The following is a 40965-nucleotide window of genomic DNA, read 5'->3' on the forward strand; positions in this document are numbered from 1 at the left end:
CCGGAGCCGCGGCGGGCGCGGGCGCGGCGGCAGCGGGCTGCGGGACGGCCGGGGCCGGGGCGGCAGGGGTCGCCTGCGCGGCCGGGGCGGGGGCCGGGGCCGCCGCCGGGGCGGCGGGCGCGGGCGGAACCGGGCTGGCCGGAGCCGGTGTGGTGGTCTCCGCAGCCCCCGCGGCCGCGGGACCCGCCGGAGCCGGGGACGCGGGGGCCCCCGGCTTGTAGTCGGCGAAGAAGTCCCACCAGGCGCGGTCTACCGAATTCGGGTCCTGGAGGTACTGCTGATAGATCTCGTCGACGAGCCACTCGTTCGGACCGAACGCGGCAGCGGGGTTCTTGCCCGCTGGGTCGGCGTCGGTCGAGATGCTCGATGCGTTACTGGGGGACTGTGGCGACACGGCGGCAACCGCCCTCTTCCGCTTCACAAGTGATGGGACAGCGGGAATTAAGGCTACGCCCCCATGGCCGGGAAGGTCAGGTCGGGCCGGTTCAACGTCGTGCAAGTCACATCCGAAAGCGTGTTTCGGGGCTGGAAATGGCGGGAAACAAGCGTGGTTCCGCCTCTGAAGAAATGCGTCCGCCCAGGTCCGGCGCGTGTCGCGCGCCGACCCGATGCCGACCCGTGCCTGATCACACGTGTCCGTGGGGGCCCGGTGCAGCCGGGCCCGAAGCGTTCCCAAGCAAAGTTTACGTCAACTTGGCAGAGCGCGGTCTCCCGGAAGAGTGACAAGGATCCGGCAGCCCCTATCGGATTCGGCCACGCCGATCCGGCCGCCGTGCAGATCGACCGCCCAGCGCGCGATCGCCAGCCCCAGCCCCGTACCGCCGTCGCTGCCCGGACCGTGCGGCCGGTTGACCGCGCCCCGGTTGAACCGCTCGAACACCCGGTGCCACTCCGAGCGCGGAATGCCGGGCCCCTCGTCCAGCACCTCCAGCTCCAGCGACTCCGGACGCGCGCCGCGCCGCGCCCTGAGCGTGACCCGGCCGTGCGGCGGGCTGTGCTTGACCGCGTTGTCGATCAGATTGGCCACCACCTGGTGGATCCGCTCCGGATCGGCGTGCGCGGTCAGCTCCGGCGGGGAGACGTCCAGATGCAGATGTACGTCCGTACGGGTGTGACCGCCCGATCCGGAGGCCATGCCCGCGCGCGCCGAGGACACCATGTTGGCCTCCTTCAGCACCCCCGACAGATACGGCCACACCTCGAACCGGCGCTGCTTGAGCGGCACCACCCCGTGGTCGAGACGGGACAGGTCCAGCAGCGTCTCCACCAGCCGGCCCAGCCGCTCGGTCTGCTTCAGGGCGGTGCGCATGGTCTCGGGATCGGCCCGGGTGACCCCGTCCACGATGTTCTCCAGCACCGCCCGCAGCCCCGCGATCGGGGTACGCAGCTCGTGCGAGACATTCGCCACCAGCTCCTTGCGCTGATGGTCCTGTGCCTCCAGCTCGTCCGCCATGCGGTTGATGGCGATGGCCAGATCGCCCAGCTCGTCCCGGCGGTTCTCCCGCACCCGGCGGGTGTAGTCGCCGTGCGAGATCGCCCGGGCCACCGCGTTCATGTCGTCCAGCGGGGCGGTCAGCGAGTGCGCCACGAACTGTGTGATCAGCAGCGTGGCGATCATCGAGAAGACCGTGATGAACCGCAGCTCGGTCTGGGTGCGCACGGCGATCATCGACAGACCGGTGGTGATCAGCACCGAGGTGACGACCAGCGCGCCCAGCTTGGTCTTGATCGAGAACGGACGCACGCCGCCCCAGGGCTCCCCCCCGGGGCTCTTTCTCGCGGCCGGCCGCCCCTCGCTCATGGCGTCGGTGTCTCCAGCGCGTAGCCCACGCCGTGCACCGTGCGGATCCGCTCCGCGCCGATCTTGCGCCGCAGCGCCTTGATGTGGCTGTCGACGGTCCGGGTGCCGGAGGCGTCCGCCCAGTCCCACACCTCCGCCAGCAGCTGCTCACGGGAGAGCACCGCGCGGGGCGTGTTCGCCAGGCACACCAGCAGATCGAACTCGGTGGGCGTCAGATGCACGTCCTCCGAGCGCACCCGCACCCTGCGCTGCGCGTGGTCGATCTCCAGCTCGCCCAGGCGCAGGATGCCGCTCCTCGGCGTGGACGCGGCGATCGCCGCCCGCTCCACCCGGCGCAGCAGCACATGCACCCGCGCCGCCAGCTCCCGCATCGAGAACGGCTTGGTCATGTAGTCGTCCGCGCCGACGCCGAGCCCGACCAGCATGTCCGTCTCGTCGTCACGCGCCGTGAGCATCAGCACCGGCACCGGGCGCTGGGCCTGCACCCGGCGGCAGACCTCCAGGCCGTCGAAGCCGGGCAGCATGATGTCGAGGATCAGCAGATCGGGCTGCCACGCCTCGGCCGTGTCGACCGCCGCCGGTCCGTCGCCGGCGGTCTGCACCAGAAATCCCTCGGCGCGCAGCCGGGCCGCGATGGCGTCGACGATCGTCGGGTCGTCCTCGACCACCAGCACCCGGCGCTGTGCGCCGGGTGTGGCCGTCGCCGCCGCGCTGCTCTGGGAGGTGTGTGTCTGCTCCATCGCCCGCCCCTGAAGTGTGCTTTCCGGAATCAGTGGGGTGATCCCTGGACTGCTATTGACGCTTGAATCATCCGCGCCAGGTACGCAGCGTACGGGCAGTCCCCGCGCCTTTGCTATCCAGGCCGGACGCCGAGATGCACGACGTCCGGAACGCCCCGGGCAACCGGCACCTCTTCGGTACGCACACGGTGTAATCCGGCATTCCCCAAGGTTCCTTCAAATTCCGGAGAGGGTTTCGCGGACCATACGGCGAGTACCCCACCGGGGGTCAAGACCCCTGCGCAGCTTGCGATTCCAGCCTCCGAATAGAGCCCGTCATTGTCCTCGGTGACGGTCCAGCCGGGCCCGTTGTCGATGTCGAGGCACAGGGCGTCATAAGTGGCGCACGTCTCATTGACGTACGCGACCAGATCCGCCTGGACGATCTCGGTGCGCGGGTCGGCGAGGGCCTCGCGGGTGAACTCGGCGAGGGGGCCCGCGCGATGCCAGTCGATGACGGCCGGTTCGCGCTCCACGACGGTGATCCGGCCCCAGCGGGGATCGGCGGCGGCGTGTGCGAGCGAGAACCCGACGCCGAGCCCGCCGATGAGGACGCCGGGCGCGGTCCGCCCGGCCAGCGCGGAGAGCGCCGCGTCGATCAGCAGCCGCTCGGAGCGGCCGTCCGAGGTGTCCATCAGGAAACAGCCGTTGGCGATGATCTGGAGCAACTCGCCGTGCCTGCGCAGCACGACCTCGCCGTAGGGACCCTCACGCCGGTCCAGGACTTGCGGGCGGCCGGCGAAGGCGGGATGGCTGGGAGGGACGGAAGAGGCGGCCATCCATTCATCCTGTCAGCCTCCTGACGTCCACCCGACGGAATTTCGCACACGGTGTTGACGGACGGTGAACGTGGCCGGGGCTGCCGGGGGCGGAGTGAGCGCGGGGCCGGGCGGGGAGCGGCCGGGGAGCGGCGCCCGGCACGGCTCCCGGTCACGCCCTGTGCGGAGGCACCGAACCCGCCGTGCCGTTCGGTATATCCGGACATCCGGCCGAACGCCGTGTCCGGCGGGGCCGCGTCTCGGGGCGTCGAAACCGGCCATCGGCGCGGCGCCCCGCTCGGCGATCTCCGCGACTACGGCGGCCCGTTCCGGAGGGACGCAGGCCAGGGCGGGCACGGAGTCCGACAACGGCACAATCTCGGCCAACTCCTCCTCGGGACAGGCGAGGGGGCTTGCGAGGCGAAGCGCCTCGACGGCCCGTCCCGCTGTTCGAACGGCGTACCCGCTCCCGGCACCGCCAGATCCGCCCCGCCCCGGTCGGCGACTGCCTCGCCGCACCTGAGCGGCCCTGCCGAGCGCGCTGAACTCACCCGCCCCGCCGGTCCCTTCGGCCCGCACCGGACGGACGTACGGATGCTCGAACAGCGGTCAGGTGCCGACAGGTCAGCCGATCCATATGACGACGGCCTGCCGATAGCGGGCGGCGATCCGGAAGAAGCGGGCCAGTTCCTGGTACTCCGCGGTCACCCAGTCCAGCGTGTCGCCGCGCTCCCAGATGTGGGGGTAGATCTCGGCCGCGGTGAGGTCCGCCGGGTTCACGCCCTTGTCCAGGGCCTCGGGGGTGAGGGCGGCGAGGGCCTCGGCGGCCTGCCGGACCCGGTCGGGGGTGAGGTAGCGGGGCGGTCCGTGGCCCCACTCCGCCGCCCCGGGGAGGTCCTCCTCGCCGAACACGATGTCGACGGGGAACGCCCGGCGGCGCAGCAGGAAGTCCAGCGCGTGCCAGGTCTTCTCCGTGCTGTGCAGCCGCGGCTCCGGTACGGGTCTCTCCTCGGCGTCCGCCGCCTCGGCCAGCTCGCCGACCCGGTCCCGGGCCCACTCGGGGTCGCCGAGCGCCCGGTCGAGTTCGGCGGCGGTCAGACGTACGTATTCTCCGGTCATTCCCATGGGCGGAGCCTAGGAGGCGGCACTGACAATGCCGTCCCTGCTGTCCTCAGTGTCCTTACTGTCCTCGCCGAGGTGCTTCGCGCTGGTCAGGGGGCGCCTGGCCCTCCGGGGTGCCACCGAGGACGGCCGTGCGGGCGTTCCGGTCGGCCGCCGCGCGGTGCGGGGTGCGCATGACGGCCCTGCGCAGGCCCCCGGTGGCGGTGGTCGGCGGAGGTCTTTGTCTGGTCGACCAGGGTGGGTGACGCCGGTTGTGGCGAGCTGGCCGCGCGGGGCGGAGGAGCCGGCGGGCGCTGTGGTCGCCACGTGGGTCACCGGGTCCGTCTTCCTGTCCGTCACCCCCGCCGCGACTCCGTCCGTCACCCCCGCCTCGGCCTCGGCCGGGACCCGCCTTGCGTCCGCGCGCGCAGCCGGTAGCCCTGGTGGGCGGGGGTATGGGCTTGAGGTCCGGTGGTCGTCGGGATGTCAGGTGGGCGGGCTCGGGGTCGGTCCGTCAGCCTGATCCCGGCCCCGGCCCCGGCCCCGGCCCCGGCCCCGGCCAGGCCCGGCACCCGGCCAAAGCCCGGCCCGGCCCGCTCGGCGGTGTCGAATACCTTCATCCACACCCCGTGGCCCAGCATCGCCCCAGCCACCTTGCGGACCGTCTCCTCGTTCACCCCCGGCGTCGTTCGTGGCGCCGCGGGCATGCCGTGGTCCGGGAGGCCGACGGCGATGGTCCAGCGCCATGGCTCGGTCTGCGGCTTCGCCGGCCCGTGGGACACGTTGCGCGGGTGTCGGAATCCCCTCGCCCCTTTCGGTGTTCTGGCTCGTCACGGGCTTGTGATGGGGTGATCGCTCAGAGCGAACAGCCGTCGGGGAACAATGGGGGGCTCACGAGCATTGAGTCGGCATAGCTCAACTTGACTGCCGAAGGGGAGATCATGGCTGCTGAGTCCGCCGGCTTCGGGGCGTCCACCCCGCTCGCCCTGCCCGTGCTGCCGCTCGACGACGAGGTCGTGCTGCCCGGGATGGTGGTCCCGCTGGACCTGAATGACACAGACGTACGCGCCGCCGTGGAGGCCGCCCAGGCCGCCGCGCGGTCGGAGCCGGGCAAGCCCAGGGTGCTCCTGGTGCCGCGGATCGACGGGGTGTACGCGACGACGGGCGTGCTCGGCACGGTCGAGCAGGTCGGCCGGCTGGCCGACGGCGACCCGGGCGCGCTGATCCGGGGGCGTGGCCGCGTGAAGATCGGCGCCGGGACGACCGGGCCGGGCGCGGCCCTGTGGGTCGAGGGCACGCGTATCGACGAGAGCGTGCCGGACCCGCTGCCGGGGCAGGCCGCCGAACTGGTGAAGGAGTACAAGGCGCTGGCCACCAGCTGGCTCCGCAAGCGCGGTGCCTGGCAGGTGGTGGACCGGGTGCAGGCCATCGACGATCTGTCCGCGCTGGCCGACAACTCCGGATACTCGCCGTTCCTGACTGTCGAACAGAAGATCGAACTGCTGGAGACCGGTGACCCGGTCGCCCGGCTGAAGCTGGCCGCCCAGCAGCTGCGTGACCACCTCGCCGAGCAGGATGTCGCCGAGACCATCGCCAAGGACGTCCAGGAGGGCGTCGACAAGCAGCAGCGCGAGTTCCTGCTGCGGCGCCAGCTGGAGGCCGTACGCAAGGAGCTGCGCGAGCTGAACGGCGACAACGGCAAGGACTCGGGCGAGGAGTCCGACGACTACCGCTCGCGCGTCGAGGCCGCCGATCTGCCCGAGAAGGTGCGCGAGGCCGCCCTCAAGGAGGTCGACAAGCTGGAGCGGTCCAGCGACCAGTCCCCGGAGGGCTCCTGGATCCGTACCTGGCTGGACACCGTCCTGGAGCTGCCCTGGAGCGAGCGCACCGAGGACGCGTACGACATACAGGGTGCCAAGGGCATCCTGGACGCCGAGCACTCCGGTCTGGAGGACGTGAAGGAGCGGATCACCGAGTACCTGGCCGTGCGCAAGCGGCGCGGCGAGCGGGGCCTCGGGATCGTCGGCGGGCGGCGCGGCGGTGCCGTGCTGGCGCTGGTCGGCCCGCCCGGTGTCGGCAAGACGTCGCTCGGCGAGTCCGTCGCGCACGCCATGGGGCGCAAGTTCGTCCGGGTCGCCCTCGGCGGCGTCCGGGACGAGGCCGAGATCCGCGGCCACCGGCGTACGTACGTCGGCGCGCTGCCCGGCCGGATCGTGCGGGCCATCAAGGAGGCCGGGTCCATGAACCCGGTGGTGCTGCTGGACGAGATCGACAAGGTCGGCTCCGACTACCGGGGCGACCCGGCCGCCGCCCTGCTCGAAGTCCTGGACCCGGCCCAGAACCACACCTTCAGGGACCACTACCTGGAGGTCGAGCTGGACCTGTCCGACGTGGTCTTCCTGGCCACCGCCAACGTGCTCGAAGCCATCCCGGAGGCCCTGCTCGACCGTATGGAGCTGGTCCGCCTCGACGGCTACACCGAGGACGAGAAGGTCGTCATCGCCCGTGACCACCTGCTCCCGCGCCAGCTGGAGCGGGCGGGGCTCGACAGGGACGAGGTGACCATCGACGAGAGCGCCCTGCGCAAGCTGGCCGGCGAGTACACGCGCGAGGCCGGGGTGCGCAACCTGGAGCGGTCGGTCGCCCGGCTGCTGCGCAAGGTCGCGGCCCAGCACGAACTGGGCGAGCGGAAGCTGCCGTTCACCGTCCTGGACGCCGACCTGCGCGCCCTGATCGGACGGCCGCACCATGTGCCCGAGTCCGCCCAGGACCCGGCCGAGCGGCGCACGGCGGTGCCGGGCGTGGCCACCGGCCTCGCGGTCACCGGAGCGGGCGGTGACGTCCTCTTCGTGGAGGCGTCGCTGGCCGACCCGGAGACGGGCGCGGCGGGTCTGACGCTCACCGGGCAGCTCGGTGATGTGATGAAGGAGAGCGCGCAGATCGCCCTGTCCTTCCTGCGCTCCCACGGGGCCGAGCTGGAACTGCCGGTCGGCGACCTCAAGGACCGGGGCGTGCACATCCACTTCCCGGCGGGCGCGGTCCCCAAGGACGGCCCGAGCGCCGGTGTCACCATGACGACCGCGCTGGCCTCGCTGCTCTCCGGTCGGCAGGTCCGTACGGACGTGGCGATGACCGGTGAGGTCTCGCTGACCGGGCGGGTGCTGCCGATCGGCGGCGTGAAGCAGAAGCTGCTCGCCGCGCACCGAGCCGGGGTGACCACCGTCGTCATCCCCAAGCGCAACGAAGCGGACCTGGACGACGTCCCGGCCGAGGTGCTGGACAAGCTCGACGTCCACGCCGTGACCGATGTCCGCCAGGTCCTGGAGCTGGCGCTCGCACCCGCCACCAACGGGGCGGCGCCGGAGGTCCCGGTCGCGGCGTGACGGACGCGGCCGGTCGGGCAGGGCCCGGGGTCCCGTGAGGGAGACCCCGGGCCCTCGTCCGAAGAGGGGTCGGAGGCTGCCGCCGGTCCGTGCCTGCGAAATACTGACGGAGCTGCGGAGAAGACAGCTCCTGGCGGAAACTTTCATGGACCGGAAACCGGGCAGGGGTGCTGACGTGCACGAGGACGGAAACGGCGAGGGGCATCGGGGCGAACCGGGCCCGGCACCGAGTGGTGTGGACCAGAGCGCGGAGCAGCGGTCGGACCAGCGGTCAGGGCAGGGGGCGGACCAGCGGTCGGAGCAGGGGTCGGGGCAGCGGTCGGAGCAGCGGTCGGATCCGGTCGTGCATCGGGAATTCCTGGATCTGGAGCGCGAGCTGACGATGTTCATGCGCCGGGCGCGGGCCAACCAGGGTGAGATGGCCCGCGAGGTCCACCCCGACCTGGAGTCGTCCGCGTACGGGCTGCTGGTGCGGCTGGACGAGTGCGGGCGGCAGCGGGCCACCGACCTTGCCGGGTACATCGGCGTCGGCAAGGCCACCATGTCCCGCCAGCTGCGTGCCCTCGAAGACCTCGGCCTGATCGCCCGCGAGCCCGACCCGGCGGACGGCCGCGCCTGGCTGGTCCATCTCACCGACGAGGGCCGCAGCCGCGTCGGCCGCGTCCGTGAGGCCCGCCGCGCCCGCTATGTCAGCAAGCTCGCCCACTGGGACCGCCACGAGGTGTCCGAACTGGCGAGGCTCCTCCAGCAGCTGAACCGGGGCATGGAGAAGTAGGCGGAGAAGGAGACCCCGCCCTACAGGGCTCCCCTCAGGGCTCCCCTCAGAACTCCACGAAAACCACCGTCGCATCGTCATGCGTCTTGCTCCGCCGCAGATACACCCGTTCCTCCGCGTCGGCCCGTTCCCGTGCCCGTACCTGGTCGATCAGGGACTGGGGGCCGTTCTTGCGGACGTGGAGGAACAGGTCCGTCCAGTCGCCCTCGCGGAACGTCTCCGTCCAGCGGGTCGCGCCGTCGGTGAGGGCGGCCAGCGAGCGGACCCCGGAGCGCGGGAGCGTCCCCGTCACCGCGCGGGCCGCCACCGAGGGATCCGCGGCGGCCGTGAAGAAGCCGCCCTCCTTGTTACGGAGAGTGGCGTCGGTCGCCGCCGCCGAGGTCAGGGTGGACCGGGGCACCCGGTCGAGCCGGTCGTCGAGGACCGGGGTGACCAGGCCATCGGGCGATTCCAGCAGCAGCGCCGAGTCGGAGAGCACCAGGTATTCGATCTCCGTGGCGGACCAGCGGACGGTGACGACCGTTGCCTGTGGGGTGCGAGGGTGAGAAAGGTCACAGGTTTCGGCGTGTGCTGAAGCGGTACGCGCGATGGCGAGCGACAGCGCTTCCGCAAGGGGGACATCAGTGAGCGAAACGGTCAGCTCGGTCAATGCCCCGCCCAGGCGCGCGGCGTACCAGGGGACGGAGTGCACGCACCCCGTCCCGTCCGGCGGTGGTGTCACCCCGTCGAGCACCACGAGCGAACCGCCCTGTCCGTGGGCGGGTAGTCCGACACTCGCGAAGTCCTCGTTGGGCCGCGCCCGCTCGCCGGGCTCCGATACCAGTTCCGTACGCATTCCGTCAGTCTGCACCACGCCTTCACAACCTGCGCGAATGGGCGACAACGCCTGCCCGGACGGCACGGCGGCGCAGGTCAGCCGCCGGGTTTGCGAGTAAATGCGGTGATCCGGGAACTGGTGACGGCGAATCCTGTCAAAGTGCGTCCCGCACGTCCAACTGGGGCGCGGGACCCACCCCTGCGCACAGGCCGGAGGAACTTGCCCGCCAACTCCCCTCCGATGTTCACTCCTTCGGGTGGCGGGTCCGATGATGCGCGACCACCATCCAGCGGCACTGGGAGGGTCGGTCACCGAAACCGGGTGAGGTCACACCAGTTGCACCGAATTGACGGAACGTCACCCGGCCGAACGTCACCCGGCCCTTTGGGTACAGCGAGTCAGGAATGCGAGCACCGGTGCAGAAGAAGCGGCTTCGGCGCGCAGGCAAGCGGACGGCCCCCACAGGAGGTCAGGAGCACCCGCCCGGCACCATCGCCGGGGGATCCGCGGGCCCGGCCGGCCCGGCCGTCGGACGCGGGCGGCCCACCCATGTACGCAACCGGCTGATCATCGCGGTGGCCGTGGTCGCCGCGGCCGTCGCCGGCGCGGGCACCCCCTCGGTGCTCGCCGCCTCCGGCCAGCTGAGCGACACGCAGGACCTGGTGACGCTGGCCACGACGACCCAGAACGCCCTCACCCTGGCCCACTCGCTCGCCGACGAGCGCGACGAGGTCACCTCCTTCGTCGCCGCCGGCCGCGACGAGTCCATGGCGCCCTCCGAGCAGCACAGCGTCCGCGTGGACCGCCAGGTCGCCGAACTGCGCGCCGACCCCGGCACCCCGGCCGCGCTGCGCGAGGACCTGGACACCATCGCCGGTGTCCGCCGCACCGCGCTCACCGGCAAGAACACCGCCATCGAAGCGCACCAGGCGTACTCCGACGCCATCGACGGACTCCACCGGCTCGCCGAGGACCTGGCCGAGAACCTGCCCCCACGGGCCGGGTCCGGCGCCTACGCCCTCGCCGAACTCGACACCGCCGTCCAGCAGGCCGCCGCCACCCGGGGCCTGCTGCTGGCCGCGCTCAGCGTCCCCACCACCACCGAGACCACCTACGACCCCTACACCGGTCTGCCCATCGAGACCACCGTGTCCTCCGACGAGGACACCGAGGTCCGTGACGCGCTCACCGCCGCCGCCCAGCAGGCCCGGCTGCGCTCCGACGCGGCCCTCGCCGGCTTCCACGACAGCGCCACCGAAAGCGCCAAGACCTCCTACGACTCCACCCTCACCGGCAGCGAGGTCAACTCCGCCGACGCGTTCCTGGCCGACCTCACCGACCAGCCCACGCTCAGCGAAGGCGAGCTGTCCACCGCCGCCGACGAGCTGGACGCCGCCCTGTCGGCCCGGATCGAGCTGATGCGCGGCGTGGAGTCCGCCCTCTACGAACGCCGGACCACCGATCTGGAGGCCCTGCGCGACGACGATGTCACCGCGCTGGAGATCCGGATCGCCGCGCTCGGCGCGCTGCTGCTGCTCGCCGTCGGTATCGCCACCGCCATGGCCCGCACCCTCACCCGCCCGCTCGCGGTGCTGCGCCTCGGTTCCGCCCGGCTCGCCGAGGCCGGTGACCCGCGCGCCGCGGAAGCGGTGAAGTTCACCGGCCGCAACGACGAGTTCGCGCAGGTCGTCCGGTCCGTCAACACCCTGCACGCGCAGGCCGTCACGCTGCACGAGCGGATCGCCACCCTGGAGTCCGACCGCAAGCACCTGGTCGCCCAGCGGCAGCGGATGGCCGACGCCCGTGAGGAACTGCGCGGCGAACTCGCCGACTCCGCCACCGCCCTGGAGCGGTTGCGCGGCACCATCGGCTCCACCTTCGTCAACCTCTCGCTGCGCACCCTCGGCCTGGTGGAGCGTCAGCTCACCGTCATCGAGGGCCTGGAGGACCGCGAGGACGACCCCGACCGGCTCGCCACCCTCTTCAAGCTGGACCACTTCGCCACCGTCATGCGCCGGCACAGCGAGAACCTCCTGGTGCTGGCCGGTACCGAGCATGTCCAGCACAGCGCCGGACCGGTCCCGCTCGTCGATGTCGTCCGCGCCGCCGTCAGTGAGATCGAGCGCTACGACCGGATCCGCATCGCCGCGCTGCCGCCGCACGCGCATGTCGCGGGGTTCGCCGCCGACGACCTCTCCCATCTGCTGGCCGAACTCATGGAGAACGCCACCGCGTTCTCCCCGCCCGAGGTGCCCGTCGAGGTCTCCGGCTGGCTGCTGGAGAGCGGCGAGGTGATGCTCTCCGTGCAGGACGAGGGCATCGGCATGACCGAGGAGCGGATGGTCCGGCTCAACACCCGGCTCAGCGAGTTCGACCCGGACTCGCCCTACGAGCAGGAGGGCGACGACGGTCTCGGGCTCGGCCTGTACGTGGTGGCCCGGCTCGCCCACCGCCACCAGGTGCGGGTCCAGCTGCGGGAGCAGAAGCAGGGCGGGATCGCCGTCGTCGTGGTGCTGCCCAGGACGCTGCTCGCCGATCCGCGCCCGGCCGCCGTCCCCGCCCCGGCGCCCTCCGCCGACGCCAGCGGGACCTTCACCCTCCCCGGCGCCGACGCCGAGGCCAACTCCAACGTCCTGCACGGCCGCCGCTCCGAGTCCCGTGACCCGCTGGTCGCCCTCGCGGAACAGGCGGTGGCCGCCGCGACCCCGGACGAGCTGGAACCCGTACGGGACGAGCCGCCCACCCTGGACGCCTCAGTCACCTCAGACACCCCGGACACGGCCACCCCGGACACGGCCACCCCGGACACGGCCACTCCGGCCACCGCCGTGCCGGACGCACCGGAGACCGGCGACCCGGAAGCCGCCGTCCAGGACACGGCCGCACCGGAATCCGCCGTCCAGGACACCGCCGTACCGGAATCCGCCGTACCGGAATCCGCGGTCCAGGACACCGCCGTACCGGACATCGTGCCGGTCGCGGACACCGTGCCGGTCGCCGACGACCTCGTAGGGGAGCACGTACGGCAGCACGAGCGGGAGCGGGTGCGGGAGTCCGTGCCGGAGCCCGTCGTGCCCGCGCCGCTGCCGGTGCGCAAGGTGGTGCGGGAGCCCAGTCCCGCCGCCGAGACCACGATGGAGCTGCTGGCGCCCGAGCCGCTGGAGGAGCACGCGGCACCGGCGCCCGCGTCCGATCCCTATGCCATCGGGCCCGACACCCACGAGCGCGCGCCCGATGTGCGGCCCCATGGCGAACCGGGCGCTGCCGAGGAGCCCGTCACCGACAAGGGGTTGCCGAAGCGCACCCCCAGGATCACCGTCCCGCAGGCCGCGCCCCGGCCGCGCGGCGGCTCCGTCGACGCGGAGGCGCTGCGGCGGCGGCTCGGCGGGTTCCGCAAGGGGGCCGAGGCCGGGCACCGGGACGTGACGGTGGAGATCGCCGAGCAGACGGCCCGTACCCGGACAGCCGACGCGGGATCCGACGCAGGACACACAGAGGCCGAAGAATTCACGGGGGGCACCGTCGAGGAGGCAAGCAGTTGACCGCGCCCAGTACGTTCGGACTGAGCAGTGAGGCCCGTAATCTGCACTGGCTGCTGACCAACCTCGTCGAGGAGGTGCCCGGCATCCTCTCCGTCGCTGTGGTCTCCTCCGACGGGTTGCTGCTGCTCTCGTCCGACCCCGGGAGAAACGCGGAAGCGCGGGAGGCGAGGGAGGAGCGCCCCAGCGGGCCACGCGGCTCCTCCGCCGATCTCGCCACCATCGTGTCCGGCATCGGCAGCCTCACCATCGGCGCGGCCAAGGTGCTGGACTTCGGCGGGGTGAAGCACACCATGATCGCGTTGGCCGAGGGCAGTGTGTTCATCATGTCGATCAGCGATGGCTCGCTGCTCGGCGTGCACGGCTCGGCGAGCTGCGACATGAGCGTGGTGGCGTACCACATGGCGCTCTTCGTGGGCCGCGCCGGACATGTGCTGACCCCTGAACTCCGCAGCGAGCTGCGTAAATCCCTGGAATCCGAGTCCGAGTCCGAGTCCGATTCTGGATCCGATCCTGGGTCCGGTTCCGGGTCCGGGGCCAGGCCCCAGCTGGCGGAGCGTGAGCGATGAGTGACGGCGGGCACGAGAAACTCCCGGTGCGCGGCGGCGACCGCAAAGCCGCCCGCGTCCGGCCCTACTCGCTCACCGGCGGCCGGACCCGCTTCGGCCATGTCCTGCTGGTCGAGACGTTCGTGGCCACCACCGAAGCGCTGGAGGCGGGCGAGGAACGCAAGGAACTCACCAAGGGCTCCCTGGCCGGGGTGATGCCGGAGATGCGGGCCATCGTCGAACTGTGCCGCCGGATGCGTACGGTGGCCGAGATCGCCGCGCTGCTGAAGATGCCCCTGGGCGTGGTCCGGGTGCTGCTCAGCGACCTCGCGGACCAGGGGAAGATCCGTGTGTACGGAACCGGCACCGGCCATGGCGCGGGCCGGCCGGAGCGCGCGTTGCTGGAAAGGGTGCTGAGTGGACTCCGTCGTCTCTGACGCCGCCTCGGGCGTCGCTCCGCTCCTCGAAGAGGACGGCCCTCTGCGGTCCTGGGAGACCGACCGCACCCGTGCCCCCATCGCCACCAAGATCGTGGTGGCCGGGGGGTTCGGGGTCGGCAAGACCACCCTGGTCACCGCGGTCTCGGAGATCCCTCCGCTGCTGACCGAGGCGCTGATGACCGAGGCGAGCGAGGAGACCGACGATCTCACCGCCACGCCCGGCAAGCTGACCACCACGGTGGCCATGGACTACGGCCGGATCACCCTGGACGACGATCTGGTGCTGTATCTCTTCGGCACCCCCGGCCAGCAGCGGTTCTGGTTCATGTGGGACGACCTGGTGCGCGGCGCGGTCGGCGCCGTCGTGATGGCCGACACCCGCCGCCTCAAGGACTGCTTCCCGGCCCTGGACTACTTCGAGAGCTGCGGGCTGCCCTACATCGTCGCGGTCAACCACTTCGACGCCAGCGAGCGTTTCGAACCGGATGATGTGCGGGAGGCGTTGACGATCCCCTCACACATCCCTGTAATGATCATGGACGCGCGGCGCCGGATCTCCGTGATCGAGACCCTTCTGGCGCTCGTCGGCCACGCGCTCGACGAAACACCCGAGTAGACCGGCCTACCCCATAGGCCCGACCCAGGGAGCCAGCAGCCGTATGCGGAAGATACTCGTCGTCGGAGCCGGACAGTCCGGCCTCCAGCTCGCCCTCGGCCTCCAGTCCCACGGGTACGAGGTGACATTGATGTCCAACCGGACCGCGGACGAGATCCGGTCCGGCCGGGTCATGTCGACGCAGTGCATGTTTCATACGGCGCTCCAGCACGAGCGCGATCTTGAGCTGAACTTCTGGGAGTCCCAGGCCCCGCGCATCGAGGGCCTCGGTGTCTCCGTCGCCGCCCCCGGCTCGCACGACCCCGGCCCCACCCAGCGGATCATCGACTGGGTCGGCCGCCTCGACGGCTACGCCCAGTCCGTCGACCAGCGGGTCAAGATGGCCGGCTGGATGGACATCTTCGTCCAGCGCGGCGGCCAGCTCGTCATCCACGGCGCGGCGGTCGGAGACCTCGACTACTTCGCCCGTACGTACGACCTGGTGCTGGTGTCGGCCGGCAAGGGTGAGCTGGTCCAGATGTTCGGCCGGGACGCCTCCCGCTCCCCGTACGCCGAGCCGCAGCGGGCGCTGGCCGTCTCGTACGTCCACGGTCTGGGCCCGCGCCCGGAGCACCCGGTGTTCGACGCGGTCCGCTGCAATCTGGTCCCCGGCGTCGGCGAACTCTTCGTCATGCCCACGTTCACCGCGTCCGGGCGGGCCGACATCCTCTTCTGGGAGGGCATCCCCGGCGGCCCGCTGGACGTCTTCAACGGTGTCAAGGACCCCGCCGAGCATCTCTCCCTCACGCTGGAGCTGATGGAGAAGTTCACGCCGTGGGAGTACGCGCGGGCCACCAAGGTCGAACTCACCGACGCCGGGGGCACGCTGTCCGGACGGTACGCGCCCACCGTCCGCCATCCCGTCGGGCGGCTGCCGGGCGGTGGCCTGGTCCTCGGGGTCGCCGATGTCGTCGTCGCCAATGACCCGATCACCGGGCAGGGGTCCAACTCCGCGGCCAAGTGCGCGGCCGTGTATCTCGCGTCGATCCTGGAGCGGGGGGAGGGGGAGTTCGACGAGGACTGGATGCGGGGCACGTTCGATCGGTACTGGGATGCTGCTCGGCATGTCACCAAGTGGACCAACGCGATGTTGGCTCCGCCGGCTGAGCATGTGCTGAACTTGATCGGGGCTGCGGGGGAGGTTCAGCCTGTGGCTGATCGGTTCGCCAATGGGTTTGATGATCCTTCGGACTTTGAGAACTTCTTCTATGAGGCTGAGAAGGGTTCGGCGTATCTGTCGTCGCTGGCTGGCTGATTGGTCGCCCAGGCGCCGTGGGGGTGTGGTGGGGCGGCGGGTGCAGGTCGTGGGTGGTTGCTCGCGCAGTTCCCCGCGCCCCTAAAGGGGTTGGCCGTCCCCCGTGTCTGTAGGGGACTGCGGGGATGCGTAACCCTCATCTGAGCCCTCCTCCGCCCCTTCCGGCAGGACCGGTGGGGTGTACGTCGGCATGGGGGTGGACCTTGGGTCTGGGCGTACCGCGCCCAGGATGGGGTTGGCCGCGATGGGGGAGACCTTGATGTCCGTGTCGGGGCGGGGGGCCTGGATCACCTTGCCTTCGCCCAGGTAGAGGGCTACGTGGGTGGCCTCGGGGAAATAGATCACCAGGTCGCCGGGGCGCAGGCGGTCCAGCGGGACATGTTCCAGCTGGGCCCACTGCTCCTGGCTGGTGCGCGGGATCGGGGTGCCGGCGTCCGCCCATGCCTGGGACGTCAGGCCCGAGCAGTCGTACGCGTCGGGGCCCTCGGCACCCCACTCGTACGGTTTCCCCAGTTGCCCCACCGCGTAGCGCAGCGCCCGGTCGCCCGCCTCGGTCGGGTTGCCCGCCGTGCTGCTCAGGGCGCCCGACGCCATGAACGTGTCCTGGGCCTTGGCGACGTTGGCGGCCTCGGCCTCGGCGAGCTGCCGGATCTGTTCGGCGGTGAGTGAGGCGAGGAGCTTCTCCACGCCGTCCAGGTGGGTCCGGACCTCGTCGCGTGCCTTCTTCTGCTGCTCGGCGAGGGTCAGCCGGCGGTCCAGGGCCGCGCGGGCCTTGCGGGCGAGGACGTCGGCCTTGCGTTCGCCGCCCTCCAGACGGTCCACCGTCTTCGCCCGCTCACGCGCCATCTGGCCGATCACATGGCCCTGGTCCAGCGCGTGCTGCGGATCGCGGGCCAGCAGCAGCCGGACGTACGGGGAGATGTCCGTGCTGGCCTGGTACTGCTGGCGGGCCAGCCGGCCGGCCGCGCCCCGGCTGTCGTGCAGGGACGTCCGGGCGCGGGCCAGTTCGGTGTCCAGCCGGCGTACCTCGGCGCGCTGCTTCTTCAGCGTCTCCTCGGTGGCGTTGTAGGTCTCGGTCGCCTTCCCGGCCTCCCGGTACAGCCGCTGAAGATCTGTCAGGAGGGAGGCGATGGTGGGGTCCTGCGGCGGCTCCCCCGGGGGCGCGGCCACCGCCGGGGGACCGGCCAGGGCGACCGAGCAGAGCGCGCAGAGCGTACAGGCCAGTCGCAGAAGCCTTCCTGACACGTCATCACCTCCGGCGCGGGGAGGAATCTCCGCCCCGCACCGCGAGGATGGGGCCGCCCGGCGCGGGGCGCGCGCCGAGCGTCGGCGGGATGGCGTAACGGGGTCACCCGTGCGTGCCCGGCCGGGTCCATGGCCAGTTCCGTCGGCCTGTCGGCCTGCCCTCCGGCGCGTGGACGTACTTCCAGCGGTCCCGCAGGCCGACCCGGCCGCTGGGGGAGCGCGGCACCCGCAGATACACCAGCACGGTCGGCTCACCGCCGTCCGGGCCGGGGACCGGGACGCGGTACGTCTTCGGGGGGTGCCCGGTCATGCCGAGCAGCACCGGCAGCACCCGGCCGTCCAGGGGGCCGCCCTCGAAAGGGGTGTCTTCGCTCTTCACGGGACCAGTGTCCCGCGCCGACGGCCGGTCATCCCCGGCCTGGGTCAGTCATCCCCGGCCGGTGTCAGCCCCGGTCCCCGGCCGGTGTCAGCCCGGTCCCCGCCTGTGCCAGCCCCGGTCCCCGGCCCACGTCAGCCCGGTCCCCGGTCCGGGTCAGTCATCCCGGCGGCCAGCGCCCATCCCCGGCGGCCGGCGCCGCGAGCAGGGTCGCGGTCTGTGGGTCGCGGGCCGCCGTCACCGTCAGCATCGCCACGAACTGTTCCACCAGCCAGTCCCGCAGCTCCGCCACCGGCGGCTGTTTCTCCGGGGTACGGGGTACGGGGCGCGTTGTGGCTGGTCGCGCCCACGCGCGGCGGAGCCGCACATCGACACATCCCCGCGCCCCGACGGGCCTCCGCCGCCGCGCCCGCGACTACGACGTTCCGTTTCTCGCGCGCACCAGGCCCGACTCGTACGCCACGACCACCGCCTGTGCCCGGTCCCGTACCTCCAGCTTGGCGAAGACGCTGGTGACATGGTTCTTCACGGTCTGGACGCCGATGCCCAGGGTCGTCGCGATCTCCGTGTTGTCCAGGCCCGACGCGATCAGGCGCAGGATCTCCGTCTCTCGCGAGGTCAGGTCGGTCAGGTCCGTCGGCAGGGGCGGGGCGGCCACGAAGGTGGCGATCAGGCGGGTCAGCAGGCGGGGGGCGACCACGGCCTCGCCCGCGCGGACCGTGTGCAGGGCGGCGGCCAGTTCCTCGGGGGAGACGTCCTTCGGGAGGAAGCCGGAGGCGCCCGCGCGCAGGGCGCGGATCACGTACTCGTCCATGTCGAACGTGCTCAGGGCGAGGACCCGGGTGTCCGGCAACTCGGCGACCAGGCGCTGTGTCGCGCTGACGCCGTCCAGGACCGGCATCCGGATGTCCATGAGGACGACGGTGGGGCGCAGCCGGCGGGCCGCCTCGATGGCCTCCTCGCCGTTCCCGGCCTCGCCGACCACCTCGATGCCGGGCGCGGCCCGCAGGATCAGGGCGAGGCCGGTGCGGACCAGCGGCTGGTCGTCGGCGATCAGGACCGTGAGCGGTGCCGCGCCGGACGGCGGCGGTACGGGCGGGGTCGTCGTCACTCGGGCGGTCATCCTCGGCGGCTCGATGGCGTGGATCGGCGTCACGGTGGCGGCAGCGGGAGCGTCGCCGTCACCAGGAACCCGCCCTCCGCGCGCGGGCCCGCCTCCATGGAGCCCCCGTGCACCGCGACGCGTTCCCGCATTCCCAGCAGACCATACCCGCCCCCTGCCAGCGACGACGCCCGGCGGCCGGGCGTCCGGCCGGGCGGGCGCCCGTCATCGGTGACCGACACCGTGACGTCGTCGGGCCGGTACTCCAGCAGGACCGTGGCGCCCGTGCCGCCCGCGTGCTTGCGGGTGTTGGTCAGCGCCTCCTGCACGACCCGGTAGAGGGTCAGGCCCATGGTCGCCGGGACGGGTACGGGGGGTGGGGCGCCGGTGACCTGGAGCTTCACCGGCAGCCCGCCGGCCGTCACGGTCTCCACCAGCCGCTCGATGTCGGCGACGCCGGGCTGCGGCTCGCTCGGCGCCTCCGGGGCGTCGTCGCTGCGCAGCACACCCAGCAGGGTGCGCATCTCACCGAGCGCCTCGCGCGCGGACGCCTCCAGGGTGACCAGGGCGTCCCGGGACGCGGCCGGGTCATGGTCCAGCACGCTGCGGGCGCCGCCCGACATCAGAAACATGGTGGTGATGTGGTGCGCCACGACGTCGTGCAGCTCACGGGCGATCCGGCGCCGCTCCGCCGCCACCGCGTTCTCCGCCAGCAGCCGCCGGGTCAGCTCGGTCTGCCGCCGCCACTGCCGTACCCACAGGGCGACGAGGGCGACCAGGGCCATGCCGAGGACGTCGGACACGATCGACATCAGCGGGTCGTCCGCCGCCGCCGAGCGCACCGCGCTGGAACCCACCGCGAGGGCGAAGCACCAGGCCAGGGTGGACCGGCCGGCCGTACGGGCGACCCCGTACAGGGCGAGAAGGACGGCGAGGCTCATGCCGTGGGTCAGCGGCACGAACAGCGCGGTGGCGGTCTGTACGGCGAGCAGCGCCACCAGCGTCCGTACGGGATGGTCGCGGCGGGCGAGCAGCAGTTGCGGGGAGAGCGCGACGACGGCGATCCCGGCCCAGGTCACCTCGCCCCTGCCGTGGCCGGAGGCGAGGTAGTCCAGCAGCTCCAGCGCGGTGACGAACAGGATCAGGACGTCGTTGCGCAGCCAGGACAGGGCCGGGGAGACCAGGCCGCGCCGGGCGGCGTGCGCGGTGTACCAGTGCCGGGCGCGGGCGACGGGCCCGGGGTCCGCCGGGTCGGCGGCGTCGCCCCTGTCGCCCCTGTCGCCCGTGTCACCCGTGGCGGCGGCTGCGTCGCGGTTCATCCGGGTGTCTCCGTGTCTTTTGTATCTTCTATGTCTTTTGTGTGGGCGGGTCTTCTGTGTGGGCGGGCGCATCTGGCCTGGTGGCTGGTCTCCGGGTCTCCGGGTCTCCGGGGTCTCCGGGCCAGGACCAGTGACTCCATCATCCGACCACGACCCCGGCCCCGGGCCCTCCCCACCCCGGGGGATCCCGGACCAGTACCCCGGTCCTGGGTACGGGCGGGGCATGACCGGGGTCCGGGGGGCCGTTCCGTCCCGTGCACGATGTCCGGTGCGGCCCGGGTTGATGGGCTGGAGACGTACCCGATCCCCGTCTCCGGAAGAGGCCGCAGAAGACATGATTCGCCGTCTGACCTCGTTCGCCACGCGCCGGCGCTGGCTGACCATCGCCGTCTGGGCGGTGCTCGGCATCGCCCTGACCCTCCTCGGCCAGTCGCTGATGTACAAAGCCACCGACTCCCAGCCCGGGGACTTCCTCCCGAAGGGGTACGACTCCGCCGCCGCCCTGCGGATCGCCGAGGACGAGTTCGGCGAGAAGCCGGACGCCAACGCCGCCACCGTGCTCGTCGCCCGCGCCGACGGCGCCGGACTGACCGGGGCCGACCGGGAGCGGATCGGCGCGATCACCGCCGAGCTGGCCGAGCGGCGCATCACCGCGCCCGAGCCGGAGATGCCGCTGATGGAGGACCACTCCCAGCGGCCCGCTCTCACCCCGGGCCCGGCCGCCCCCGACGGCGCCTTCCAGCTGCTGTCCCTCTCCCTGACCGGCAACATGAACGACCCCGGCCTCCAGGACGTCTACCGCGACTTCCGCGACCTGGCCGAGGACGAGTTCTCGGCCGCCGGACTGCGCGCCGGGTTCACCGGCGGGATCGCCTCCACCGTCGACACGGGCGACGCCGGGGAGCAGCGCGAGATGCTGATCGCCGGGCTCACCATGGGCCTGATCGTCCTCCTCAACGTCCTCGTCTTCCGCAGCCCGCTCGCCGCGCTGCTCCCGCTGATCGCCTGCTCGCTGATCGGCGGGGTCGCGATGGGCGCGGTGGCCGGAGCGGCGGTGCTGTTCGACATCCCGCTGGACGCCTCCGTACCGTCGCTGATCAATGTCGTACTGCTCGGCATCGGGATCGACTACTTCCTCTTTCTGCTCTTCCGCTTCCGGGAGCAGCTGCGTACCCATCCCGGGCAGAACGCCCGTGAGGCCGCCGCCGCGACCGCCGCGAAGGTCGGCGGGGCCATCGCCTCGGCCGGGCTGACCATCGTCGCCGCGTTCGCCACGCTCGGCGTCGCCAGCTTCGGTCAGTTCAAGGTGCTGGGCCCCTCCATCGCCGTCTCGGTCCTGGTGATGCTGCTGGCCAGCCTGACCCTGATGCCCGCGCTGCTGGCGGTCGCCGGACGGGGCATGTTCTGGCCGTCGAAGGCCTGGCGCAAAGAGCGGGAGGGCGGGCTCGCGGCCCGGGTCGGCCTCTCCGTCGCCCACAAGCCCGTCCGGTACGTGATCGCCAGTCTGGCGCTGCTCGGCGCGCTCTCGGCGGGCGCGATGGGCGTCCGGATGAGCTACGACCTGCCCGAGGAGGCCCGCACGGACGCGGTCAAGGTGTCCGAGGAGATCGCCCGCGTGATGCCGGCCGGCGCGACCGACCCGCACACCGTCTACGTCGACGGCGACACCGCCCTCGACCAGAACGCGGTGACCTCGCTCGCGGACGCCCTCGCCCGGACCGAGGGGGTCGGCCAGGTCACGCCCGCGCAGTACGACCAGGACGGTACGGCGGCCCGGATCGGCGTGGTCCTGGAGGTCGGCTCCGATACGTCCGAGGCGCGGGACCTCATCTCCGGGCCCGTGCGGGGCGCTCTCGCCGAGCATGAACCGGAGGGGACGCAGGCGCACATCACCGGTACGGCGGCCGTCTACGCGGACATCTCCGACGCCGTCGACAAGGATCTGCGGCTCGTCTTCCCCATCGCGGCGGCCCTCATCGCCCTGATCCTGCTTCTGCTGCTGCGCTCGCTGGTGGCGCCGGTGGTGCTGCTGGTCTCGGTCGGGCTGGGCTTCGCGGCGACGCTCGGTTCGGCGACGCTGCTCTTCCAGCACGGGCTGGACCGGGCGGGGGTGACCTTCACCCTGCCGCTGGTGCTGTTCCTGTTCGTGGTCGCGCTCGGCACGGACTACAACATCCTGATCAGCGACCGGATGCGGGAGGAGATGGCGAAGCGGGTGCCGGTACGGGTGGCTGTGGCGCGGGCGGTACGGCACACCGCGCCCGCGATCACCACGGCGGGGCTGGTGCTCGCCGGGTCCTTCGGGAGCCTGGTCGCCGATCCCGCGACCCAGGAGGTCGGGTTCTCCACCGCGCTGGGGATTCTGCTGTCGGCGATGGTGCTGTCTCTGGTGCTGGTGCCGGCGCTCGCGGTGCTGTTCGGGCGGGGGATGTGGTGGCCCGGGGGGCGGCGGCGGGTGGAGAAGGGTGTGGATGTCGGGGGTGGCTCGGGTGAGCGGGAGCTGACCGCTCAGGGGGTGGAGGGGAGGTAGAGGGTGGCTGGGGTGTGGGGGGTGGGTGCGGGTGGTATGTGGTTGCTCGCGCAGTTCCCCGCGCCCCTTAGGGGGTTGCCCTGGGCCCGCGTCCTCGCCCACCCCATCAGGGGCGTCAATGGCCCGCAGGGCCGGTGTCGTCACAGTGCTTGCGTTGGGTTGGTCACTTGTCGGGGGTTGTCGACGGGGGGTGCTTGTTGCCCTGGTGGGGGGCGTGTGAGCCTGCGGGGTATGTCGACGTTCGATCTGTATGCCAGTGATCCGGGTGACCCGCTGTGGCAGGTTCCGGCCGGTGATGCGGCCCGGTTCAGCTGGGAGTACGACGACGGCCGGGAGCGGCTGCTCGCCCTGTACCAGAAGGGCAAGGACAAGCAGTGGGACGGGCAGAAGCGGATCGACTGGGGGATCGAGGTCGACCCCCTCGATCCGCTCGGGACACCCGATGAGGCCATGCCCGTGTACGGGACGTCGTACTGGCGCAGGATGAGCGAGCGCGAACGCGGGGAGCTGCGGCAGCACTTCGCCTCCTGGCAGTTCAGCCAGTTCCTGCACGGGGAACAGGGGGCGATGGTGTGCGCGGCGCGGATCGTGCAGTCCGCGCCCGATCTGGACGCCAAGTTCTTCTCCGCGACCCAGGTGATGGACGAGGCCCGGCACGCCGAGATCTACGGGCGGTTCCTGCACGAGAAGATCGGGCTCGTCCACCCCGTCAACGACAATCTCCAGACCCTGCTCGGCGACACCCTGCGCGACAGCCGCTGGGACATGCCCTACCTCGGTATGCAGGTGCTGATCGAGGGACTCGCCCTCGCTGCCTTCGGCATGATCCGCGACACCACGGACAAGCCCCTGCCCCAGCAGATCCTCGCCTATGTCATGCAGGACGAGGCCCGGCATGTCGCCTTCGGGCGGATGGCGCTGCGCGACCACTACCGGCAGCTCAGCGACGCCGAGTTGCGTGAGCGGGAGGAGTTCGTCATCGAGGGCTGCTACTTGATGCGGGACCGGCTGCGCGGGGTCGAGGTGCTGGAGAACTTCGGCATCCCGAAGGCCGAGGCCGCCGCGCTCAGCGAGCGGTCCGCGTCCCTCGCCCTGTTCCGCAAGCTGCTCTTCGCCCGGATCGTCCCCTGCGTCAAGGACATCGGGCTCTGGGGGCCCCGGCTCCAGCAGGCGTACGTCGACATGGGCGTCCTGGAGCTGGGTGACTCCGATCTCGACGCGCTGATGAACCAGGACGAGGAGATCGCCGAACGGCTGGACACGGAACGGTTCGCCGCCGAGGAGCGGGCGCGGGTGGCGGAGGTGGCGGACGCGATCGAGGTCGGAGGTGCCATCGAAGCGGGGGATGCCATCGCAGCTGGGGGTGCCATGGAGGCGGGGGATGGAATGGAGATGGGGGATGGCATGGAGACGGGGTGAGCCTTCGGGTGTGGGGAGGTGTGTGCGGAAGCGACGGGTCCGCCGGAAGCGGGTGCCGGACCGTCAATCCTGTGCAGTACCTTTCCGATGTGTCCATACCACCGCAGCCTCCGCAGAACCCGTACGGCGAGCAGCCACCGCAGAACCCCTACGGGCAACCGCCCCAGGAGCCGTACGGCCAGGGCCCGCCGCCGGGTGCCTACCCGCAGCCGCCCGCCCAGGCCGGGCCCTACGGTCAGCCGCCCCAGCAGTCCCAGCAGCCACAGCCGCCCCAGCAGTCCCAGTACCCGCAGGCGCCCCAGGGCGCCTTCGGTGCTCCGCCGCCGCCCGGCGCCCCCTACGGGCAGCCCCAGCCCGGCTCTCCCTACGGGGCACCCCAGCCCTGGGGCGCCCCGCCCATGGCTCCGCCGCCCAGGAAGAAGCGGACCGGGCTGGTGCTGGGCATCGTCGGCGGGGCCGTGGCGGTCGTCGTGGCCGTCGTGGTCGGGCTCGCGCTGATCGGCAAGGAGGTCGAGGACAGCTTCCCGGCCGCCGAGTACCGGCTGACCGTGCCGGAGACGCTGCTCGCGGACGAGTACCAGCTGGCCGAGGACCTGTCCGACACCGAGGGCCAGGCCATCGAGGACGAGGCCGACGGCGCCTGGGACGCCAAGGACACCACGGCCGTCGTCGCCACCTACAACCTGGGCGGCGACCAGAACCAGGGCACGCTCGTCGTGTCCGGCATGTACGGGCGGTTCCAGAACACGGACGAGGCCCGCGACAACATGATGACCGGCGCGGCCGAGGCCGAGGGCATGACGGTCGCCGTACCGCCGCAGGACTTCACGCCGGACGACTCCGGGGTCACGGTCACCTGCGAGGTGCTCAGCCAGTCCTCCATGGGCACCGAGATGTCCATCCCCACCTGCGGCTGGGTCGACGGCAACACCGGCGCCTCGATCGCCGAGGTGACGCCCGAACTGATCGCCATGGACCCGCAGGACATCGATCTGGAGGCGGCTGCCAGGTCGGCGCTCCAGATCCGCGAGGAGATGCGTCAGCCGATCGGCTGACCGGCGCCCGTCACACCCTCCGTCCGCCCGGCGCCACATCCTCCGTCCGCCCGGGCGGCGGGAAGGACGTCCGCAGGGTGAAGGCGTACGGCGTCGGGCCGTCGGTCCGCAGCCGCAGCAGCCGGGCCTCCGCCTCCGCGACCGTGGGGCGGTGGCCGGCGGGCACCCACCACAGGGCCGTCACCGCCTCCTGGAGCCGCTCGAACCACTCCCGCCGCCTGGCCAGCATCTCCCGGTGCCGGCCCTGGTACATGTACGCGGTCAGGGCGTCCGGGTCCCGCCACACCGACATGTTGACGATCAGCCACTCATCCCCGAAGACGGCCACATCGGTGGCGTTGCCGGTGTCGCTCTGCAACCGCCAGACGAAACCGTCGGCGGTGTCGGCGTCGGCGTTGACCTCGTCGAGGGCGTCGACGAAGCCCTTCAGGCGCGGGGAGTCCAGCGGGGCCCTGGGGCGGGCGATGTTGACCTGGGCGAGCTGGTGGGAGGTGGTGTGCGCGGTCATGCCCGAACGGTAGGTCGGCCGGCCCGCGTCCGGTACCCCCCCGTGTCCGGTACCCCCCCCGTGTCCGGTACCCCCCCGTGTCAGCGCCCGAGCACCGCTTTCATCACCGCCCGTGCGATCGGCGCCGCCACGCCGTTGCCGCTGATGTGGCCCCGGTCGGCCGCCGCGTCCTCGACCACCACCGCGACGGCCACCTTCGGCTCGTACTCGCCCTCGCGCTGGGCCCAGGAGACGAACCAGGCGTACGGGGTGCCGGTGTTGTCCACGCCGTGCTGGGCGGTGCCGGTCTTGCCGCCGACGATCGCGCCCCGGATCGCGGCGTTGGTGCCGGTGCCCTTCTCGACCACGTCCCGCATCAGCTCGCGCATGCGCACGGAGGTCATCGGGTGCATGGCCTGGCGGGCCGGGCGCGGGCCCGCCGTGCCGAGGGTGTCGCCGTCCTTCGTGGTCGTGCGCTCCACCAGGTACGGGGTGCGCAGCTGACCGTTGTTGGCGACCGCCGCCGACACCATCGCCATCTGGAGTGGGGTGGCGCGGGTGTTGTACTGCCCGATGGAGGACAGCGCGAGCTGTGCCCGGTCCACGGTGGTGTCGAAGGTGCTCCGGGCGGCCGGGTACGGGATCTTCACGCCGGTGTCGTTGAACCCGAACGCCTGAGCCGTGGCCGTCATGTCGCGCACGCCCGTGTCGACGCCGAGCTTGGCGAACACCGTGTTGCAGGACCACCGGAACGCCTCCCGCAGCGAGGCGTCCGCGCAGCCCTTCGACTCGTTGTCCAGGGTCGTGGTGGTGCCGGGCAGGGTGTAGGGGGCGGGGGAGTCGGTCGGTGCGTCCAGGTCCTCGATCACGCCCGCGTCCAGCGCCGCCGCCGCGGTGACCACCTTGAACGTCGACCCCGGCGGGTACGTCTGCCGTACCGCCCGGTTGAGCATCGGCTTCTCCCGGTCGCCGTTCAGCCGCTCCCAGGCCCGTGTCACGTCCGGCCCGTTGCCGGAGAGCACGGCGGGGTCGTACGAGGGGGTCGACACCAGCGCCAGGATCCGCCCGGTGGCGGGCTCCACCGCCGCGACGGCGCCTTTGCGGGCGCCCAGCCCCTGGTACGCCGCCCGTTGCGCGGCCTCGTTGATCGTGGTCACGACGTCACCGCCGGGGCTCTGGCTGCGGGCGAGGTCGTCCCACAGGGGGAACGGCGACAGCATCGGGTCGGTGCCGGAGAGCACCGGGTCCTCGGAGTGTTCCAGCAGGCTGGTGCCGTACTCCTGGGAGGCGAAGCCGGTGACCGGGGCGTACAGCGGGCCATGGGCGTAGGTCCGTTCGTAGCGGAGCTGCTCCCGGGTGTCCGCCGACCCGGTGACGGACCGGCCGCCGACCAGGATGTCGCCACGCGGCTGGCCGTAACGGGCGATGACCGCGCGGCGGTTGGCCGGGTTGTCGTCGTAGGAGCGGGACTCGAAGACCTGGACGCGGGTGGCGTTGACCAGCAGGGCGATCAGCAACAGAGCACAGAAGACGGCGGCGTGCCGTACGTGCCGGGTCATCCGGCGGCGGGGTCGGTGGTGGGGCGGGCTTGCGGGCCGCTAGGGGGTGGGTCGCTCGGGGGTGGGTCGTTCGGGTGGGGGTTCGGCTGGGGGTTCGGGTGGGGCGGGTTGCTGCTGAGCTGGGGGGCTGGGTGGGGCGGGTCGCCCGGCGCGGGCTCTCGGTGGGGCGGGTCGCCCGGCCCGGGGTCCGGGTGGGGTGGATCGCTCGGCCGGGAGCCAGGGCCGCCTTCCTCGGCGCCGGGGGCGCTTCTTTCCTCGCGGGGGTGGTGGTCCGGGGTGTTGGGCCTACTGTCCGGGGTGCTGGGATCACCGACTGGGGCGCTTGCCGCGTTGCCCGGGGCGCTCGCCCTGCTGCCGGGGGAGCCCTTTCCGGAGCGGGGGCGGTGATCCGGGGTGCTTGCCTCACTGCCCCCGGTGCTCGGCTTGCCCTTAGGGGCGCTTGTCCGGGCATGGGGGTGGTGGTCCGGTGTGCTGGGTCGGCCATCTGGGGCGTTCGGATCATCGACCGGGCCGCTCGGCCCGGCGTCGGGGGCGCTCTTCCTGGTGCGGGGGTGGTGATCCGGGGTGCTTGCCCCATTGCCCCAGGCTCGCGGACTGCTGCCGGGCGCGCTTCTTTCCGCGCGGGGGCGATGATCCGGGGCGCCTGGCCCACTGCCGGGGGCGCTTGCCCCACTGCCGGAGGCGCTTGCCCCATGGCCCGGGGCGCTTGCCCCACCGCCCGGGGCGCATGCTCCACTGTCCGGGCCGCTCGACCCACCACCCAGGCCGCTCGGCCCACCGCCCAGGGCGCTTGCCCCGGCCCCGGCGCGATGGTCCAGGGCGCTGGCCCCACCCCCCGCGTCACCTCTTCCCCCCGCGTCACCTCCTCCTCCCCCGCCGCCGGGCCGGCGGGCCGAGTCGCTGAGCCGGATGAGCAGGGCCACGATCGCCCAGTTGGTGACCACCGACGAGCCGCCCTGGGCCAGGAACGGCATCGCCATGCCGGTCAGCGGGATCAGCCCTGTCACCCCGCCCGCGATGACGAACACCTGGAGCGCGATCAGCGACGACAGCCCGACCGCGAGCAGCCGTCCGAAGGGGTCGCGCAGTGCCAGCCCGGCCCGGAAGCCCCGCTCCACCAGCAGCCCGTACAGCAGGATGACGGCGCTGAGCCCGGCCAGCCCCAGTTCCTCACCGGCGGTGGCCAGGATGAAGTCGGATTTGACGGCGAAGCCGATGAGCGGGGAGTGCCCGAGCCCGAGCCCGGTGCCCAGCATCCCGCCCGCCGCGAAGGCGAACAGCGACTGGGCCAGCTGGTTGGGGCCCTGACCGGCCTCGATGGACGCGAAGGGGTGCAGCCAGTCCTGGATCCGGGCGGCGACATGCGGTTCAAGGCGCCCCACGGCCACCGCCCCGAGCGCGGCCAGCACCAGCCCCACCGCGATCCAGCCGGTGCGCCCGGTGGCGACGTACAGCATGACGACGAACAGCCCGAAGAACAGCAGCGAGGTCCCGAGGTCCCGTTCCAGGACCAGTACGCCCACGCTCAGCAGCCAGATCGCGAGGATCGGCCCGAGCACCCGCCCGGTCGGCAGCTGGAGCCGCTCGAACCGCCAGATCCGCCGCCCGGAATAGGCGAGCGCGGCGCGGTTGGCGGCGAGGTAGGCCGCGAAGAAGACGGCGAGGAGCACCTTGGCGAACTCGCCGGGCTGGAGGGAGAACCCGGCGATCCGGATCCAGATCCGGGCCCCGTTCACGGCGGGGAAGAGGATCGGCAGGATCAGCAGCACGAGGGCGGCGGCGACACAGACGTACGCGTACCGCTGGAGGACCCGGTGGTCGCGCAGGGCGAGCACGACGACGATGAAGAACCCCACGCCGAGCGTCGACCACACCAGTTGGGCGGGTGCGGTGGCCTCGCCCGGGGTGTCGAGGTCCAGCCGGTAGATCAGGACCAGGCCGAGCCCGTTGAGCAGCACGCCGATCGGCAGCGGAAGGGGGTCGGCGTACGGCGCCCGGCGCCGCACCGCGAGATGCGCCACCAGCGCCAGCGCGCCCAGCCCGGCGCCGTATCCCGCGGCGCCGGGCGGCACGGAACCGGTCCGGGCCAGGCCGACCGCGCAGTAGCCGTACACCGACAGCAGTACGGCGACGACGATCAGCGCCAGCTCGACACCCCGGCGCCGGGGAAGGCGCACGGCGGGCGCGGAGGGCTCCGCCGTGGAGAGGGTTCCGGCCTTGCTCATGTCCGGAACTTACCTAATTGGCGTTGATTGGGCGCTTTATTGGCGTTCCGGGGTCGGGGTCGTGGCGCGCGCCACGTACACCCGGTACCTGTCCGGCGAGGGTCCGGTGCCTGCCCGGTGCCTGTCCGGGGCCTCTCACGCGCCTAGCACCACCTGGGCGCCGCCCCGAGGTTGTCGATGTACCGGGCCGAGCCCCATGCCCAGGTCCCGTCTGTCAGCAGGTACCACAGGCGATTGCCGTCGATCCGCTCACCGGAGGTCTTGCAGTAGATGGAGACGATCTGGCCGCGGTGCACCGAACGGATCACCCGGCTGCCCCGGTTGGGCGCGGTGCGCAGCAGCAGCCGGTCGGCCGTGACGAGGCCCCGGTAGTGACCCCGCGAGTCGTGCCGGCCTTCCTCGTGCCGGCCTTCCTCGTGGCGGCTGTCTTCACGGGCCGGGCTGTCGCGGCCCTCGTCGGAGCGGCTGGAGCTGTTGCCGCTCCCGCTCCCGCTCCCCTCGTCGGCAAAGGCCGGTACGGCGGCGACGGTGCCGGCGACGAGCGCCCCGGCGGCGGTGGCTATGGCGAGGCGGGTGAGGGAAGTGCGCAGGGACATGGGATGACCTCCACGAGCGGGTGCATGTGACAAATCGCCACATATGTCCACCCTAGGAGGGGTGCCCCCGGGGCGCCCGTCACGTTCCCCCATCGGGGCACCGCCGGTCCGGCGGACTCTGAGGCAGGCTCTCGGGCGGGCTCTGAGGCGGACTCTGAGGCGCGCTCTGGGGCGGACTCTGGGGCGGACTCTGAGGCAGGGTCAGCCGGGCCACCGCGCCGCCGTCCGGCGCGTTCGCGAACTCCAGCCGCGCCCCCAGCACCTCGGACTGCCCCAGCGCGATGGTCAGCCCGAGCCCGTGCCCGGTAGCCCCGCCCTCGGTACGGAACCGCTGCGGCCCGTGCGCGACCAGATACCCCGGATACCCGTCCCCGTGGTCCCGTACGGTCACCACCGGGCCGTCGACCGTCAGCACCACGGGCGGACGCGCGTGCCGGTGCGCGTTGGCGACCAGATTGCCCAGCACCCGCTCCAGCCGCCGCCGGTCGGTCTCCACGTACGCGTCCCGCACCACCTCGACCCGCGCGCCGTCGCCCGCAGCCCTGGCCACCCGCCCGGCCACGGTGCCCAGCGCCTCGGTGGTCAGATCGAGCCGCTCGCGCCCGGCGTCCAGCCGGGAGATCTCCAGCAGGTCCTCGGTGAGCGTGCGCAGCGCCCGCACCCGGTCGCGCACCAGTTCGGTCGGGCGTCCCGGAGGCAGCAGCTCGGCCGCCGCGTGCAGCCCGGTGAGCGGGGTGCGCAGTTCGTGCGCCACGTCGGCGGTGAACCGCTGCTCGCTCAGCAGCTTGCCCTGGAGCGAGCCCGCCATGGAGTCCAGCGCGGCGGCGACCACGGCCACCTCGTCCTGCGGCCGGGCCGGGTCCTTGGTCCGGGGGTCGTTCACCCGGGCGTCCAGGTCGCCCGCGCTGATCCGCCGGGCCACTCGCGCGGTCGTGTGCAGCCGCCGGGTCACCCGGGTCACCGCGAACGCCCCGACCAGCAGCGTCGCCCCGATCGCCAGCGCCGAGGACCAGACGATCGCCCGGTCCAGGGCGTCGATCGTGCGGGCCTGCTGCGCGTAGTCGACGCGCACGGCGAGCGCCCGTCCGCCCTGCGCCGGCCCCGCCGCCCACATCGTGGGCTGCCCCCGGTGGTCGGCGACCATCGTGCCGCGCCGGCCGGACGCGGCCAGCGCCCGCAGCGGCTCCGGCAGCCCCGCCGGGTCGATGGCCGCGCCCGGCAGCGGGGTGCCCCCGGCCTCGTACGTCCGGGTCGAGTCGGCCAGCCGGGTCAGCGCCAGGTCGCGGGCCTGGCCGACGGTCTGGTTGGTGACGGAGACATGCACGAGGATGCCGAGCAGCGCGGCCAGCGCACAGCACATGACCGTGATGAACAGCGCCGCCTTCGCCCCGAGGGTGCCGGCCCACTGGGGGAGCCGGATCACCGGGGACTCGCACCGGGGGCGGCGCTTCTGGCGGGCGTGGGGCTGACCCCCGTAGGGCCATCCGTGGTGTCCCCCGTAGTGCCACCCGTAGTGACCCCCGTGGCGCCCCCCGTAGTGACCCCTGTGGCACCCCTCGTACGGACCATCTCGTCGTGGGTGAGGAGCATCGCCCGCTGCTGGGCGTCCCAGGTCCACTGCAAGCGGTAGTCGTAGCCGGGCACGTCCGACGGCAGCCGCATGATCAGCGCGCGCTCGGCCAGCTCCGCCGAGCTGAAGGCGTCGTCCCAGGACATCACCCGCACCACCCGGTGATCCTCGACGGTGTAGATCCGGACGGCGGTCAGCGCGCCGGGCAGCAACCGGAAGCCGAGGGTCAGCTCGGGTCGCCCGTCGCCGGTGAGGTCCCGGTAGTAGGGCGTGAGCAAGGGGCACCGGGCCCGGTCGGCGCCGGTCGCGCAGTCCGGCATCCGGGCGGCGGTCTCCCGGTACTGAGCCCCCACGGCCGTGTAGTCCTCCGGATGGGCGGCGATCTCCGCGCGGATCAGCGCCGCCGGGTCGACCTCGCGCAGATCGTCGCCGGGCGGGACGACCCCCCGCACGACCTCGCGGTCGGCCTCGTCCAGCGGGTACGCCGGGGAGGTGGCCGGGGTCAGCTCCGGCCACAGCCGCTCCGGGCTGCTGGCGGTCGGCGCCGGGCCCGCGGCCCGCAGCTCACCCGCGTCACCGCAGGCGGTCGCCGCCAGCAGCAGGGCGAGGGCGGCGACGGCGGGCCGGACACCACGACGGGCGGCACGCGCCGGACGGCTCGGGGGCACGGCACTCCTGGGCGACGGGGGTGGGGGGGACTGGGCAGCGTTCGATGCCCGGTACACCCTATTCGCAGGGAAGTCCCTTTTTGCGCACCGCCCGGACGAGACGACGCCCCGCACCCCGACTACCCGGCCACGCGGTCAGCCAACTACTCGGCTACTCGGTCAACTCCTCCAGCAGCCGTACGGTCGTCAGCCCCGTCCGCAGATACTCCACGAACAGCTCGTTGTGCAGCGCCCAGGGCGAGCGGCGGGCGCGGATCAGCCGGATCGCCTGGTCCGCGGAGTGCCCCCGGTGCATCAGGGCCTGCGCCACCACCAGCCCCGAGCGGTTGTAGCCGTGGAAGCAGCGCACCAGGACCGTACGCCCCGCGTCCAGCGCGTCGCCCGTGGCCTGCGCCAGCCGGATCACGCCCGCGAGCTGGGTGCCGTCCAGCGGCCCGTCCGGAATGGGCCACACCTGGTGCTCGACCCCGGGATCGGGCCCGTGCCCCGGTTGTCGCAGCAGTGTCTGTACGAGATCGAACTCACCTCGGGCCACGACGGACCGCCGCTGCCCCGAACGCCCCTGGAACTCGTGCCCGCCCATCCACAGGCCGGGCAGGATCTCGTCCCACGGGTTCTCGGGTGCGGGTACGTCCCGTTCCTTCCCCCGGCTCTGCACAGGAGCCTCCCCACCAAGTCGACCCAACTCCTCTCAAAGGTAGCCGGGTTCTTGCCCCTGGAGCACCCCGCCTGTTCCCATGGGTCGGGGGGTGATGGCACATGAGAGGACTGCGCGTCGTACCGACCTGGCGCCATGGCCAGGAGCGGCTCTACGTCCGTCTCCCGGACGGCCGGAACATCGCCTGGTACGACAGGGAGGCGGCCCGGGTCCATCTGCTGAGCGGGGACCACGAGGACGACGTCCTGGAGGCCCTCGGTCCCTTCCTGACCGGCACGGTCGCGGTCGGGCCGCCCCCGGTGCCGACCCCGCTCGACCTGGCCCGGCTCGCCCTGCACCCCGACGACGACCTCGCGCCCAACCGCCCCGGCGAGGCCCTGCTCATCGCCCTGGACCGGGACCCGGCCCCGCCCCGGCTGCGCGCCGACCCGCGCCGCCGCGCGCTGGAGGCGGAGCAGACGGTGGGGGAGGCGCTGGACGGGCTGGACGGCGCGGGCTGGCACACGCTGCACTCGGTGCCGCTGCCCGGCGGTGACCGGGTCCACCACCTGGCGATCGGCCCGGCGGGACTGTTCGCCGTCCATAGCCTGTACGCCCGTAAGCAGCGGGTGCGGGTCGCCGACGCGATGGTGACGCTGGGGCGGCGCGAGCCCCGGCCACTGCTGCGCCGGGCCCGAGCGGACGCCGACCGCGCGTCCTACGCCCTCACGGCCGAGGTGCACGCCGTGCTGGCGGTGGTGGGCGCGTCCCGGCTGGACGTCCTCGCCCTCCCCCGGGGCGTCCGCGTCCTGACGGACGCGACCCTGGGCGACCTGTCCCGCCAGGGCGGAGTCCTCAAACCGGCGGACGTGGAGGCCCTCCACGCGATGGCCCGCGACCGGAGGGTGTGGGGGCGGGTGTGAGGAGGTGAGGGGGGCGGCCTTTCGTCTGCGGGCGGGAGCCCGCCGTCCGCGGTGTGGCTGGTCGCGCAGCACCCCGCGCCCCTGAGGCGTTGCAGTGACGGCCGGTCTCCCCACTTGAGGGGCGCGGGGAACTGCGCGAGCAACCACAGACCACCCGCACCCCGCCGAAACCCGCTCCCCCCACCCCCTCACGGCAAACCCACCCCACCAGCCCCCCGAAGCCCCGCCATCAAATCCCCGAACTCCCGAACCCGATCCACCACATCCCCCGCCCGAAACTCCAACTCCTCCGCCACCCCACACCCCTCCACCTCCCCCCAGGTGACCGGCGCGGACACCATCTCCTCCCCCCGCACCCGCAGGGTGTACGGCGTGGCGGTCGTCTTCCGCGCGGCGTTCTGACTCCAGTCGACGAACACCTTCCCGCCCCGCAGACTCCGCGTCATCCGATGCACGACCAGCCGGGGCAGGGCCCGCTCCGCCTCCAGGGCAAGCCCTTTCGCATACTCCGACACCTCCCCGGACCCGGCCCCCCGCACGGCGGCGAGCAGATGCAGCCCCTTGGCCCCCGAGGTCTTCACGAACACCTCGATCCCATCCACCCCCAACCGCTCCCGCAGCCACAGCGCCACCTCGCAGCACTCCACGACGGTCGCGGGCGCCCCCGGATCGAGATCGAGGACAAGCCGGTCGGCGAGTTCCGGGGCCTGGACGACCCATTGGGGCGTATGGAACTCGGTGACCAGATTGGCCGCCCAGATCAGCGACGGCAGATCCTGGACGAGGACCATCCGGGCCGGCCCCTCGGAGCGCGGCACCTCGGCGGTGGTGACCCACTCGGGCGTACCCGGCGGCACATTCTTGGTGAAGAACACCTGACCGCCGGGCCCGTCGGGATACCGCAGGAAGGACACCGGCCGGTCGCGCAGATGCGGCAGCAGCACGTCGGCGATGGTCGCGTAGTAGTGCAGCAGCTCGCCCTTGGTGAACCCGGTCGCCGGATAGAGCACCTTCTCCAGATTGCTCAGCGCGAGCCGCCGCCCCGCCACCTCGGTGATAGGCGTCATACGATGAGAATCACACGAAATCAACCATATCCGCCTATTTTCCGGGCCTCGAAAGGTGCTGATCGTGCGATCCATATGGAACGGAGCCATCTCCTTCGGCCTGGTCAGCATCCCGATCAAGCTGGTGAACGCGACCGAGAGCCACTCCATCTCCTTCCGCCAGATCCATCTGGAGGACGGCGGCCGGATCCGCTACCGCAAGTTCTGCGACCTGGAGGACCGCGAGGTCAGCCAGGCCGAGATCGGCAAGGGTTACGAGGACGCGGACGGCTCGGTCATCCCCATCACGGACGAGGACCTGGCACAGCTGCCCATCCCCACGGCCAGGACGATCGAGATCGTCGCCTTCGTGCCGGCCGACCGGATCGACCCGCTCCAGATGGGCACCGCCTATTACCTGGCGGCGAGCGGCACCCCCGCCGCCAAGCCGTACACCCTCCTGCGCGAGGCGCTCAAGCGCAGCAACAAGGTCGCCATCGCCAAGTTCGCGCTACGCGGCCGGGAGCGGCTGGGGATGCTCCGGGTGGTGGACGACGTCATCGCCATGCACGGCCTGCTCTGGCCCGACGAGGTGCGCGCGCCGCAGGGCGTGGCCCCCGACGCCTCCGTCACGGTCCGCGACAAGGAACTGGACCTGGCGGACGCCCTGATGGCCACCCTCGGCGAGGTCGACCTGGACGACCTGCACGACGAGTACCGCGAGGCCGTGGAGGAGGTCATCGCCGCGAAGGTGGCCGGCGAGGCCCCCCCTTCCCTCCCCGAGCCCGCCTCCGGCGGCAAGGTCCTGGACCTCATGGCGGCCCTGGAGAGCAGCGTCCGCGCGGCGAAGGAATCCCGGGGCGAGGAGCCGCAGCCCGGCGAGCAGGCCGAGGTCCGCACCCTGCCCGCCCGCAGAACACCCCGCGCGGCCCCCAAGGAGACGAGCGCGAAGAAGTCGACGTCCGCGACGGGGAAAGCACCGGCGACCGGGAAAACACCCGCGAAGAAGACCACGTCCGCGGCGAAGAAGACCGCGAAGTCCGCCACCGCGAAGTCCGCCACCACAAAGTCCACGGCCAAGAAGTCGACGGCGAAGTCCACCGCCAAGAAATCCACGCCGAAGCCGACCCCGACCAAGAAGACCACCCCGCGCAAACGCACGGCGTGATCCGGATCCCGAGCGGGCAGGGCAGGGCTTGTCTCAGGAGACGGTCGAGGGCGGGGCGAGCGGCGCGATCTCCCGGTCGAAGAAGTCGTGGAAGCCGTCGGCGCGTTCGTACAGCGCGTCGAACCCGGCTGAGGTCTCCTTGATCAGTGCTTGGTCGGTGAAGCGATGAGCGCCCATCGCGTTTCCGTCGTCGTCGTAGAGGACCTCATACATGGCGGCGTCCCCGAGAATCACCACCTCGGGTACCGGGCGGTCCCTCTCGATGTCCGAGATTTTGCGGGCGTCGAGCACCTTGATGTTGTCGCCCAGTTCCACCCGCAACCGCAGGACGAACAGTTCCCATTGCACGTACGGGGTCACCGGGAACTCGACCACACGCAGCCGACGCTGAAAGATATTCAGCCGCGCCGCCTCACGGAACTGCTCCGCGTAGACATCGCGTTTCTCCCGGACGAGGGAGATCGCCCGGTCCCATTCACCGGCCGCGAACGCTTCCCAACTGGCGAATCCGCGCTCTTTGAAATTCTGCCCTCGTTCGATCTTTTTCAAGTGGTGAATTCCGCCTAAGTAGACACGCCGGAAATCTGCGTGGTACGTGGGACGATCCATGCGTTCTGAAACGCCAAGCGGGAAGGAATCAAACATTCGGGATATCCGGTTTCGCTGCGATTAGCATGTTTCTTGGGATGACTACGAGCCGTTCGTCCGCCCCTATGGAGACCCCGGGCGGCAGCCTCTCGCCCAGGGATTCGGTGAGGTCCCGGCCCACGATGGCGATGTCCCCGTTCTTCAACTCCCAGATGTCGGGGCAGTCGGGATCATCGGTCGTGTTTCCCAATTCCTGTGGAGATTTCCCCAGCCGCCGCTTGAATGTCGTAGCCGGATCAGCTTCCCACGGCCTGGTCATGACCATCCGCCCCCTAGGTCGGCTCGGAGAGTCGCTACCGTAGCACTCGACGTGCGGGCTGGGGCACGTTGATAAGTGGACATATTTTGTGCGGGAGTGGGCACATCTCTTGTTGTTCTATTCTACTTATGGGTGCGACGATGCGTAGTCGTGCGACGGCAAGGCGTCAGTGTGGTACACGACTACAGCTTCAATAGGTCGGCATATAGTCTGAAGATTCGTAAATTCCAGTCAGGGGGAACTGTGGACCCAGAGTCGGCCTTACTCGCGCAGAGCGCGGGAGTCACTTTGGTCACCTTGGCGACGACCGACGCCTGGCACCGGACCCGGGAGGCGATCACCCAGCTGTGGCGCGGGGCGCAGCCCGACCGCGCCGACGCTGTCGCCGCCGAGTTGGAAGCCACCCGCGAAGACGCTTTGGCGGCCGGAGCGGCCGACGACCAGCAGGCGCTCGACGAACTGCACCAGGAATGGCAGGGGAGACTGCGACGGTTGCTCGTCGCCCGGCCCGAGGCCGCGACGCAACTGCGCAGGCTCCTTGACGAACTGGAACCGGGAATCGGGGCGGTCGGCCCGCCCGTCACCCAGCACGCCACCGCGTCCGGCCAGGCCCGGATCTATCAGGCGGGCCGCGACCAGCACATCGCCGAGCGATGACGGGCGCGATGGACGGTCGCGCCGAGGACCGCGGCCGGGTCTACCAGGCGTCGGGCGACCAGCACATCAGCGAACACCATCACTACGGTGACGAGGCGAGCGCCTCGGCCGGGCCCGACTCCGTGCGCCGCCCGATGGTCGGCAGACCCCCGGCCGTGCTGCGTGACCGCTCCGAAGTGCTCGAACGACTGCGGACCGGGTTGAGCAAGGGGCGCGGCGGCGAGGTCTATGTGCTGTACGGCATGGGCGGCTGCGGCAAGACCGCGCTCGCCTACACGCTCTTCCAGCAGGCCGTCGGCGAACACGGCAGGGTCGGCCTGTGGGTCAGCGCCTCCGACCGCGCGAGCCTGCGCGCCGGCATGCTCGCCGTCGCCGCAGACCGAGGCGCCGATGACGGCGAACTGCTCGCCGCCCGCAACGGCCTCCGCCCCGCGGCCGATCTCGTCTGGCAGTACCTGGACCGCTCACCCGAGCCCTGGCTCCTGGTCCTGGACAACGCCGACCACCCCGAGATCCTCCGGGACGGCAGCTGGCTGCGCACCAGTCCGGGCGGCACGGTCGTGGTGACGTCCCGTCGGTCCGCTCCCCGCTGGTGGCCGGGGGCGGAGTTGCAGCACATCGGCGTACTGCCGCGCGAGGACGCCGCCCGGGTGCTGGTCGACCTCGCCCCGCACAGCGGCACACAGGAACAGGCGGAGAAGATCGCGGAGCGGCTCGGCCGGCTGCCGCTCGCGCTGACACTGGCCGGTGGATTCCTTTCCCAACAGGTTCTCGATCCCTGGACGATGGAGTCCTTCGGCCGCCATCTGGACGAGGAGGAGCGGTTGGATCTCATCGATCAGGGGGCAGATGCCCTCTCGGACGAGGACCCACGGCAACTGGTCGCCCTGACCTGGCAACTGACCCTCGACACGTTCGAGGCTCGCGGCCTGCCCGAAGCGACCGCACTGCTGCGACTGCTGTCCCGTTTCGCCCCGGACCCACTGCCGCTGTCCTTGCTCAACCGTGCCGAGATCGACGGTGTCCTGCCCCGCGCCCGCTGCGAGACGGCGCTGCGAGCACTGCTCGACCAATCGCTGACCGAACTGGTCGACATCGGGGAGCGGTGCGCACAGAGCCATGGAGTGCTGCTGGACAGTGTCGCGGCGGCGACCCCGGCAGAACGGCTGCCGGCTCTCAACGCCACCGCGGTGCGCTTGCTGGACGTTGCCGTCCCCGACGTCCCCGACGCGGGACCGCACGATCCGCTGCCAGGGCTGCTCGTGCCCCATGGGCTCGCCCTGCTGCGACGCGTCCACGACCCGCAACCGCTGGCCGAGGCGCTGGCCGTGGTCACCCGGCTGTCCGTGGCCCTGCATCGCACCGGGGAGTACGTGTCCGCCTGGGAGACCGCCCGAGCCGCGGCGGACCTCGCCGAGCGCCGGCTCGGCCCGGAGCACCGTCTCGTCCTGGCCGCCCGCTCCAGGGCGGGCCGCGCGCTCTTCCGCCTGGGCAGGTACGCCGAGGCCGAGCAACTCCTCCTGCGCGTTCGCGCCGCGCAGGAGCGACTGTTCGGGACGGACGATCCCGACACCCTGGACAGTGCCCACGGCCTTCAGCTCGTGCTGGGAAATCTGGGCCGACGGGAGGAAGCCGTTGCCCTCCTCCGGGCCACGATCGCCGGCCGGAGCCGGGCATGGGGCCCGGCCCACCCCTTGACGTTGCGCTCCCGCTCCAGCCTGCTGGTCCTGCTGCCCGCCGCGGAGGCAGCGGCCGAGGCCGAGGGCGCGCTCATGTCCCTGCCCTCGGAATGCCTCCATCACCTGGGCCCCGATCACACGGTCACCCTGGGCGCCCACCACAATCACGCCTGGGCGCTGCACCAGTTGGGCCGCTACGACGAGGCCGCCCAGCAGATAGCGCAGGTCACCGAGGCGTACGGGCGCCGTTTCGGCCCCGACTACCCGATCGCCCTCGCGGCCCGGCAACTCCTGGCCCGCACCCAGGTCGCACGCGGCCACCTGGAGGCAGGCACCGAACTGATGGCAGAGGTCGTGGCCAGCCGGGAACGCGCGCTGGGCCTCGACCATCCGTTCACACTCGCCGCCCGAGAACTCCTGAACGACTTCACGTCGGGGCGTGGCGCGTAGCGCGCGGCTCAGCGCATGAGATCGAGGAAGGCGGCCCACGCGCCGGGGGTGAAGACGATCCCCCGGCCGGTGGGCCGCTTGCTGTCGCGGACGGGCACGAGGGCGGGCGCGTTGTCGGCGACCTCGACGCATTCATTGTTGCCGCCGCTGTAGGGGCCGAGCTGAAGGCGCCGGGCATGGTGGCCGAGTCCGCCCTGAAGGAGGTCGCGGTGCGGGCCGCGAGTGAAGAGCGCTAGCTCGATGGGCCATCCACGGCGCTGGCGCTGGACGACGGCCCCGAACCAAAGGTGCGCCGGCCCCACGGGACGATGCCGCGTCCCGTCCCCCCCCCGGTGACGAGGCAGGCCGGAACAGACAAAGGCGCCGCCAGGCATCACCCCGACGGCGCCTCCCCCGTCCTACGCCTACGCCTGCGACACCCCCCGCCCCGGTGCCAGGATCGACGTCAGGAGATGCGCGTCGAGCATTCCCACGTCCGCTGTGCGGGCCGCGCGGGCGAAGCCGGTGAGCATGCGCTTGGTGAGGACCAGGGCCTCCGGTGAGCGCCGGAGCAGGGGTCTGGTCCAGGCGGCCACCGTGTCGTCCAGGCGGTCGAGCGGGACCACCCGGTGAAGCAGGCCCAGGCGCTCGGCCGTGGCCGCGTCGAACGGGTCGCAGGTCAGCATGAGTTCGCGGATACGGGACGCGCCCGCCTCCGCGACCAGCCGGCCCATCGCCCCGCCCCAGGCCGGCGGCAGGCCGATGCCGACCTCCGGCATCCGGAACCGGCAGGTGTCCGCGCCCGCGCGCAGATCGCAGTACGAGGCGAGCGCCAGCCCGGCGCCGATCACCTTGCCGTGCAGCCGGGCGATGGTGACGGCGTGGGTGTTCTCCAGGGCCTGGCACAGCCGGTGCGCCTTGTCGGCGATCCGCCGCAGCGCCGCCCCGCTCGGGTCACCGGCGAGGGCGCCCTCGTACTCGTGCCGGTCGGCGCCGAGACAGAAGTCCTCGCCCGAGGAAGACAGCACCAGCACCCGGATGTCCGGGCGTTCGTGCAGGCCGTCGAGCAGTGCGGTCAGGGCGTCGAGCGCGGCGATTCCGAGGGAGTCGTCCGACCCGGCGGCCGGGTTGAGCCGGACCCGCAGTACGGGGCCGTCCTCGTCGATGCCGACCGGTTGTGCGGTGAGCGTTGGTGTCCAGTTCATGCCAGTGCGACGTCCAGATTCATCAGCCGCCTGAACACCACGCGGCGCGGCGCCATCGTCGGACGGCGCACCAGGGTCAGTCGGGGCAGCCGGGTGACCAGTCGGCGGAGCAGGGTCTCGGCCTCCAGACGCGCGAGCGGCGCCCCGAGGCAGTAGTGGATACCGGAGCTGAACGCCAGATGGGCGGGCTTGCGGAGAGGGTCGAACCGCTCGGGGTCCGGGTGCCGTTCGGCGTCGTGGTGGGCGGCGCCCACCATCAGGTGCACCATCTGGTCCCGGTGCACCTCCAGGCCCCCGAGGACCCGGTCATCG

General features: G+C 72.0%; 36 protein-coding genes and 2 pseudogenes. 14 read left to right on the forward strand and 24 right to left on the reverse strand.

What is annotated here, in order from left to right; translation table 11 throughout:
- The 5 genes and pseudogenes from kgd to ACFRFC_RS36880 form a co-directional block, all read right to left on the reverse strand.
- Positions 1-394, reverse strand: a pseudogene (gene kgd / locus ACFRFC_RS36860) (multifunctional oxoglutarate decarboxylase/oxoglutarate dehydrogenase thiamine pyrophosphate-binding subunit/dihydrolipoyllysine-residue succinyltransferase subunit); the annotation flags it as partial.
- Between the two features lie 294 nt (positions 395-688).
- Positions 689-1801 (reverse strand): ATP-binding protein, encoded by a 1113-nt coding sequence (locus tag ACFRFC_RS36865; RefSeq protein WP_382691718.1) that lies wholly within the window; start codon positions 1799-1801, stop codon positions 689-691.
- Entirely contained in the window at positions 1798-2541 is a 744-nt protein-coding gene (locus ACFRFC_RS36870) for a response regulator transcription factor (RefSeq protein WP_362756316.1), read from the reverse strand. The genes ACFRFC_RS36865 and ACFRFC_RS36870 overlap by 4 nt, the downstream gene beginning before the upstream one ends.
- Before the next feature lie 113 nt (positions 2542-2654).
- Positions 2655-3359, reverse strand: a complete 705-nt coding sequence (locus ACFRFC_RS36875; RefSeq protein ID WP_382691717.1) for a spermidine synthase — start codon at positions 3357-3359, stop codon at positions 2655-2657.
- Between the two features lie 603 nt (positions 3360-3962).
- Positions 3963-4463: a YfbM family protein gene (locus ACFRFC_RS36880; protein WP_382691716.1), complete on the reverse strand. Its 501-nt coding sequence runs from the start codon at positions 4461-4463 to the stop codon at positions 3963-3965.
- A gap of 917 nt (positions 4464-5380) precedes the next feature.
- On the opposite strand from ACFRFC_RS36880, the gene lon reads away from it, so the two are divergent.
- Both lon and ACFRFC_RS36890 read left to right on the forward strand, forming a co-directional pair.
- The gene (lon, locus tag ACFRFC_RS36885; RefSeq protein WP_382691715.1) at positions 5381-7822 is read left to right on the forward strand and encodes an endopeptidase La; all 2442 of its coding nucleotides are present in this window, start codon (positions 5381-5383) and stop codon (positions 7820-7822) included.
- Between the two features lie 382 nt (positions 7823-8204).
- Positions 8205-8597, forward strand: coding sequence for a MarR family winged helix-turn-helix transcriptional regulator (locus tag ACFRFC_RS36890; RefSeq protein ID WP_382691734.1), 393 nt, complete (start codon positions 8205-8207; stop codon positions 8595-8597).
- 46 nt (positions 8598-8643) lie between these two features.
- On the opposite strand, the gene ACFRFC_RS36895 is transcribed toward ACFRFC_RS36890, so the two are convergent.
- Positions 8644-9432: a hypothetical protein gene (locus ACFRFC_RS36895; RefSeq protein ID WP_382691714.1), complete on the reverse strand. Its 789-nt coding sequence runs from the start codon at positions 9430-9432 to the stop codon at positions 8644-8646.
- Positions 9433-9830: 398 nt separating this feature from the next.
- Between ACFRFC_RS36895 and ACFRFC_RS36900 the strand changes: the two genes are divergently transcribed.
- Genes ACFRFC_RS36900 through ACFRFC_RS36920 form a run of 5 tightly spaced genes read left to right on the forward strand, consistent with a single transcriptional unit; the run spans position 9831 to position 15851 of the window.
- Complete coding sequence (locus tag ACFRFC_RS36900; protein WP_382691713.1) at positions 9831-12956, forward strand: nitrate- and nitrite sensing domain-containing protein; 3126 nt, start codon at positions 9831-9833, stop codon at positions 12954-12956.
- The gene (locus tag ACFRFC_RS36905; RefSeq protein WP_382691712.1) at positions 12953-13522 is read left to right on the forward strand and encodes a roadblock/LC7 domain-containing protein; all 570 of its coding nucleotides are present in this window, start codon (positions 12953-12955) and stop codon (positions 13520-13522) included. Before ACFRFC_RS36900 ends, ACFRFC_RS36905 begins: the two co-directional genes overlap by 4 nt.
- Positions 13519-13938, forward strand: a complete 420-nt coding sequence (locus tag ACFRFC_RS36910) for a DUF742 domain-containing protein (protein WP_382691711.1) — start codon at positions 13519-13521, stop codon at positions 13936-13938. Before ACFRFC_RS36905 ends, ACFRFC_RS36910 begins: the two co-directional genes overlap by 4 nt.
- Positions 13919-14557 carry an ATP/GTP-binding protein gene (locus ACFRFC_RS36915; RefSeq protein WP_382691710.1) on the forward strand — a complete coding sequence of 213 codons (639 nt, stop codon included), beginning with the start codon at positions 13919-13921 and terminating at the stop codon, positions 14555-14557. The genes ACFRFC_RS36910 and ACFRFC_RS36915 overlap by 20 nt, the downstream gene beginning before the upstream one ends.
- A 43-nt stretch (positions 14558-14600) precedes the next feature.
- The gene (locus ACFRFC_RS36920) at positions 14601-15851 is read left to right on the forward strand and encodes a styrene monooxygenase/indole monooxygenase family protein (RefSeq protein ID WP_382691709.1); all 1251 of its coding nucleotides are present in this window, start codon (positions 14601-14603) and stop codon (positions 15849-15851) included.
- Between the two features lie 81 nt (positions 15852-15932).
- On the opposite strand, the gene ACFRFC_RS36925 is transcribed toward ACFRFC_RS36920, so the two are convergent.
- The 5 genes from ACFRFC_RS36925 to ACFRFC_RS36945 all read right to left on the reverse strand — a co-directional run bounded on the left by ACFRFC_RS36925 (position 15933) and on the right by ACFRFC_RS36945 (position 19893).
- Positions 15933-17096 (reverse strand): NlpC/P60 family protein, encoded by a 1164-nt coding sequence (locus tag ACFRFC_RS36925; RefSeq protein ID WP_382691708.1) that lies wholly within the window; start codon positions 17094-17096, stop codon positions 15933-15935.
- 103 nt (positions 17097-17199) lie between these two features.
- The gene (locus tag ACFRFC_RS36930) at positions 17200-17475 is read right to left on the reverse strand and encodes a hypothetical protein (RefSeq protein ID WP_382691707.1); all 276 of its coding nucleotides are present in this window, start codon (positions 17473-17475) and stop codon (positions 17200-17202) included.
- Between the two features lie 157 nt (positions 17476-17632).
- Positions 17633-17764 carry a hypothetical protein gene (locus tag ACFRFC_RS36935; protein WP_382691736.1) on the reverse strand — a complete coding sequence of 44 codons (132 nt, stop codon included), beginning with the start codon at positions 17762-17764 and terminating at the stop codon, positions 17633-17635.
- A 123-nt stretch (positions 17765-17887) separates the two neighbouring features.
- Positions 17888-18595 (reverse strand): response regulator, encoded by a 708-nt coding sequence (locus tag ACFRFC_RS36940; RefSeq protein WP_382691706.1) that lies wholly within the window; start codon positions 18593-18595, stop codon positions 17888-17890.
- Positions 18596-18624: 29 nt separating this feature from the next.
- Entirely contained in the window at positions 18625-19893 is a 1269-nt protein-coding gene (locus tag ACFRFC_RS36945; protein WP_382691705.1) for a sensor histidine kinase, read from the reverse strand.
- 334 nt (positions 19894-20227) lie between these two features.
- Between ACFRFC_RS36945 and ACFRFC_RS36950 the strand changes: the two genes are divergently transcribed.
- The 3 genes from ACFRFC_RS36950 to ACFRFC_RS36960 all read left to right on the forward strand — a co-directional run bounded on the left by ACFRFC_RS36950 (position 20228) and on the right by ACFRFC_RS36960 (position 24897).
- Positions 20228-22423, forward strand: coding sequence for an MMPL family transporter (locus ACFRFC_RS36950; RefSeq protein ID WP_382691704.1), 2196 nt, complete (start codon positions 20228-20230; stop codon positions 22421-22423).
- 231 nt (positions 22424-22654) lie between these two features.
- The gene (locus ACFRFC_RS36955; protein ID WP_382691703.1) at positions 22655-23842 is read left to right on the forward strand and encodes a ferritin-like domain-containing protein; all 1188 of its coding nucleotides are present in this window, start codon (positions 22655-22657) and stop codon (positions 23840-23842) included.
- 89 nt (positions 23843-23931) lie between these two features.
- The gene (locus tag ACFRFC_RS36960; protein ID WP_382691702.1) at positions 23932-24897 is read left to right on the forward strand and encodes a hypothetical protein; all 966 of its coding nucleotides are present in this window, start codon (positions 23932-23934) and stop codon (positions 24895-24897) included.
- Between the two features lie 10 nt (positions 24898-24907).
- On the opposite strand, the gene ACFRFC_RS36965 is transcribed toward ACFRFC_RS36960, so the two are convergent.
- From ACFRFC_RS36965 to ACFRFC_RS36995, 7 genes and pseudogenes are all read right to left on the reverse strand, one after another.
- Positions 24908-25405: a DUF3291 domain-containing protein gene (locus ACFRFC_RS36965; RefSeq protein ID WP_382691701.1), complete on the reverse strand. Its 498-nt coding sequence runs from the start codon at positions 25403-25405 to the stop codon at positions 24908-24910.
- 80 nt (positions 25406-25485) lie between these two features.
- Positions 25486-26943, reverse strand: coding sequence for a penicillin-binding transpeptidase domain-containing protein (locus ACFRFC_RS36970; protein WP_382691700.1), 1458 nt, complete (start codon positions 26941-26943; stop codon positions 25486-25488).
- Positions 26944-27815: 872 nt separating this feature from the next.
- Positions 27816-29168: pseudogene (locus tag ACFRFC_RS36975) on the reverse strand (FtsW/RodA/SpoVE family cell cycle protein); the annotation flags it as partial.
- Between the two features lie 143 nt (positions 29169-29311).
- A complete protein-coding gene (locus tag ACFRFC_RS36980) occupies positions 29312-29764 on the reverse strand; it encodes an SH3 domain-containing protein (RefSeq protein ID WP_382691699.1) in 453 nt (150 codons plus the stop codon).
- A gap of 79 nt (positions 29765-29843) precedes the next feature.
- Positions 29844-31124: an ATP-binding protein gene (locus ACFRFC_RS36985; protein ID WP_382691733.1), complete on the reverse strand. Its 1281-nt coding sequence runs from the start codon at positions 31122-31124 to the stop codon at positions 29844-29846.
- 59 nt (positions 31125-31183) lie between these two features.
- On the reverse strand, positions 31184-32002 hold the full coding sequence (locus ACFRFC_RS36990) for a hypothetical protein (protein ID WP_382691698.1): 819 nt from the start codon (positions 32000-32002) through the stop codon (positions 31184-31186).
- A gap of 151 nt (positions 32003-32153) precedes the next feature.
- Positions 32154-32585 (reverse strand): dual specificity protein phosphatase family protein, encoded by a 432-nt coding sequence (locus ACFRFC_RS36995; protein ID WP_382691732.1) that lies wholly within the window; start codon positions 32583-32585, stop codon positions 32154-32156.
- Positions 32586-32761: 176 nt separating this feature from the next.
- Here ACFRFC_RS36995 and ACFRFC_RS37000 point away from each other — a divergent pair, with 176 nt between their 5' ends.
- Positions 32762-33562 carry a nuclease-related domain-containing protein gene (locus ACFRFC_RS37000; RefSeq protein WP_382691697.1) on the forward strand — a complete coding sequence of 267 codons (801 nt, stop codon included), beginning with the start codon at positions 32762-32764 and terminating at the stop codon, positions 33560-33562.
- A 188-nt stretch (positions 33563-33750) separates the two neighbouring features.
- Here the strand turns inward: ACFRFC_RS37000 and ligD are convergent, their stop codons facing one another.
- Positions 33751-34629: a non-homologous end-joining DNA ligase gene (gene ligD / locus ACFRFC_RS37005; protein ID WP_382691696.1), complete on the reverse strand. Its 879-nt coding sequence runs from the start codon at positions 34627-34629 to the stop codon at positions 33751-33753.
- Between the two features lie 64 nt (positions 34630-34693).
- Between ligD and ACFRFC_RS37010 the strand changes: the two genes are divergently transcribed.
- Complete coding sequence (locus ACFRFC_RS37010; protein ID WP_382691695.1) at positions 34694-35776, forward strand: Ku protein; 1083 nt, start codon at positions 34694-34696, stop codon at positions 35774-35776.
- 33 nt (positions 35777-35809) lie between these two features.
- On the opposite strand, the gene ACFRFC_RS37015 is transcribed toward ACFRFC_RS37010, so the two are convergent.
- Positions 35810-36421, reverse strand: coding sequence for a DUF6879 family protein (locus ACFRFC_RS37015; RefSeq protein ID WP_382691694.1), 612 nt, complete (start codon positions 36419-36421; stop codon positions 35810-35812).
- A complete protein-coding gene (locus ACFRFC_RS37020) occupies positions 36414-36683 on the reverse strand; it encodes a hypothetical protein (protein WP_382691693.1) in 270 nt (89 codons plus the stop codon). Before ACFRFC_RS37020 ends, ACFRFC_RS37015 begins: the two co-directional genes overlap by 8 nt.
- Positions 36684-36926: 243 nt before the next feature.
- Between ACFRFC_RS37020 and ACFRFC_RS37025 the strand changes: the two genes are divergently transcribed.
- Positions 36927-37340: a hypothetical protein gene (locus tag ACFRFC_RS37025; protein WP_382691691.1), complete on the forward strand. Its 414-nt coding sequence runs from the start codon at positions 36927-36929 to the stop codon at positions 37338-37340.
- On the forward strand, positions 37337-39469 hold the full coding sequence (locus ACFRFC_RS37030) for a tetratricopeptide repeat protein (protein ID WP_382691689.1): 2133 nt from the start codon (positions 37337-37339) through the stop codon (positions 39467-39469). Before ACFRFC_RS37025 ends, ACFRFC_RS37030 begins: the two co-directional genes overlap by 4 nt.
- A gap of 8 nt (positions 39470-39477) precedes the next feature.
- On the opposite strand, the gene ACFRFC_RS37035 is transcribed toward ACFRFC_RS37030, so the two are convergent.
- The 3 genes from ACFRFC_RS37035 to ACFRFC_RS37045 form a co-directional block, all read right to left on the reverse strand.
- Positions 39478-39771, reverse strand: a complete 294-nt coding sequence (locus tag ACFRFC_RS37035; RefSeq protein WP_382691687.1) for a DUF397 domain-containing protein — start codon at positions 39769-39771, stop codon at positions 39478-39480.
- A 102-nt stretch (positions 39772-39873) separates the two neighbouring features.
- Positions 39874-40653 (reverse strand): enoyl-CoA hydratase/isomerase family protein, encoded by a 780-nt coding sequence (locus tag ACFRFC_RS37040; RefSeq protein WP_382691685.1) that lies wholly within the window; start codon positions 40651-40653, stop codon positions 39874-39876.
- Positions 40650-40965, reverse strand: a 316-nt coding sequence (locus tag ACFRFC_RS37045) for a cytochrome P450 (protein WP_383112694.1), incomplete at its 5' end; no start/stop codon positions are given. The genes ACFRFC_RS37045 and ACFRFC_RS37040, both read right to left, overlap by 4 nt.

It is taken from the genome of Streptomyces sp. NPDC056734 (genome assembly GCF_042790455.1).
Taxonomy (GTDB): domain Bacteria; phylum Actinomycetota; class Actinomycetes; order Streptomycetales; family Streptomycetaceae; genus Streptomyces.

Bases quoted from the DNA above. Each gene is read 5' to 3' on its own strand.
- ACFRFC_RS36865 (WP_382691718.1), bottom strand. From the start codon at position 1,801: ATGAGCGAGGGGCGGCCGGCCGCGAGAAAGAGCCCCGGGGGGGAGCCC.
- ACFRFC_RS36870 (WP_362756316.1), bottom strand. From the start codon at position 2,541: ATGGAGCAGACACACACCTCCCAGAGCAGCGCGGCGGCGACGGCCACA.
- ACFRFC_RS36875 (WP_382691717.1), bottom strand. From the start codon at position 3,359: ATGGCCGCCTCTTCCGTCCCTCCCAGCCATCCCGCCTTCGCCGGCCGC.
- ACFRFC_RS36880 (WP_382691716.1), bottom strand. From the start codon at position 4,463: ATGGGAATGACCGGAGAATACGTACGTCTGACCGCCGCCGAACTCGAC.
- lon (WP_382691715.1), top strand. From the start codon at position 5,381: ATGGCTGCTGAGTCCGCCGGCTTCGGGGCGTCCACCCCGCTCGCCCTG.
- ACFRFC_RS36890 (WP_382691734.1), top strand. From the start codon at position 8,205: ATGTTCATGCGCCGGGCGCGGGCCAACCAGGGTGAGATGGCCCGCGAG.
- ACFRFC_RS36895 (WP_382691714.1), bottom strand. From the start codon at position 9,432: ATGCGTACGGAACTGGTATCGGAGCCCGGCGAGCGGGCGCGGCCCAAC.
- ACFRFC_RS36910 (WP_382691711.1), top strand. From the start codon at position 13,519: ATGAGTGACGGCGGGCACGAGAAACTCCCGGTGCGCGGCGGCGACCGC.
- ACFRFC_RS36920 (WP_382691709.1), top strand. From the start codon at position 14,601: ATGCGGAAGATACTCGTCGTCGGAGCCGGACAGTCCGGCCTCCAGCTC.
- ACFRFC_RS36940 (WP_382691706.1), bottom strand. From the start codon at position 18,595: ATGACCGCCCGAGTGACGACGACCCCGCCCGTACCGCCGCCGTCCGGC.
- ACFRFC_RS36945 (WP_382691705.1), bottom strand. From the start codon at position 19,893: ATGAACCGCGACGCAGCCGCCGCCACGGGTGACACGGGCGACAGGGGC.
- ACFRFC_RS36950 (WP_382691704.1), top strand. From the start codon at position 20,228: ATGATTCGCCGTCTGACCTCGTTCGCCACGCGCCGGCGCTGGCTGACC.
- ACFRFC_RS36955 (WP_382691703.1), top strand. From the start codon at position 22,655: ATGTCGACGTTCGATCTGTATGCCAGTGATCCGGGTGACCCGCTGTGG.
- ACFRFC_RS36965 (WP_382691701.1), bottom strand. From the start codon at position 25,405: ATGACCGCGCACACCACCTCCCACCAGCTCGCCCAGGTCAACATCGCC.
- ACFRFC_RS36970 (WP_382691700.1), bottom strand. From the start codon at position 26,943: ATGACCCGGCACGTACGGCACGCCGCCGTCTTCTGTGCTCTGTTGCTG.
- ACFRFC_RS36980 (WP_382691699.1), bottom strand. From the start codon at position 29,764: ATGTCCCTGCGCACTTCCCTCACCCGCCTCGCCATAGCCACCGCCGCC.
- ACFRFC_RS36985 (WP_382691733.1), bottom strand. From the start codon at position 31,124: ATGTGCTGTGCGCTGGCCGCGCTGCTCGGCATCCTCGTGCATGTCTCC.
- ACFRFC_RS36995 (WP_382691732.1), bottom strand. From the start codon at position 32,585: ATGGGCGGGCACGAGTTCCAGGGGCGTTCGGGGCAGCGGCGGTCCGTC.
- ACFRFC_RS37000 (WP_382691697.1), top strand. From the start codon at position 32,762: ATGAGAGGACTGCGCGTCGTACCGACCTGGCGCCATGGCCAGGAGCGG.
- ligD (WP_382691696.1), bottom strand. From the start codon at position 34,629: ATGACGCCTATCACCGAGGTGGCGGGGCGGCGGCTCGCGCTGAGCAAT.
- ACFRFC_RS37015 (WP_382691694.1), bottom strand. From the start codon at position 36,421: ATGTTTGATTCCTTCCCGCTTGGCGTTTCAGAACGCATGGATCGTCCC.
- ACFRFC_RS37020 (WP_382691693.1), bottom strand. From the start codon at position 36,683: ATGACCAGGCCGTGGGAAGCTGATCCGGCTACGACATTCAAGCGGCGG.
- ACFRFC_RS37030 (WP_382691689.1), top strand. From the start codon at position 37,337: ATGACGGGCGCGATGGACGGTCGCGCCGAGGACCGCGGCCGGGTCTAC.
- ACFRFC_RS37040 (WP_382691685.1), bottom strand. From the start codon at position 40,653: ATGAACTGGACACCAACGCTCACCGCACAACCGGTCGGCATCGACGAG.